General features: G+C 71.5%; 58 protein-coding genes and 2 tRNA genes (1 of these 60 only partly in view). 24 read left to right on the top strand and 36 right to left on the bottom strand.

Annotated features, from left to right (window positions below; all coding sequences use genetic code 11):
* Together AB0M82_RS30740 and AB0M82_RS30735 are read right to left on the bottom strand one after the other, a co-directional pair.
* Nucleotides 1-987, bottom strand: partial view of a cytochrome P450 gene (locus AB0M82_RS30740; RefSeq protein WP_364729204.1) — the 5' portion only. The gene continues 228 nt to the left of window position 1, outside the view; the window shows 987 of its 1,215 coding nt (coding positions 1-987); it begins with the start codon at nt 985-987; its stop codon lies beyond the left edge, outside the window.
* Nucleotides 988-1,178: 191 nt separating this feature from the next.
* The gene (locus tag AB0M82_RS30735; protein ID WP_364729201.1) at nt 1,179-1,373 is read right to left on the bottom strand and encodes a hypothetical protein; all 195 of its coding nucleotides are present in this window, start codon (nt 1,371-1,373) and stop codon (nt 1,179-1,181) included.
* A gap of 89 nt (nt 1,374-1,462) precedes the next feature.
* Here AB0M82_RS30735 and AB0M82_RS30730 point away from each other — a divergent pair, with 89 nt between their 5' ends.
* From AB0M82_RS30730 to AB0M82_RS30710, 5 genes are all read left to right on the top strand, one after another.
* Nucleotides 1,463-1,984: a L,D-transpeptidase gene (locus AB0M82_RS30730; protein WP_364729198.1), complete on the top strand. Its 522-nt coding sequence runs from the start codon at nt 1,463-1,465 to the stop codon at nt 1,982-1,984.
* 24 nt (nt 1,985-2,008) lie between these two features.
* Nucleotides 2,009-2,785 carry a putative protein N(5)-glutamine methyltransferase gene (locus AB0M82_RS30725; protein ID WP_364729195.1) on the top strand — a complete coding sequence of 259 codons (777 nt, stop codon included), beginning with the start codon at nt 2,009-2,011 and terminating at the stop codon, nt 2,783-2,785.
* Nucleotides 2,786-2,888: 103 nt separating this feature from the next.
* Nucleotides 2,889-4,190 (top strand): transporter, encoded by a 1,302-nt coding sequence (locus AB0M82_RS30720; protein ID WP_364729192.1) that lies wholly within the window; start codon nt 2,889-2,891, stop codon nt 4,188-4,190.
* Between the two features lie 44 nt (nt 4,191-4,234).
* Nucleotides 4,235-4,720 (top strand): sigma-70 family RNA polymerase sigma factor, encoded by a 486-nt coding sequence (locus AB0M82_RS30715; RefSeq protein WP_364729189.1) that lies wholly within the window; start codon nt 4,235-4,237, stop codon nt 4,718-4,720.
* Nucleotides 4,717-5,310 carry a methylated-DNA--[protein]-cysteine S-methyltransferase gene (locus AB0M82_RS30710; RefSeq protein WP_364729186.1) on the top strand — a complete coding sequence of 198 codons (594 nt, stop codon included), beginning with the start codon at nt 4,717-4,719 and terminating at the stop codon, nt 5,308-5,310. Before AB0M82_RS30715 ends, AB0M82_RS30710 begins: the two co-directional genes overlap by 4 nt.
* 35 nt (nt 5,311-5,345) lie before the next feature.
* Here the strand turns inward: AB0M82_RS30710 and AB0M82_RS30705 are convergent, their stop codons facing one another.
* A complete protein-coding gene (locus tag AB0M82_RS30705) occupies nt 5,346-5,948 on the bottom strand; it encodes a LysE family transporter (protein WP_364729183.1) in 603 nt (200 codons plus the stop codon).
* Between the two features lie 67 nt (nt 5,949-6,015).
* Between AB0M82_RS30705 and AB0M82_RS30700 the strand changes: the two genes are divergently transcribed.
* A complete protein-coding gene (locus AB0M82_RS30700; protein WP_364729180.1) occupies nt 6,016-6,903 on the top strand; it encodes a LysR family transcriptional regulator ArgP in 888 nt (295 codons plus the stop codon).
* Between the two features lie 13 nt (nt 6,904-6,916).
* Here AB0M82_RS30700 and AB0M82_RS30695 read toward each other — a convergent pair whose 3' ends face one another.
* Nucleotides 6,917-7,549, bottom strand: a complete 633-nt coding sequence (locus tag AB0M82_RS30695; protein ID WP_364729178.1) for a TetR/AcrR family transcriptional regulator — start codon at nt 7,547-7,549, stop codon at nt 6,917-6,919.
* A 63-nt stretch (nt 7,550-7,612) separates the two neighbouring features.
* Here AB0M82_RS30695 and AB0M82_RS30690 point away from each other — a divergent pair, with 63 nt between their 5' ends.
* A complete protein-coding gene (locus AB0M82_RS30690; protein WP_364729175.1) occupies nt 7,613-9,130 on the top strand; it encodes an FAD-dependent monooxygenase in 1,518 nt (505 codons plus the stop codon).
* 23 nt (nt 9,131-9,153) lie between these two features.
* Nucleotides 9,154-10,092 (top strand): prolyl aminopeptidase, encoded by a 939-nt coding sequence (gene pip / locus AB0M82_RS30685; RefSeq protein ID WP_364729172.1) that lies wholly within the window; start codon nt 9,154-9,156, stop codon nt 10,090-10,092.
* A gap of 65 nt (nt 10,093-10,157) precedes the next feature.
* Here pip and dmpG read toward each other — a convergent pair whose 3' ends face one another.
* The 5 genes from dmpG to AB0M82_RS30660 all read right to left on the bottom strand — a co-directional run bounded on the left by dmpG (nt 10,158) and on the right by AB0M82_RS30660 (nt 15,425).
* A complete protein-coding gene (dmpG, locus tag AB0M82_RS30680) occupies nt 10,158-11,186 on the bottom strand; it encodes a 4-hydroxy-2-oxovalerate aldolase (protein WP_364729169.1) in 1,029 nt (342 codons plus the stop codon).
* A complete protein-coding gene (locus AB0M82_RS30675) occupies nt 11,183-12,082 on the bottom strand; it encodes an acetaldehyde dehydrogenase (acetylating) (protein ID WP_364729166.1) in 900 nt (299 codons plus the stop codon). Before AB0M82_RS30675 ends, dmpG begins: the two co-directional genes overlap by 4 nt.
* 51 nt (nt 12,083-12,133) lie before the next feature.
* The gene (locus AB0M82_RS30670; RefSeq protein ID WP_364729163.1) at nt 12,134-13,276 is read right to left on the bottom strand and encodes an MFS transporter; all 1,143 of its coding nucleotides are present in this window, start codon (nt 13,274-13,276) and stop codon (nt 12,134-12,136) included.
* 155 nt (nt 13,277-13,431) lie between these two features.
* Entirely contained in the window at nt 13,432-14,625 is a 1,194-nt protein-coding gene (gene tuf, locus AB0M82_RS30665; protein ID WP_364729160.1) for an elongation factor Tu, read from the bottom strand.
* Between the two features lie 209 nt (nt 14,626-14,834).
* Nucleotides 14,835-15,425, bottom strand: coding sequence for an XRE family transcriptional regulator (locus AB0M82_RS30660; protein ID WP_364729157.1), 591 nt, complete (start codon nt 15,423-15,425; stop codon nt 14,835-14,837).
* A gap of 18 nt (nt 15,426-15,443) precedes the next feature.
* On the opposite strand from AB0M82_RS30660, the gene AB0M82_RS30655 reads away from it, so the two are divergent.
* On the top strand, nt 15,444-15,932 hold the full coding sequence (locus tag AB0M82_RS30655) for an N-acetyltransferase family protein (protein ID WP_364729154.1): 489 nt from the start codon (nt 15,444-15,446) through the stop codon (nt 15,930-15,932).
* 13 nt (nt 15,933-15,945) lie between these two features.
* On the opposite strand, the gene AB0M82_RS30650 is transcribed toward AB0M82_RS30655, so the two are convergent.
* The gene (locus AB0M82_RS30650) at nt 15,946-17,574 is read right to left on the bottom strand and encodes an NAD-dependent malic enzyme (protein WP_364729151.1); all 1,629 of its coding nucleotides are present in this window, start codon (nt 17,572-17,574) and stop codon (nt 15,946-15,948) included.
* A 107-nt stretch (nt 17,575-17,681) separates the two neighbouring features.
* On the opposite strand from AB0M82_RS30650, the gene lexA reads away from it, so the two are divergent.
* The gene (gene lexA, locus AB0M82_RS30645) at nt 17,682-18,338 is read left to right on the top strand and encodes a transcriptional repressor LexA (protein ID WP_364729148.1); all 657 of its coding nucleotides are present in this window, start codon (nt 17,682-17,684) and stop codon (nt 18,336-18,338) included.
* A gap of 16 nt (nt 18,339-18,354) precedes the next feature.
* On the opposite strand, the gene AB0M82_RS30640 is transcribed toward lexA, so the two are convergent.
* Both AB0M82_RS30640 and AB0M82_RS30635 read right to left on the bottom strand, forming a co-directional pair.
* On the bottom strand, nt 18,355-18,612 hold the full coding sequence (locus AB0M82_RS30640) for a DUF4287 domain-containing protein (protein WP_364729145.1): 258 nt from the start codon (nt 18,610-18,612) through the stop codon (nt 18,355-18,357).
* An 88-nt stretch (nt 18,613-18,700) separates the two neighbouring features.
* Complete coding sequence (locus tag AB0M82_RS30635) at nt 18,701-19,495, bottom strand: class I SAM-dependent methyltransferase (protein WP_364729142.1); 795 nt, start codon at nt 19,493-19,495, stop codon at nt 18,701-18,703.
* A gap of 78 nt (nt 19,496-19,573) precedes the next feature.
* Here AB0M82_RS30635 and AB0M82_RS30630 point away from each other — a divergent pair, with 78 nt between their 5' ends.
* Nucleotides 19,574-20,173 carry a TetR family transcriptional regulator gene (locus AB0M82_RS30630; protein ID WP_364729139.1) on the top strand — a complete coding sequence of 200 codons (600 nt, stop codon included), beginning with the start codon at nt 19,574-19,576 and terminating at the stop codon, nt 20,171-20,173.
* Between the two features lie 97 nt (nt 20,174-20,270).
* On the opposite strand, the gene AB0M82_RS30625 is transcribed toward AB0M82_RS30630, so the two are convergent.
* A tRNA-Val gene (locus tag AB0M82_RS30625) sits at nt 20,271-20,342 on the bottom strand.
* Nucleotides 20,343-20,380: 38 nt separating this feature from the next.
* Nucleotides 20,381-20,455, bottom strand: a tRNA-Val gene (locus tag AB0M82_RS30620).
* A gap of 214 nt (nt 20,456-20,669) precedes the next feature.
* Here AB0M82_RS30620 and AB0M82_RS30615 point away from each other — a divergent pair.
* On the top strand, nt 20,670-22,112 hold the full coding sequence (locus AB0M82_RS30615) for a DHA2 family efflux MFS transporter permease subunit (RefSeq protein ID WP_364729136.1): 1,443 nt from the start codon (nt 20,670-20,672) through the stop codon (nt 22,110-22,112).
* Nucleotides 22,113-22,130: 18 nt separating this feature from the next.
* Here the strand turns inward: AB0M82_RS30615 and AB0M82_RS30610 are convergent, their stop codons facing one another.
* Complete coding sequence (locus AB0M82_RS30610) at nt 22,131-22,772, bottom strand: helix-turn-helix domain-containing protein (RefSeq protein ID WP_364729133.1); 642 nt, start codon at nt 22,770-22,772, stop codon at nt 22,131-22,133.
* A 131-nt stretch (nt 22,773-22,903) separates the two neighbouring features.
* Here AB0M82_RS30610 and AB0M82_RS30605 point away from each other — a divergent pair, with 131 nt between their 5' ends.
* Nucleotides 22,904-23,332, top strand: coding sequence for a DUF6010 family protein (locus AB0M82_RS30605; RefSeq protein ID WP_364729130.1), 429 nt, complete (start codon nt 22,904-22,906; stop codon nt 23,330-23,332).
* Between the two features lie 21 nt (nt 23,333-23,353).
* Nucleotides 23,354-23,572, top strand: a complete 219-nt coding sequence (locus tag AB0M82_RS30600; protein WP_364729127.1) for a hypothetical protein — start codon at nt 23,354-23,356, stop codon at nt 23,570-23,572.
* 54 nt (nt 23,573-23,626) lie between these two features.
* On the opposite strand, the gene AB0M82_RS30595 is transcribed toward AB0M82_RS30600, so the two are convergent.
* Together AB0M82_RS30595 and AB0M82_RS30590 are read right to left on the bottom strand one after the other, a co-directional pair.
* Entirely contained in the window at nt 23,627-24,874 is a 1,248-nt protein-coding gene (locus tag AB0M82_RS30595) for a hypothetical protein (RefSeq protein ID WP_364729124.1), read from the bottom strand.
* Between the two features lie 61 nt (nt 24,875-24,935).
* Nucleotides 24,936-25,760 (bottom strand): hypothetical protein, encoded by an 825-nt coding sequence (locus AB0M82_RS30590; RefSeq protein ID WP_364729121.1) that lies wholly within the window; start codon nt 25,758-25,760, stop codon nt 24,936-24,938.
* Between the two features lie 465 nt (nt 25,761-26,225).
* Between AB0M82_RS30590 and AB0M82_RS30585 the strand changes: the two genes are divergently transcribed.
* On the top strand, nt 26,226-28,529 hold the full coding sequence (locus AB0M82_RS30585; RefSeq protein WP_364729118.1) for a PQQ-dependent sugar dehydrogenase: 2,304 nt from the start codon (nt 26,226-26,228) through the stop codon (nt 28,527-28,529).
* A gap of 31 nt (nt 28,530-28,560) precedes the next feature.
* On the opposite strand, the gene AB0M82_RS30580 is transcribed toward AB0M82_RS30585, so the two are convergent.
* Nucleotides 28,561-29,898: a sigma-70 family RNA polymerase sigma factor gene (locus AB0M82_RS30580; RefSeq protein WP_364729115.1), complete on the bottom strand. Its 1,338-nt coding sequence runs from the start codon at nt 29,896-29,898 to the stop codon at nt 28,561-28,563.
* A 314-nt stretch (nt 29,899-30,212) separates the two neighbouring features.
* Here AB0M82_RS30580 and AB0M82_RS30575 point away from each other — a divergent pair, with 314 nt between their 5' ends.
* Nucleotides 30,213-31,601, top strand: a complete 1,389-nt coding sequence (locus AB0M82_RS30575; protein WP_364729112.1) for an alpha/beta hydrolase domain-containing protein — start codon at nt 30,213-30,215, stop codon at nt 31,599-31,601.
* 122 nt (nt 31,602-31,723) lie between these two features.
* Nucleotides 31,724-33,334: a fatty-acid--CoA ligase FadD8 gene (fadD8, locus tag AB0M82_RS30570; protein WP_364729108.1), complete on the top strand. Its 1,611-nt coding sequence runs from the start codon at nt 31,724-31,726 to the stop codon at nt 33,332-33,334.
* Between the two features lie 188 nt (nt 33,335-33,522).
* On the opposite strand, the gene AB0M82_RS30565 is transcribed toward fadD8, so the two are convergent.
* The 4 genes from AB0M82_RS30565 to AB0M82_RS30550 form a co-directional block, all read right to left on the bottom strand.
* A complete protein-coding gene (locus AB0M82_RS30565; RefSeq protein ID WP_364729255.1) occupies nt 33,523-34,752 on the bottom strand; it encodes a DUF222 domain-containing protein in 1,230 nt (409 codons plus the stop codon).
* Nucleotides 34,753-35,001: 249 nt separating this feature from the next.
* Complete coding sequence (locus AB0M82_RS30560; protein ID WP_364729105.1) at nt 35,002-35,724, bottom strand: protocatechuate dioxygenase; 723 nt, start codon at nt 35,722-35,724, stop codon at nt 35,002-35,004.
* 253 nt (nt 35,725-35,977) lie between these two features.
* Entirely contained in the window at nt 35,978-36,568 is a 591-nt protein-coding gene (locus AB0M82_RS30555) for an ABATE domain-containing protein (protein ID WP_364729102.1), read from the bottom strand.
* 2 nt (nt 36,569-36,570) lie between these two features.
* Nucleotides 36,571-37,707, bottom strand: a complete 1,137-nt coding sequence (locus tag AB0M82_RS30550) for an MFS transporter (protein ID WP_364729099.1) — start codon at nt 37,705-37,707, stop codon at nt 36,571-36,573.
* Between the two features lie 194 nt (nt 37,708-37,901).
* Between AB0M82_RS30550 and AB0M82_RS30545 the strand changes: the two genes are divergently transcribed.
* The 3 genes from AB0M82_RS30545 (at nt 37,902) to AB0M82_RS30535 (ending at nt 40,181) form a co-directional block, all read left to right on the top strand.
* Complete coding sequence (locus tag AB0M82_RS30545; protein ID WP_364729096.1) at nt 37,902-38,291, top strand: nuclear transport factor 2 family protein; 390 nt, start codon at nt 37,902-37,904, stop codon at nt 38,289-38,291.
* Between the two features lie 6 nt (nt 38,292-38,297).
* Complete coding sequence (locus AB0M82_RS30540) at nt 38,298-38,885, top strand: PadR family transcriptional regulator (RefSeq protein ID WP_364729093.1); 588 nt, start codon at nt 38,298-38,300, stop codon at nt 38,883-38,885.
* Between the two features lie 99 nt (nt 38,886-38,984).
* Complete coding sequence (locus tag AB0M82_RS30535) at nt 38,985-40,181, top strand: hypothetical protein (protein ID WP_364729090.1); 1,197 nt, start codon at nt 38,985-38,987, stop codon at nt 40,179-40,181.
* A gap of 62 nt (nt 40,182-40,243) precedes the next feature.
* On the opposite strand, the gene AB0M82_RS30530 is transcribed toward AB0M82_RS30535, so the two are convergent.
* Complete coding sequence (locus AB0M82_RS30530; RefSeq protein WP_364729087.1) at nt 40,244-40,639, bottom strand: MerR family transcriptional regulator; 396 nt, start codon at nt 40,637-40,639, stop codon at nt 40,244-40,246.
* Nucleotides 40,640-40,667: 28 nt separating this feature from the next.
* Between AB0M82_RS30530 and AB0M82_RS30525 the strand changes: the two genes are divergently transcribed.
* The 3 genes from AB0M82_RS30525 to AB0M82_RS30515 all read left to right on the top strand — a co-directional run bounded on the left by AB0M82_RS30525 (nt 40,668) and on the right by AB0M82_RS30515 (nt 42,502).
* Nucleotides 40,668-41,363 carry a methyltransferase domain-containing protein gene (locus AB0M82_RS30525; RefSeq protein WP_364729084.1) on the top strand — a complete coding sequence of 232 codons (696 nt, stop codon included), beginning with the start codon at nt 40,668-40,670 and terminating at the stop codon, nt 41,361-41,363.
* A 77-nt stretch (nt 41,364-41,440) separates the two neighbouring features.
* Complete coding sequence (locus tag AB0M82_RS30520) at nt 41,441-41,707, top strand: GlsB/YeaQ/YmgE family stress response membrane protein (protein ID WP_364729081.1); 267 nt, start codon at nt 41,441-41,443, stop codon at nt 41,705-41,707.
* Between the two features lie 375 nt (nt 41,708-42,082).
* Nucleotides 42,083-42,502, top strand: coding sequence for an ATP-binding protein (locus AB0M82_RS30515; RefSeq protein ID WP_364729078.1), 420 nt, complete (start codon nt 42,083-42,085; stop codon nt 42,500-42,502).
* A gap of 18 nt (nt 42,503-42,520) precedes the next feature.
* Here AB0M82_RS30515 and AB0M82_RS30510 read toward each other — a convergent pair whose 3' ends face one another.
* From AB0M82_RS30510 to AB0M82_RS30490, 5 genes are all read right to left on the bottom strand, one after another.
* Nucleotides 42,521-43,153 (bottom strand): hypothetical protein, encoded by a 633-nt coding sequence (locus AB0M82_RS30510; protein WP_364729252.1) that lies wholly within the window; start codon nt 43,151-43,153, stop codon nt 42,521-42,523.
* Nucleotides 43,150-44,277, bottom strand: coding sequence for a hypothetical protein (locus AB0M82_RS30505; RefSeq protein WP_364729075.1), 1,128 nt, complete (start codon nt 44,275-44,277; stop codon nt 43,150-43,152). The genes AB0M82_RS30510 and AB0M82_RS30505 overlap by 4 nt, the downstream gene beginning before the upstream one ends.
* Nucleotides 44,274-44,612 (bottom strand): hypothetical protein, encoded by a 339-nt coding sequence (locus AB0M82_RS30500; RefSeq protein WP_364729072.1) that lies wholly within the window; start codon nt 44,610-44,612, stop codon nt 44,274-44,276. Before AB0M82_RS30500 ends, AB0M82_RS30505 begins: the two co-directional genes overlap by 4 nt.
* Nucleotides 44,613-44,620: 8 nt before the next feature.
* A complete protein-coding gene (locus AB0M82_RS30495) occupies nt 44,621-45,115 on the bottom strand; it encodes a YbaB/EbfC family nucleoid-associated protein (RefSeq protein WP_364729069.1) in 495 nt (164 codons plus the stop codon).
* Between the two features lie 121 nt (nt 45,116-45,236).
* Nucleotides 45,237-45,536 (bottom strand): DUF1905 domain-containing protein, encoded by a 300-nt coding sequence (locus tag AB0M82_RS30490; protein ID WP_364729066.1) that lies wholly within the window; start codon nt 45,534-45,536, stop codon nt 45,237-45,239.
* Nucleotides 45,537-45,703: 167 nt separating this feature from the next.
* Here AB0M82_RS30490 and AB0M82_RS30485 point away from each other — a divergent pair, with 167 nt between their 5' ends.
* Nucleotides 45,704-47,365 carry a glutamate--tRNA ligase family protein gene (locus AB0M82_RS30485; protein ID WP_364729063.1) on the top strand — a complete coding sequence of 554 codons (1,662 nt, stop codon included), beginning with the start codon at nt 45,704-45,706 and terminating at the stop codon, nt 47,363-47,365.
* Nucleotides 47,366-47,371: 6 nt separating this feature from the next.
* On the opposite strand, the gene AB0M82_RS30480 is transcribed toward AB0M82_RS30485, so the two are convergent.
* From AB0M82_RS30480 to AB0M82_RS30445, 8 genes are all read right to left on the bottom strand, one after another.
* Nucleotides 47,372-47,764: a hypothetical protein gene (locus tag AB0M82_RS30480; protein ID WP_364729060.1), complete on the bottom strand. Its 393-nt coding sequence runs from the start codon at nt 47,762-47,764 to the stop codon at nt 47,372-47,374.
* Nucleotides 47,765-47,834: 70 nt separating this feature from the next.
* Nucleotides 47,835-49,691, bottom strand: coding sequence for a CheR family methyltransferase (locus AB0M82_RS30475; protein ID WP_364729057.1), 1,857 nt, complete (start codon nt 49,689-49,691; stop codon nt 47,835-47,837).
* An 11-nt stretch (nt 49,692-49,702) separates the two neighbouring features.
* Entirely contained in the window at nt 49,703-50,470 is a 768-nt protein-coding gene (locus AB0M82_RS30470) for an ATP-binding protein (protein WP_364729054.1), read from the bottom strand.
* Complete coding sequence (locus AB0M82_RS30465; RefSeq protein WP_364729249.1) at nt 50,467-51,504, bottom strand: chemotaxis protein CheB; 1,038 nt, start codon at nt 51,502-51,504, stop codon at nt 50,467-50,469. The genes AB0M82_RS30470 and AB0M82_RS30465 overlap by 4 nt, the downstream gene beginning before the upstream one ends.
* An 80-nt stretch (nt 51,505-51,584) precedes the next feature.
* The gene (locus AB0M82_RS30460; RefSeq protein WP_364729051.1) at nt 51,585-52,181 is read right to left on the bottom strand and encodes a chemotaxis protein CheB; all 597 of its coding nucleotides are present in this window, start codon (nt 52,179-52,181) and stop codon (nt 51,585-51,587) included.
* A 226-nt stretch (nt 52,182-52,407) separates the two neighbouring features.
* Nucleotides 52,408-52,716 (bottom strand): hypothetical protein, encoded by a 309-nt coding sequence (locus tag AB0M82_RS30455; RefSeq protein WP_364729048.1) that lies wholly within the window; start codon nt 52,714-52,716, stop codon nt 52,408-52,410.
* A 100-nt stretch (nt 52,717-52,816) separates the two neighbouring features.
* Nucleotides 52,817-53,854: an ion channel gene (locus tag AB0M82_RS30450; protein ID WP_364729045.1), complete on the bottom strand. Its 1,038-nt coding sequence runs from the start codon at nt 53,852-53,854 to the stop codon at nt 52,817-52,819.
* 210 nt (nt 53,855-54,064) lie between these two features.
* Nucleotides 54,065-54,865, bottom strand: coding sequence for an FkbM family methyltransferase (locus AB0M82_RS30445; RefSeq protein WP_364729042.1), 801 nt, complete (start codon nt 54,863-54,865; stop codon nt 54,065-54,067).
* Nucleotides 54,866-55,100: the final 235 nt, after the last annotated feature.

Here is a 55,100-nt window from a genome sequence, read left to right as displayed (position 1 = left end):
GGGGAACACCGACTCGTCCCGGTTGGCGGCCACGAGCGACAGGACGACCGCGTCGCCGCGGGCGATCGTCACGCCGCCGAGTTCGACGTCGTCGTGCGCGTAGCGCAGGACCCCGAGCGCGCCCGGGGCGGACAACCGCAGGATCTCCTCGACCACGCCGTGCGTCTTCCCCTCGGGATCGGCGGCGAGCGCGTCGCGCCGGGCGAGGTCGGTGAGCAGGTACAGCGCGCCGAGGTCGATCCGGTTGGACGTCGTCTCGTGGCCGGCGAAGAGCAGGCCGGCGGCGAGCCGGGCGACGTCGTCGTCGCCGAACGTCGGATCTTCGGCCTGCGCGCGCACCATGTCCGAGACGACGTCCTGGCCGGGCTCGCGCCGCTTGACCGCCGCGAGCCGGCTCATGTACCCGGTGAACTCGTCCAGCGCGGCCTCCGCGCCGGCGCCGATGTCCATCCGGCCCATCCGGTCCGAGAGCACGCGGAACGTGTCGCGGTCTTCGTACGGGACGCCGAGCAGCTCGCAGATCACCAGCACCGGCAACGGGAACGAGAGGTGCTCGTGCAGGTCGACCGGCTCACCGGGGCGCGCCGAACGCGCTCGTTCCATCGCGTCGAAACAGCCGTCGGCCAGTTCCTGGACGTGGCCGGCGAGCCGGCGGATCCGGTTGGCCGAGAACGCGGGCACCAGCAGCCGCCGCATCCGCGCGTGCTCGGCGTGCTCGGTCTCGTGGTCGCCCTGGGGACGGCTGAGGATCGCCGCGTCCGACAGCGCCGACGCCTCCTCCGGCGCCGGATGCGAGCGGCCGAACCTCGGGTCGGTGAACACCGCGCGGACCTGTTCGAACCCGGTGACCAGCCACGCCGGGTCGCCGACCGGGGTGGTCACCCGCACCACCGGCCCCTGGCGGCGCAGCACCCCGAACAGCGGAGCGATCTCGAGGACGTTCGGCCGCTCGAACGGCAGGCGCGGGGTGTCCGTGGTCGCGGTCATCGGGTCTCCTCCCGGATGCGCGGCCGGTCGGCGCGAACGCGGGCGGGCCGGTCACCGGCCGCTCCCCCGGTCCCCCGCACTCCACGGTACCGAGGACCACCGGGTGCGGCGGGAAACCTGCCCCTTCGGGCTAGCGCCGCGCCCCAGGCGCGAGGCAGGGATCGGCAGGCCGGTCCGCCTGTCCAAAATGGTCAGTCCTTCGGAGGGCCCTTCAGCAGGCGAAGGAGCACGACACCCGCCGCGAGCACGCCGACGACGGCGACCAGGATCCAGACCCAGCCGGGGATGCCGCTGATGTCCACGGTGGCGGGCGACGCCGGCCCAGCGAGCACGACGAGGCCGGTGCGGGCGGCGAGCACGGCTCCGGGCGTACGACATGGGATCATTTGGACATCCTGCCCGATCCGCGGCTCAACCTTCGGAGCCACTCACCCGTACTGGTCGGGGAAGGATCGACGGCGACGGAGGACGACGGATGCGCGGAGCCCTGGTGGCGGCCCTGCTGGGGTCGATGCTGGTCACGGCCGCCTGCTCGGCGCCGCGCGCCACGACGCCGAGCCCGATCGCCGAACCGGCGCCGCTGCACGCGGTGACCACCCCGGTGCCGACCACGACCACCACGCCCACGACCACTGCTCCACCGCCGTCGCCACCGTGCCTCGTCGCCACCGGTGCGTGCGTGAGCCTGTCGCTGCGGCTGGCCTGGCTGCTGCGGGACGGCCGCGTGGTGCGCGGCCCGGTCCCGGCCGGGTTCGGCCCACCCGACCAGGCGACGCCCGCCGGGTCCTTCCACGTCGTGTGGAAGGACCGCGAGCACCGCAGCAGCGTGTACGGCACGGACATGCCCAACTCGGTGTTCTTCGCCGCCGGCGGCATCGCGTTCCACGCCGGGCCGCTGGACGCGCCGTCGCACGGCTGCGTCCACCTCACCGACGCCGACTCGGCGGCGTTCTTCGACGGGCTGCGCGTCGGCGACGCGGTGCAGGTCCAGGCCTGATCCGGGCCCGGGGTACGGTGGCCCGTGCCCGATTCCCCGCATTCCGCCGTCGTCTCGCAGCTGCGCGCCGCCGGGTGCGTGTTCGCCGAGGACGAAGCGGACCTGCTCCTCGCCGCCGCCGCGACACCGGCCGAGCTGGAAAGCCTCGTCGAGCGCCGGGCCGCCGGGCTGCCGCTGGAGCACCTGCTCGGCTGGGCGGAGTTCCACGGCCTGCGCGTCGCCGTGCGGCCCGGGGTGTTCGTCCCCCGGCGCCGCACCGGGTTCCTGGTCGACGTCGCGGTCGCCCTGGCCCCGCCGGATCCGGTGGTGCTCGACCTGTGCTGCGGTTCCGGCGCGCTGGCCGCCGCGTTCGCCGCCGCGGTGCGCCCGCGTGAGCTGCACGCGGCCGACGTCGAACCCGCGGCCGTCGCCTGCGCCCGCGTGAACCTCCCGGGCGCCCACGTCCACGAAGGCGACCTCTACGACGCGCTGCCTCCGTCGCTCGACGGCCGGGTCGACGTGCTCATGGCGAACGTGCCCTATGTCCCGTCGGACGCCGTCGCGACCATGCCGCCGGAGGCGCGCCTGCACGAACCCCGCGTCGCCCTCGACGGCGGAACGGACGGTCTCGACCTCGCCCGCCGGGTCGCGGCCGGCGCGCCACGCCGGCTGGCGCCGGGCGGCACCCTGCTGGTCGAATCGAGTGAACGGCAAGCACCGCTTTTGGGCGAAATCTTCACCGCGGCCGGGTTGACGCCGCGGATCCACGATTCCGGCGAGCTGGGCGCCACCGTCGTCATCGGGACCGCCCCGCTCACCTGATTGCCCCACGAGGCAACGGTTTCCGTTCACTCCATCGTCGGAGTGACCGCCCGGATCGGCCTGCGCTAGCGTGGCAGCCCGGATCGGCGAAATTGGGGGAGTAATGCCTTTTCGAAGACGGCTCGGCAGCGCGCTCGGAATCGTCACCGTCCTTTTCTGGATCATTCCGGCCACCGCGCACGCCGCGCCGGACCGCTCGGTCGGCCTTTTCCGCGAAGTCCCCGCGGACGTGCCGTCCACGTCAGCCCTCGATCTGCGCAAGCTGCCCGCGGCCACCGCTCCGGAGGTCCGGCGGGTCGCCGCCGCCGACCCCGCCGTGCCGGCCCCGGTGACGTTCGACGAATGCCACAAGGACATCCGCGCGGGCTACTGGACCAAGAACCGCTTCGCCAGCTGCACCATCACGGACATGGCCTACCAGCGCTACGCCTGTCCCGAAGCGAGCTGCGCGGTCATCGGCACGGTACGGGCGCGGGTCATCTCGACCAGCAACCTGCTGCCCGCGCAACGGCGGCTCGAGGTCGCCACGCGCATGGTCGGCTGGTCGCTGTCCGGTGCCGTCACCGACGCGACGAAGTTCGGCGTGTCGATGAGCTGCGGTCCCCGCTACGACACCGGCACGGCGCACTGCGACACGCCGTCCGCGCAGGTCCTCAAGAGCGTCGCCGACTGGCGCGCGCGGTCCGACGAGGCGCACGTCTTCACCATGGAGGGCACCGACCCGCCGGTGCCGTCCGACTCGCCCGCGGTGCAAGCCGAGGAGCGCACCTGGTACGTCGGCGAGCGGCACCTGGTCGCCGAGGACACCGGTGACCGCACCACGCTCGTCACCGGCGCCCACAGCGCCTTCCTGCGTTGTGACATCGCCCGGCTGCTGAACCCGGCGTACGCGGCGGGCAGCGACTGCGCGTTCGGCTTCCAGCCGACCTACAGCCTGGACAACTCGGCGTCGTCCGGCTTCCCGGCGTCGGCCGCGCTGGTCCGCACCGCACTGATCAGCCTCGCGAACACCTACCCCGGGACGGCGCAAGGCCACTTCGCGCCCGGCAACCCCGGCTACCAGGGCACTGGGGCGAACCGGACGTACCCGATCGCCCGGCTGTTCCACGACACGGCGGCGCAGGCCGCCCACCGCGCGACCGCGGAGCTGGCGTGCCGTGGGCACTGGGGGCCGGACTACGCGACCCGGCCGGACGGGCAGGTCAACACCTGCGCGGTCTACCCGTTCGACAGCACCTACGACGGCGCCACGCCGCCCACCCCGGGTGTCGAGCGCGGCCCGTCGTACGCCGTCCAGCCGGTCCTGGACAGCGACTACCAGGCCCTTCTCGCCAGTGTCGAGCGGTTCGTCGTGAACAACCACATCCTCGACGGGGACCGGTACTGGGTTTACCCGTACGCGTGACAAACTCGATCTCACGTTTGGGCGTCCCGGGACGTCTTCAAGGTGTGATCGTGAAACCGTTCGAGCAGATCGTGGCCGAGCACGGGCCGATGGTCCTCCGGGTCTGCCGGGCCGTGCTCGGCGAAGCCGACGCCGAAGACGCCTGGTCGGAGACCTTCCTCGCCGCGCTGAAGGCGTACCCCGAGCTGCCCGCCGACGCGAACGTCCAGGCGTGGCTCGTCACGATCGCGCACCGCAAGGCCGTCGACGTCACCCGCGCGGACGCCCGCCGCCCGGTCCCGGTCGGCGAGGTGCCCGACCGGGCCGGCCGTTCCGGGCGGCCGGACGCGTGGGAGGGCGACCTGTGGGACGCGCTGGCCCGGCTGCCGGACAAGCAGCGCGCCGCCGTCGCCTACCACTATCTGGCCGGGCTGCCCTACCGCGAGATCGCGGAAATCACCGGAGGCACCGCCGACGCCGCCCGCCGGGCGGCCGCCGACGGCGTCAAGGCCCTGCGGGCCGCCTATCCCTTGGAAGGAGCGCACTCATGACGGACATCTTCGCGTCGCTTCCGGTGACCTACGAACTGAACCCCCACCGCCTGCACGAGCGGCTCACCGCCGCCGCCGAGCGCGAAGGCCTGCTGGACGTCGCCTATCGCACCGTCGACAGCCCGGTCGGGCCGCTGTTGCTGGCCGCGACCTCGGAGGGTCTGGTCAAGGTGGCCTTCGGCCGCCAGGACCACGACGCGGTGCTGGCCGAGCTGGCCGAGGCGATCAGCCCGCGCATTCTCCGGGCCCCCGCGCGGCTCGACGCGGTCGCCCGGCAGCTCGAGGAATACTTCACCGGCGAACGGCGGACCTTCGACGTCCCGCTCGACTTCCGGCTGGCGCGTGGGTTCCGCCTCTCGGTGCTGGAGCACCTGCCGGAGATCGGCTACGGCCACACGGAAAGCTACGCGCAGGTCGCGGCGGCCGCCGGCAGCCCGAAGGCGGTCCGCGCGGTCGGCACCGCGTGCGCGCTCAACCCGCTGCCGGTGGTGGTGCCGTGCCACCGGGTCGTCCGGTCGGACGGGTCGTACGGCCAGTACGCCGGTGGCGAGGAGGCCAAACGGATCCTGCTGACGATGGAGGCGGCGTGACCACGTTCGAATAGCGCGTCGGGCCGCTGTGGTGATCAGGCCCGGCTGAGCAGCATCGCCGCGCCGAGGCCGGTCATGGTCACGGCGATCAGGACGTCGAGGATCCGCCAGGCCGCCGGCCGGGCGAAGACCCCGGCGAGGCGGCGGGCGCCGAAGCCGAGCGCGCTGAACCACACCGCGCTCGCGATGCCGGCGCCGAGGCCGAAGAGCCAGCGCCCGTCGCCGTGGGCGACCGCGACCGAGCCGAGCAGCAGCACGGTGTCGAGGTAGACGTGCGGGTTGAGCCAGGTGAAGGCGACGCAGGTGAGCACCGCCTTGCGCAGTGGCGTGCGGTCCTCGCCGACGGTCATGACCGAAGGCCGGAACGCTCGCCGCGCGGCGAGCCCGCCGTAGCCGAGCAGGAACAGCCCACCGCCGACGGCGATGACGCCGATCGCGGTCGGCCACTGCCGCAGCACGGCCCCGATGCCGCTCACGCCGAGGCCGATCAGGACGAGGTCGGACACGGCGCAGATGAAGACCAGCGGCGCCACCGCGCCACCGCGCAGGCCCTGTTGCAGGAGGAACGCGTTCTGTGAGCCGATCGCGATGATGAGGGTCAGGCCGGTACCGAACCCGGCGAGGAGGAGAGCGAGCACACCGGTCACGGTATGGCGCCGTCACCGCATTACTCCAGCTAAAGATTCTTACGTAACATTAGCTCTCGTGATGTCGGATCTGCCGCTCGACCAGGTCAGGACCCTGCTCGCCGTCGTGGACGAGCAGAGCTTCGATGCCGCCGCCGCGGTGCTGCACGTGACGCCGTCCGCGGTCAGCCAGCGGGTGAAGGCGCTGGAGCAGCGGACCGGGCGGGTCCTGCTGCTGCGGACGAAGCCGGTCTCGTTGACTTCGTCCGGAAAAGTCCTGGTCCGCTTCGCGCGGTCGTTGGCTCAGCTGGAGCAGGACGCGGTGGCGGAGCTGGGCCTCGGCTCGTCCGGCACGCGGACGCTGTCGATCGCCGTGAACGCCGACTCGCTGGCGACCTGGTTCCTGCCCGCGCTGGCCCGGGTGCCCGAGGACCTCGGGATCTGCTTCGACCTGCAGCGCGAGGACCAGGACCACACGGCGGCGCTGCTGCGCGAGGGCCTGGTGATGGCCGCGGTCACGGCGGCACCCCAGCCGGTGCAGGGCTGCACGTCGCGGCGCTTGGGCCGGATGCGCTACCGCGCGATGGCCTCCCCGTCGTTCATCGCCCGCCGGCTTGCCTCCGGCCCGCTGCCCTCGCTCCTCCCCACCGCGCCGGTGATCGTGTTCGACCGCAAGGACGACCTGCAGGACCGCTTCCTCCGCGCCCTCACCCGCCGCCGGAGCTTCACACTGGTGCGCCACCACATCCCGGCGTCGGAGTCCTTCGTGGACGCGGTCGCGGCCGGTCTCGGCTGGGGCATGGTGCCGGAGGCCCAGGCCGCGTCCCGCGGAGCCGCCCTGGTGGACCTGGCCCCCGACCGGCCGCTGGACGTGCCGCTGCACTGGCAGCAGTGGAAGCTGGATTCGCCGGCGCTCGCGGCGGTGGCCGAGGCGGTGGCGCGGGGAGCGAAGGAGTCGCTGCGCTGAGCCTGCGGCTCCGCTACTCCAGCGCTGCCGGGAACGCCCCCACCCCGTGCTCCGCCAGGTCGAAGGCCTGATCGATGACCGCCACCTGCTCGCGGCGGACCGTCTCCGGGGCGTCGCCCGCCACGATCCTTCCCATCGCGTGGGCGAAGACCGTCGTGATCGCCGTGGTCAGGAGGCCGGCGACCAGCCGGGACCGGAGTGCGTCGCCCGTCTCCTCCGTGAACACCTCGGCGAACGCGTCCGCGATCTCCCGCTCCTGTTCGTACCACCGCGCCTTCAGCGCGGGGCTCGAATTCAGCACCCACCAGAACCCGGACCCGCCCGTGATGGCCCCGGACAGCGGGTGCCCGGCGGCGAGCAGTTCGTGCTGGTGGCGACGCAGGGCCGCGACCGGCGACGTGCCCGCGGGGCGGTCGCGCACCACCTCCGTCAACTCGCGCAGCCGGTCCGCGTGACGGTCGAGGAAGAGGTCTTCCTTGCGCGGGAAGTAGTTGAACACGGTCATCTTCGAGACGCCCGCCGCCTCGGCGATCTCCGCCACCGTCACGTCCTCGAAGCCGCGCAGGGCGAAGAGGCCGGTGGCCACGTTCGAGATCAGCTGCCGCGTGGCCTGCTTCTTCCGTTCGCGTAGTCCGGGATCCGCCATGGGCCAAGTATAGACCGGCCATAAAGTTTGACTCGGTAAAAGTTTCTCGGCATCATGGGCGCCATGAACAGTGATGTGGTGATCTCCGGGGGCGGACCGGTCGGCTTGATGCTGGCCTGTGAACTGCGGCTGGCGGGCGTGGACGTGCTCGTCGTCGAACGGCTGGCCGAACCGGACCAGACGATCAAGGCGGGGGGATTCACCCTGCCGACGGCCGAGGCGTTCTACCGCCGCGGCCTGCTGCCCGCGATGGAAGCGCAGATGCGGGAGAGCTTCGCCCGGATGCAGGAGTTCCTGAAGTCACGCGGCGGGGATGGCGCGAAGCCACCGACGCCGGTCGGGCACTTCGCCGGGATCATGATCGCTTCGTCGGGAGTGCACTTCGACGACCCGGCGTTCCGGGACGTCGGGCCCGCGGCGCGGGTGGTCATGCTGCGGCAGCAGGTGGTCGAGGCGTTGCTGGCCGAGCGCGCGGCCGAACTGGGGGTCGACTTCCGGCGCGGGGTGGAGCTGACCGGGTTCGAGGCCGCGGACGACGGCGTGACCGTGCACCTGGATGGCGGCGAAGACGTCCGCGCGGGCTGGCTCGTCGGCTGCGACGGGGGTCGCAGCCGGGTGCGGAAGCTCGCCGGGTTCGACTTCCCCGGCACCGAGCCCTCGATCACCGGGCGGCAGGCGCTCGTCGACCTCACCGGCGCCGAAGCCCTCCCGAGCGGCTGGAACCACACCGAAGGCGGCACCTTCGTCCACGGCCCCGTGCCCGGCCGCATCCTCACCGTCGAGGTGGACGGGCCACCCGACGACCGGGACGCGCCGATCACCGCGCGGGAACTGGAAGACAGCCTGCGCCGGGTGTCCGGAGTGGACGTATCCATCACCGCCGTGCACAGCGCGACGCGCTTCACCGACAACGCGCGGCAGGCGACGACCTACCGCAAGGGCCGGGTCCTGCTGGCCGGCGACGCCGCGCACGTCCACTCACCCTTCGGCGGGCAGGGGCTCAACCTCGGCATCGGCGACGCCGTCAACCTCGGCTGGAAGCTCGCCGCGACGATCCGGGGCTGGGCGCCGAGCGGCCTGCTCGACACCTACACGACCGAACGGCACCCGATCGGCGAATGGGTGCTCGAATGGACGCGCGCGCAGGTCGCGCTGATGCGCACCGACGTCCGGACGCGGGCGCTGCGCCAGGTCGTCACCGACCTGCTGCACACCGACGACGGCGCGACGTACCTGGCCAAGAAGCTCTCCGGCGTGCTGCACCGGTACCCGATCGACGGCGACCACGACCTCACCGGCCGCGGCGCGCCCGACTTCGAGTTCGCCGACGGCACCCGGCTCGGCGAGCGTCTCCAGGACGGCCGGGCGCTCCTGCTGGACCTCGCCGACAACGCCGAGCTGCGCGAGACGGCGAGCGGCTGGGCCGGCCGGGTCGGGGTGCTGACCGCCAAGTGCGTCGGCGAGCCCGCCCTCACCGGCGCGCTGATCCGGCCGGACGGGTACGTCGCCTGGGCCCGCGAAGACGGCACCTCCGCCGGCCTGGACGCCGCGCTGCGCCAGTGGTTCGGCGAGCCCGCTTGACGTCGAAGGGAGGGCAGGGGTCCATGACCGAGCTGTTCCCGCCGATCGAACCGTACGACCACGGGCTGCTCGACGTCGGCGACGGCCACCGCGTGTACTGGGAGACCTGCGGGAACCCGGACGGCAAGCCGGCGGTGATGCTGCACGGCGGACCCGGTCAGGGTTGCACGGCGGGCATGCGGCGGATGTTCGACCCGGCCCGCTACCGCGCGGTCCTGGTCGACCAGCGCGGCTGCGGCCGCAGCGTGCCCCACGCCGCCGACCCGGCGACGTCGCTGGAGCACAACACCACCGACCACCTCGTCGCCGACCTCGAACGGCTGCGCGAACACCTCGGCATCGAACGCTGGCTGGTGACCGGCGGCTCGTGGGGCACGACGCTCGCCCTGGTCTACGCCGAGCGCTTCCCGCACCGGGTGTCGGAGATCGTGGTCAGCGCGATCAGCACGACCCGCCGGTCGGAGCTCGACTGGCTCTACCGCGGAGCCGGGCGGTTCTTCCCCGAGGCCTGGCAACGGTTCCGTGACGGGGCCGGCGACGACGACGTCGTGCCCGCCTACTCGCGGCTCATGGCGGACCCGGCGCGACGGGATCGCGCAGCCCTCGCCTGGAGCGAGTGGGAAGACACGGTGCTGTCACTCGAACCAGGCGCCACCCCGGTCGTCCACAGTGGACCACCGGACGCCGCGCTGCTGGCGTTCGTCCGGCTCACAACGCACTACTACGCGAACGCGGGCTGGCTCGAGGAGGGTGCGGTGATCCGCGACGCGGGGCGCCTGGCGGGCATCCCGGGTGTGCTGATCCACGGCCGCCTCGACCTCAGCTGCCCGGTGACGACGGCGTGGGAGCTGGCGCGGGCGTGGCCAGGCGCCGAACTGCGGATCGACGACCACTCGGGGCACCGCGCGAGCGACACGAAACGCGCTTGGAAGCTCGACGCGCTGGACCGGTTCGCGAGCTGATGCCCCCAATGTGGCGTTCGGTGCGTCCAACGCACCCAACGCCACATTGGGGCGCTTGAGCCGGGCTATCCTTCCGCGGCCAGTTGCATCGCGACGTCGATGATCATGTCCTCCTGCCCGCCGACCAGGGCGAGTTCGCCGCACCGGCGCAGGATCGCCTGCGCCGGGACGCCGTAGCGCTCCGCCGCCCGCTCCGCGTGCAGCAGGAAGCTCGAGTAGACCCCGGCCCAGCCCTGCACGACCGCGTTGCGGTCCATCTTTGGCCACCGGTGCAGGTAGGGGCGGACGACCTCCTCCGCCGCGTCGAGCAGACCTCCGACATCGAGGCCAGTGTCGATCTCGAGCCGGTCGAACACCGCCGCGAGGACCTCCGTCGGCGAATTCCCGGCTCCCGCGCCGAGCGCGCAGAGCGACCCGTCGATGTAGCGGACCCCGGCTTCGTAGGCCAGCACGGAGTTCGCGACGCCGAGCGAGAGGTTCTGGTGGCCGTGGTAGCCGACCCACGCCGCGTCGCCGACCTCGGCCACCAGCGCCGCGAACCGTTCGCGGGCCTCGTGCATCAGCAGCGCCCCGGCCGAGTCCGTCACATATGCCGCCTGGCAGCCCGCGTCCACCATGATCCGTGCCTGCTTCGCCAGGTCTTCCGGTGGCGTCCGGTGCGCCATCATGAGGAACCCGGCGGTCTCCATGCCCAGTTCGCGCGCCAGCCCGAAGTGCTGCGGCGAGACGTCCGCCTCGGTGCAGTGCGTCGCCACCCGGACCATCTCCGCGCCCGCGTCGAAGGCGCGCCGGAGGTCCTCCGCCGTGCCGATGCCGGGCACGAGCAACACCGCGATCTTCGCCTGCTTCGCCTCTTCGCGGGCCGCGGCGATCAGCTTCAGTTCGTCGACGGCGGAAAAGCCGTAGGTGAACGACGAGCCGCCGAGGCCGTCGCCGTGGGTCACCTCGATCACCTCGACGCCGGCGCGGTCCAGCGCGCGCACGGTGTCCCGCACCTGCTGCTCGGTGAACCGGTGCGCCATCGCGTGGCTGCCGTCGCGCAGCGTCGTGTCGACGATCCGGACGTCGTGCTTCAGTTCCGGGCGGCCGGTCATGCGAGCACCTCCTGCTTCGCGCGCGCCATCAGCTCGCCGACGCGGGCGGCCGCGGCGGTCATGATGTCCAGGTTCCCGGCGTACTCGGGCAGGTAGTCGCCGTTGCCGCGGACCTCGAGGAAGATCCCGACCCGCGCGTGCCCGTCCCACTCCTCGCGCGCGTCGTCGAACTGCGGGTCCGCCCGCAGCGTGTAGCCGGGCACGTACTTCCGGACTTCGTCGGCCATTTCGTGGATCGACTCGGTGATCGTGTCGCGGTCGGCATCGAGGGGAATCGCGCAGAACACGGTGTCCCGCATGATCATCGGCGGTTCCACCGGGTTGAGAATGATGATCGCCTTGCCGCGCCCGGCGCCGCCGATCTCGGCCACCGCCCGCGACGTCGTGCGCGTGAACTCGTCGATGTTCGCCCGCGTCCCCGGCCCCGCGCCGCGCGAAGCCACCGAGGCGACGATTTCCGCGTACGGCACCGTGGTCACCCGGGAAACCGCGTGCACCATGGGGATCGTCGCCTGTCCCCCGCAGGTGATCATCGAGACGTTCGGGGCGCCGAGGTGCGCGCCCAGGTTGACCGGCGGGCAGACCATCGGGCCGAGGTGGGCCGGGGTCAGGTCGATCGCCTGGATGCCGGCCGCCTCGTACCGCGGGGCGTTCGCGGCGTGCGCCTTCGCCGACGTCGCCTCGAACACCAGCTGCGGCAGGGGGTCCTGGCGCAGCAGCCAGTCGACGCCCTCGGCGGACGCCTGGATGCCCTGCGCGCGGGCGCGCTCGAGACCGTCGGACTCGACCACCCCGACCATGTACCCGATTTCGATCACTTCACTGCGTCGCAGCTTCGCCAGCAAATCGGTGCCGATGTTGCCGGGGCCGACGATCGCCGCCATCACGGGAGCCATGCCTCCGACCGTCGCACCGCGGCCACCGTCGACGACAGCCGGCCGTTCCGGTCAACGGAACGCGGGCTCCCGGCGGGCACCCCGGATGACCGCCGCGGCGAGGATGGCGGCGACCCCGCCGCACGTCATGACGGCCGGCACCGACACGGCGTCCACCACGAACCCGCCCGCCAGCGCCCCGGCGGAGATCGTCGCCTGGAAGGACGCGGTGAACAGGACGGTGGCCGCCTCGGGCGCGTCCGGGGCGGCGCGCGCGAACCACGCCTGCGAGCAGACCGGCACCGCGCCGTAGGCCACGCCCCACACCACGAGCAGTGCGAGCGCGCCGGCCGGGCCCGCGTGCGGCAGGAGGAAGACCGACGCCGCGATCAGCGCCGCCGCGGCGGCGAAGGTGACTTCGGGTTTGCGGCCCAGCCCCGCGAGGAAGGTGCCGGCGATCCCGGCGACGCCGTAGACCAGCAGGTAGCCGCTGAGCACTCCAGGAGGCACGACGTCGCGCAGCAGCGGGGTCAGGTAGGTGTAGGTGCCGAAGTGGGCCAGGACGACGAGGAAGGTCACGATCAGTCCACTTCGGACGCCCGATCGCCGCATCAGCCCACTGAGGACGGCCATGCGGGTGATTTCCTTCGCGGGCAAGGGCGGCGTGAAGACCAGGAGGGCCGCCGCCGTGGCGAGACTCAGGACGCCGAGCAGCACGAACGCCGTCCGCCAGCCCGCGAGCTGGCCCACGAAGGTGCCGAGCGGCACGCCCAGCACCGAGCCCAGCGGCACGGCGGCGAAGATCACCGCCGTCGCCCGCGCGGCGGCGGCCGCCCCGACCAGCCGGGGCGCCAGGCCCGAGCCGATCGACCAGAAGCCGCCGATGACGAGACCGACGAGGAACCGGGCGGTCAGCAGCACCCAGAACGCGGGTGCGGCGGCGGCGAGAAAGCCGGCGACCGCGAGCAGGAACATGAGGCCGGCCAGCATCCACCGCCGGTCGAGCCGCCCGGTGGCGACGGTGACCACCGGCGCGGCCACGGCGGCGACGAGGCCGGGCACGGTCATGGTCCAGCCGGCGGTCCCGGCGGAGACACCGAAGGCGTCCGCGATCGGCGTCAGCAGCCCGATCGGCAGGATTTCGGTGGTGACGATGGCGAAGATCCCGACGGTCACGCTCGCCACCGCGGCCCATCGGTTCGCAGGAGTGATCATGACACCCAAGTAGACCGGCGGCGGCGCGCATGGGCTGGCAGGTTCGCGACAGCTCCGTGGCCGGGAAGGGTGACGTCGTTTTCCCGCCGGGCAAGCCAAAGGCAAAGATCGGGTCAAGCTCGTCCCCGCTCAGGGAGCGGGGACGAGCCCGACCTTCAGTCCAGCACCTCGCGGACGGTGCCGGCGGCCACCGTCAGACGGCCCTCCCGCATCGCGAAGCCGAGCCCAGGGCTCATCGCGACCGGCTGGCCGAGCTCGACGGTCAGCTCGGCGGCCTCGCCCGGCCGGACCACCGCGACGCCGTCGGCGAGGTCGACCACCCCGACGACGTCGCTGGTGCGGAAGTGGAACTGCGGCCGGTAGTTCGCCGCGAACGGCGTCCGCCGGCCACCCTCGGCCGCCGACAGCACGTGGACGTCCGCGCGGAACCTCCGGTGCGGCCGGACGCTGCCCGGCAGGCAGACGACCTGGCCGCGCCGGACCTCGCCGCGCTTCACCCCGCGCAGCAGCACCGCGGCGTTGTCCCCCGCCTCGGCGCGCTCCATCGGCTTGCCGAACGTCTCCAGCCCGGTGGCCACGCTCGTCACCGCCGGGCCGAGCCCGACGACCTCGACCGCGTCGCCGACGGCGAGGGTGCCCTGCTCCACCGCGCCGGTCACGACGGTGCCGCGGCCGGTGATGGTCAGGACGTTCTCGATCGGCATCAGGAACGGCAGGTCGAGCCGGCGCGGCGGGATCGGGACGTGCTCGTCGACGGCCGCGAGCAGGTCGAGGATCCGCTGCGTCCACAGCGGGTCGCCGGCCAGCGCGCGCAGCCCCGACACGCGGACCACGGGCACGCGGTCGCCGTCGAACCCGTAGCGGGTCAGCAGTTCGCGGACCTCGAGCTCGACCAGGTCGAGCAGGTCCTCGTCGTCGGCGAGGTCGGCCTTGTTGAGCGCGACCACGAGGTGCTCGACCCCGATCCGGCGCGCGAGCACGACGTGCTCCCGCGTCTGCGGCATCGCGCCGTCCTGCGCCGAGACGACCAGGACGGCGCCGTCCAGCTGGGCCGCGCCGGTGATCATGTTCTTGACGTAGTCGGCGTGGCCCGGCATGTCGACGTGCGCGTAGTGCCGGGTCGGCGTCTCGTACTCGACGTGCGCGATGTTGATCGTGATGCCGCGCTCGATCTCCTCCGGCGCGCGGTCGATGCGGTCGAAGGCGACGTAGCGGTTGGCCCCGCCCCGCTCCTGCTCGGCGAGAACCTTGGTGATGGCGGCGGTGAGGGTGGTCTTGCCGTGGTCGACGTGCCCCATCGTGCCGATGTTGAGGTGCGGCTTGGTCCGCACGTACTGCTGTTTGGTCATGGGTTTTCCCTGTGCTGCGAAAGGAATGCGCGAAACCGGGCGAGCGCGTCGACCCTCCCCCGGCGGTTCCGCGGCAGGACAGGGAATCGGGGAAGGGTCAGCTTCGAGCGCCGCCGAGTTCGGCGGAAAGCCGTGCCGAAAGGGCGCTCGGCAGGGACACGCCTGCGAGCGTCGCACTATCGGACACGGGGAACATGCTTCGGAGGGTGTCACAGCTCCCGGGCCGGTGTCACCCGGTTTTCGCGCGGCCGCATGATCAGCGCCGCGACGTGGTACACGCACGGGTCATCGCCGCGGTTCGCGTAGGAATGCGTTGCGTCGGCGGGGAAGTAGAGCGAATCGCCGGCGGTCAGTTCGTATTCCGCCTCGCCGACGCCGAGACACAGCGTGCCCGATTCGACGACGACGAATTCGTGCGAACCCGGGGCGTACGCCGGAAAACGGCCCGCGTCGCAGCGCGGGGGCAGGGTCGTGCGGATCCATTCGAAGTTGACGCCGGGGACGACCGGCGTCAGCACCGTGCGGTGCCAGCCGCCGGGCTCGGCGACGTGGTCCTGCTCCGCCGCGCGGCGGACGATCACCCGGTCGGTCTCCAGATCGGCGAGCAGCCGGGAGAGGGACAGCCCGAGACCATCGGCGATCCGGGAGAGCACCACGACCGTCGGCGTCTTCTCGCCGCGCTCGATGGCCGACAGCATGCTGACGCTGACGCCCGCCGCCCTGGCCAGGGCGCTCAGCGCGAGACCGCGGCCGGCGCGCAGGTCGTGCAGGTGGCGGCCGAGCATCACCGGATCAATCATTCCTCTATAATACTACTCATGTCCACTATCGAGGAAGCAACGGAGGCCGACGCCGAAGGCATCGCCGCCGTCTTCGCGCCGTACGTCACCGACTCGGTCGTCACGTTCGAAACCACGCCACCGACCGCGGACCAGTGGCGCGCGAAGATCCGCGAGAGCGTGTGGCCCTTCCTCGTCCTCGCCGAAGAGGGCGAGATCTCCGGGTACGCGCTGGCCGCGCCGTGGCGGCCGAAGCCGGCGTACCGGCACTCGGTGGAGACGACGATCTACCTCGCGCCGAGCGCCACCGGCCGCGGCCACGGACGCCGGCTGCTCGACGAACTGCTGAAGCGCTGCGGCGAGGCCGGGGCGCGGCAGGCGATCGCGGTGATCGTCGACTCCGGCAGCCCGGCGTCCCGCAACCTGCACCGAGCGGCGGGCTTCACCGACGCGGGGGTCCTGCGACGCGTCGGCTTCAAGCACGACCGCTGGCTCGACACGATCTTGATGCAGCGCGAACTGGGCTGAGTTCACCAGGACGTCAGCGGTACTCGGGTGCCCACCGGGTCCGCCGCACCGCCTCGGCCACCTCGTCCTCGCTCATCTCCGGTGCGACGCCGTCCTTCACCGCCTGCCCCGCGACCGCCGTGGCGATGCGCGTGGCGATCTCGGGGACGTCGTCCCACGCGGGCAGCAGCGGTTCGTCCGGGTCCGCCAGCGCCGGCGACGCGTCGCCCAGCGTCTTGGCCGCCACCCGCATCATTTCGTCGGTGACGCGGGTGGCCCGCACCGCCGTCACCGCCAGCCCCACCGCGGGGAAGATGTAGACGTTGTTGCACTGGGCGACGCGGCGCTTCTTCCCCCCGCGCTCGACCGGCGCGAACGGAGAGCCGGTCGCGACGAGCGCCCGCCCGCCGGTCCATTCGTCGAGTTCGCGCGGATGGGCTTCGGCCCGGCTGGTGGGGTTCGAAAGCGGGAAGATGATCGGCCGCTCGGTCTTGCCCGCCAGCTCCCGGACGATCTCCTCGGTGAACGCGCCGGCCGCCGTGGACAGGCCGAGGAGCACTCCCACGTCGACGTGGTGGACGACGTCGGCCAGCCCGGTGCCGTCCCAGCCGCGGACGCGCTGCGCCGGCTGGGCGAACCGCCGCTGCCCGGCCGAGAGCCCCGCCCGGTCGTCGGTGAGGAGCCCGTCGATGTCCACGACCCAGATCCGCTCGGCGGCTTCGCCGTCGGACAGCCCCTGCGCCACCATTTCCCGGCGGATCATCTCGAGCACGCCGATGCCGGCGGAGCCCGCGCCGAGCATGACGACCTGCTGCCGCGCGAGCGGGCGGTCCGCGACCTTGGCCGCGCCCTGCAGCGCCCCGAGCGTGACCGCCGCGGTGCCCTGGATGTCGTCGTTGAAGGTGAGCATCCGGTCGCGGTAGCGCTCGAGGATGGGCAGGGCGTGCGCCGTCGCGAAGTCCTCCCACTGCAGAAGCACGTCCGGCAGTTCTTCGCGGACAGCCGTCACGAACTCGTCCACGAAGGCGTAGTACTCGTCGTCCCCGATCCGGCGGTGGCGCCAGCCGAGGTAGTGCGGATCCTCCAGCCGCTCGACGTTGTCCGTGCCGACGTCCAGGACGACCGGCAGCGTCCTGGCCGGGTCGATGCCACCGATGAGCGTGTACAGCGAAAGCTTGCCGATGGGGATCCCCATGCCGCCGATGCCCTGGTCGCCCAAGCCGAGGATGCGCTGCCCATCGGTGACGACGATGACGTCCACGTCGCGGTCCGGGCGGTTCCGGACGACCTCGCGAAGCCGTCCCCGGTCGGGGTAGGCGACGAACAGGCCACGCGGCCGCCGGTAGATGTCGCTGAACCGTTCGCACGCCTCCCCCACCGTCGGCGTGTAGACGATCGGCAGCATCTCCTCCACGTGCTCGGCGAGGAGCCGGTAGAACAACGTTTCGTTGCGGTCCTGCAGCGCCCTCAGGTAGATGTGCTGGTCCAGCTCGTCGCGGCGCCGGGAGAACTCCTGATAGGTGTGCGCCACCTGGTCGTCCAGGGTCTTCACCGCGTACGGCAGGAGCCCGAGCAGCGCCAGCTCACCCCGTTCGTCGCGGGTGAACGCCGTCCCCTTCGTCGTCAACGCGTCGAACAACCTGTTCTGTCCTTTGTGCACCATCAGCTTCTCCGGGGGCCGGCAGGTTCTCGTCCGGTTCCGACCTTCCCACAGGAGCCGCCGTGGGGCAGTGCGCCGACGGGGCACCGCCGCCCTCTAGGATTCCGGCGGTGACCACCTACGACGTCGATCCGTTCGAGCACCTGGACACCTCGGCCCTGCCGCCGCGGCAGCAGCGGATCCTCCTCGCGATCCGGGACTGGGTGGTCGGGCACGGCTACTCGCCGAGCACGCGGGAGATCGGCGACGCCGTCGGCCTGCAGTCGACGTCGTCGGTGTCGAGGCACCTGGCGAGCCTGGAGGACAAGGGTTTCCTGCGCCGCGGCACCACGGTGTCGCGGCCGATCGACGTCCGCGACTTCCTGCACGGCAGCTCGCCGCGCGAAGACGGCGACTCGGTCCCCGTCCCGGTCGTCGGCGACATCGCCGCCGGTACGCCGATCTCGGCGCAGGAGCACGTCGACGACGTTCTCCAGCTGCCGCGCGGTCTCACCGGCCGGGGCACCGTCTTCGGGCTGCGCGTCCGCGGTGACTCGATGATCGACGCCGCCATCTGCGACGGCGACATCGTCGTGGTGAAGCAGCAGAGCGAAGCCCACTCCGGCCAGATCGTCGCGGCGATGATCGACGAAGAGGCCACGGTGAAGGTGTACCGCCGCCGTGACGGCCACGTATACCTCGAGCCCCGCAACCCCGCCTACGACGTCATCGACGGCGATCGCGCGACGATCCTGGGCACGGTCGTCTCGGTGCTGCGCAGCGTCTGACCCGCCACCGCCGCGGTTACTGACCGGTGCGGGCGGCCAGGCCGTCGAGGTGGAGCACACCGCCGGTGTGGTGCTCGGCGACGAACTCGGGCCCCTTCGTGGCCAGCCGCGCGATCGCCGTCGCGTGGCCGTGGCCGAGGCCGTGCTCGGTCTTCAGCCAGGCGACGATCTCGCCGTGCTTCGTGAGGTTCCGGCCGGCGACCAGGTCGAGGAAGCCGCGCGGGGTGATGCCGGTCTGCTTCTCGGCGTTGTCGAGGTAGGTCTGGAAGGACATCGTGACTCCGTAGGTCGATGAAGGGTCGCGCCGAAGGATGTTCGGCTTCCGGTGCTGACGACCAAGGTGTCACCGACAACTTTTTTTGTCAAGACGCCTCGGCCGACACTGTCGCGACGACCGCCAGCGTCGTGTACGGCAGCACGAAGCCGCCGCCGATCCCGTCGATGGCCGCGCCGACGCCGGCGAGCACGTCCGCCAGGGCGTCGGGCGCGAGCCGCGTCAGCCCGCCGGTCGTGGGCAGGAAGTCCAGCCATTCGTCGCGCGTGTAGGACCGCTCCCAGTCAAACCGCCACCGCTCGGGTTCCCCGAAGCCGCCCGCTTCGCGGATCCCGTCGGCGAACCGGGTGAACATGGCGTCGTAGACGTCGGCGGCCGTCCTCGACTCCGCCGCGAACGGCGAGCCGGGCAGCACCCGCCGGTAGGCCTCGGCAAGGGCGTCCGCCACCACGGCGGGCGGCTGGAAGACGTGCGCGAACAGGGCGAGCATCCCGCCGGGACGCAGGATCCCGGCCGCCTTGACCGGGCCGGCGACGGGATCGACCCAATGCCAGGCCTGGCCCGCGACGACCGCGTCGAAGGTCCGCCCGGCGGCGTCCCAGTCCTCGAACTTCGCGACCTCGACGTCGATTCCGGTGGCGCGCGCGAAGGCGGCCATCCGCGCGTCGGGGTCGACGCCGAGCACCCGGCGGCCCGCGGCGCGGAACTGGCGCGCCTCGATCCCGGTGCCGCAGCCGACGTCGAGGAAGTCCGGGCCGGGGCTCGCGGCGACCACGCGGTCCACCAGTTCGGCGGGATAGCTCGGCCGAGCGCGGTCGTAGCGTTCGGTGTCGGTCCCGAAGGATTCGGCTACAGAGCGGGCTTCATGGGGCTGAGTGGGCATGCGCCCACTTTAATGGGCGCTTGCCCACTTGGGCAACCGCGTGGGCGTTCGCGGTGGGCGTAACGGAGAATGGGGACCATGCCGACCGGGGTCCACCTGCGCGACGTGCGCCAGCAGCTGTTCCACGCCGCCGAGCGGATCCTGCTCCGCGACGGGCCGAACGCGCTGACCAGCCGGGCGGTCACCACCGAGGCCGACGTCGCGAAGGGCGTGCTGCACCGGCACTTCACGGACTTCGACGCCTTCCTGGCGGAGCTCGTGCGCGACCGCATCGCGCGGCTGGCGGACCAGGCGGCGCTCCTGCGTGCCGCGGCGGGGACGCGGACCCCGGCCGAGAACCTCGTCGACGCGCTGACGGAGGTGTTCGATCCGGTGTCGGTGGCGCTCGTCAGTCTCGTGTTCTTCCGGGACGAGCTGCGCGCGCGGCTGCGTCGCCCGGGCGAGGGCCTCCCCATCCTCGCGGAGGCACGCGCGATGCTGGCGGACTACCTGACAGCCGAGCGCGCCCAGGGCCGGATCGCCGCGGACGCCGAGGTGGATTCCCTGGCGCTGTCCCTGATCGGCGCGGGCCACCTGCTGTTCGCGGGCCGCCGCCGCGACACCCTGCCGGACGAACACGAGCTGCCCAAGCTGGTCCACACGGTGATCGCGGACGTGGTCCAACGCCGCCTGCTCTGACCCCAGCAGTCCGATGTAGACCTGCAGCCCCCACAGGACACAACGAGAAGAGCCATGTTCGCGCGTTCCGCGAACATGGCTCTCCCAGCGAATCTCGTGGGCGATACTGGGATCGAACCAGTGACCTCTTCGGTGTGAACGAAGCGCTCTCCCCCTGAGCTAATCGCCCGTGGTACGAACTTCCACGAACTCCGGGGGTGGAATTCGTGGTGCGCGATACTGGGATTGAACCAGTGACCTCTTCCGTGTCAGGGAAGCGCTCTCCCGCTGAGCTAATCGCGCGCTGCGGAACTTCGTACTGAGGGCAAGCATATCGGACGTCGCCGAGGCCGTCTCAAGGGCCCCGGGGTGACCGGCCGCACCGCGAAAACCGCCGTGACACGAAGGGGCGGAAACGGGCAGACTGCCAGGGACACCCGCCTTCACCCCCCGACCGTCGCCGGCGCCGAAGGCGGCCCTGCCGCCGGCGCGGCCGACCAGGAGAGCTCCCGTCTCGATGACCGACACCGTGTCCACCCCGCCTGCCGACCTGAATCGCGCCCCGGCGCGCCCGGGGCTCCTCATCGGAGTTCTCGTGCTCTCCGCGTTCGTGATGATCCTCAACGAGACGATCCTGAGCGTCGCGTTGCGCGATCTGACCGTCGACCTGCGGGTCCCCACCACGACCGTGCAGTGGCTGACCAGCGGGTTCCTGCTGACGATGGCGGTCGTCATCCCGACCACGGGGTTCCTGCTCGAGCGTTTCTCGCCTCGGCAGGTCTTTCTCTTCTCGCTTTCGGCGTTCAGCCTCGGCACGCTGCTGAGCGCGCTCGCGCCCGGGTTCGGGATGCTGATGGCCGGGCGCGTCGTGCAGGCGTGCGGCACGGCGGTGATGCTGCCGCTGCTGATGACGACGGTGATGCGGCTGGTGCCGCCGGAGCGGCGCGGCGCGACGATGGGCACGATCACGATCGTCATCGCGGTGGCCCCGGCGATCGGGCCGACCATCGGCGGCGCGGTGCTTTTGTCGCTGGGCTGGCGTTGGATGTTCTGGATCGTGCTGCCACTGTCGGTCGCCGCGCTGGTGGCCGGCGCGCTGATGCTGCGCCTGGACAGCGAGCGCCGCCGGGTGCCGCTGGACGTGCCGTCGGTGCTGCTGTCCGCGATCGGGTTCGGCGGGGTGCTGTACGGGCTGTCGGCGACCGGGGAGCAGGCCGGCGCGGAACCGCTGGTGCCGTCGTGGCTGCCGATCGTCGTCGGCGTCGTCTCGCTGGTGGTGTTCACGTGGCGCCAGCTGCGGCTGCAGCGCCGTGACCGCGCGCTGCTGGATCTGCGGCCGTTCACGCACCGGAGTTTCGTCGTCGCGCTGGTGCTGACGGCGCTGCTGTTCGTGTGCCTGATCGGCGCGGCGGCGATCCTGCTGCCGCTCTACCTGCAGACGGTGCTGCACACGAGCACGTTCGTCAGCGGCTTGGCCGTGCTGCCGGGCGGGCTGGTGCTGGGTCTGCTGGGCCGTCCGGTGGGCGCGCTGTTCGACAAGGTCGGCGGGCGCCCGCTGGTGATCCCCGGGGCGGGGGCGATGGCGGTGTCGCTGTGGCTGTTCACCGCGCTGGGGCCGGACTCGCCGCTGATCGCGGTGATCGGGATCCACGTGCTGCTGATGGCCGGGCTCGGGCTGATGATGACGCCGCTGTTCACCGAGTCGCTCGGCTCGCTGCCCGAACACCTGTACTCCCACGGCAGCGCGATCCTGTCGACGCTGCAGCAGGTGGCCGGGGCGCTCGGCACGGCGGTGTTCGTCAGCGTCGCGACGCTCGGCAGCAACGACACCACGGCGGGCAGCCCGGACGCCTCGGGCCTGCGTGCCGCCTTCGTCGTCGCCGGCTGCATCGGCCTCGTGGCCTTCGCCGGCACCTGGCTGATCCGCCGCTCCACGACCCCGCCCGCGCCGAAGCACTGAAGACAGCGCGGGTCCGGGTCAGGCGGCCGGGGTCACCGGGGCCAGGAGCAGGCCGGTGATCGCGTCGACCAGGCCCGTACCCGCGTCGTCCCAGTTCGCCCGCGGTGTCTCGGTGCCCTCCGCCAACGCCCGCTCGCGCTCCGCCGTCATGTGGATCATCAGCTGGCGGGCCATGTCGCCGCGCTCGGCGCGGACGTCGGCCGGGAGGCCGTCCAGGCACCGGTAGAGCCCGTCGACCGCGCGGGCGAGCGCCGGCGAGGACAGCGACTCCTCCACGATGATCGCGCGCAGCACCGGGTCGGTCAGCACCTGGGCGCTGAACCGAGCGAACCACGTCGGGGCGCCCAGCTGCTGCAGGTAGGTCGTGCTCGGCCGCACCAGGCAGGCCACCCAGTCGCGCAGGTCGCCGTCGCCGTCGATGGCCTCGACCAGCTCGGCGCGGATCCGCTCCATCGGCCCGGTGTGCTTGCGGACGATCGCGCGGACCAGGTCGACCTTGGTGCCGAAGTGGTAGTTGACCGCGGCGTTGTTGCCCTGCCCGGCCGCCTCGCTGATGTGCCGGTTGGACACCGCGTGCACGCCGTCCTCGGCGAACAGCCGCTCCGCCGTGACGAGGATGCTCTCCCGCGTGGCACTCGCGCGGTCCGCCTTCACGTTCATCCAACCCACCCGGTCACCCTGATCGTCTGCCGGCTCCCACCTTACGGAGCTGGGGTCATGGCGAGAATCCGGTGGAGGATGGCGAGATGGCCACTGGCCGCCGGACCGGCCGGTTCCTACCGTGATCCACCATGATCGAGGTGCCGGCGCCGATCCTGATCGGCCTGCTCTACGTCCTGCTCAACTCCCTGATCGCCGAACCGCACCGGCGGCGGTTCAACGCCGTGCTGGTGGGCGGCGCGGGCGCGGCCTACCTCTCCGGCGGCGCGCTAGGGCCGTGGGAAGTGGCGTTCTGCGCCGTGCTGACCTACGTCGCGTTCCGCGGGCTGGACTCGTGGACGTTCATCGGCGTCGGCTGGCTCCTGCACACCGGCTGGGACGTCGTCCACCACCTGAAGGGCCAGCCGATCCTGCCGTTCGCGCACGGCTCGTCGTTCGGCTGCGCGATCTGCGACCCGGTGATCGCGATCTGGTGCTTCACCGGTGGCCGGTCCGTCGTCACGGCCCTGCGCTCGCGGTTCGGGCGGGTTGACGCCCCGGCGCCACGGGTACCCCGGTGACCGCCGACCCGAGGAGTCTCAATGAGTGCCGACAGCGCCGACAGCACGGCCGTCGAACGCGCCGCGCACGCCTACTGCCCGCGATGCCACCCCGATCCGCGGCCGGGCGAGGTGCTGACCGCGCTGTGCGGAGCCCGCTACCCCTACTGGGGCCGCCGCGACCGGCCGGTGAACACGTGCCCCGCCTGCAAGATGCTGGCCTCGGCGGCCGTGTACCGGTGCGGCCACCCCGGCGGCTGAGGGAGCGGGCCGGCGAAACAGGGACGCTGCTCGCCGGCCCGCTTCAGCGGTGGCTCACGCCGCGGGGATCGACGACAGCGGCATGGCGAACACCGAGCGGCCGCAGGTCTGGCCCTTGGCCGTGCAATCGGCTGTCGACCACTCCGACTGGGACCACACCAGTCCCGTCGACGAGTCGTACGTCAGTGCCTCCGGGTGGACCGCCCAGCAGGCCGATGTCGACCCGCACGTCGCCGCCTTGCTCGACGTCGTCGTCTGGCTCCAGAGCTGGCCGTTGATCGTCGCCGAGCTGTGGGCGACGTACCACTTGCCGTTGTTGGACAGCACGCCCTGCATGTTGCCCACGGAGCTGCGGAATGCCTCGGTCGCCGCGACGGTGCCGGACGACGCCGCCAGCAGGTAGTCCGTGCCCATCGGGTAGCGGTAAAGGCGGCCGTGGAGGCTCTGGTCGGAGAAGTACTCCGTCGTCACCACGCTGGCCGGGGTGGTGCTGCGGTCCAGCGACATCGACGAGAAGCACGGCACGCCCGTGTCGGACGCCATGCTGCACGTGCCGCCCGCGTAGGTGTAGTAGCCGACCTGCATCATCGCGTACTTGTAGGTGTACGCGGCATATCCGCCCGACGTCTTGCCGATCGCGTTCGACGTCGTGTCGGTCAGCTGCAGGATGTGCTTGGTGCTGAACACCCGGATCGCGGTCGAGGTGTTGCCCTCCGCGGTCACGTAGATCTTGTCGCCGTACCAGGCCATCCCGCCCATGTGCGCCTGCGCGGCGGAGAAGCTGCTGCCGGTGCTGTTCGGCACGGCCAGGTACATCATCCGGTGCGCGGCCGACGCGGGGTCGTTGTAGTTGATCGCCTGGATCCGCGCGTCGTTGTACCGCCCGAGCGCCTCGGTGCCGTGCCAGCCGGACAGGATGATCTTGTCCGCGCCCCACATCCCGTCGTTGTCGGCGTCGCCGGACGTCGTGATGCCCTGCGGGACCCACGCCGTGCTGCCCGCCCGCTCGGAGTCCCAGCACAGCGCCTTGGTGGCCACCGGCGCCTTCGGCAGCGCGGCCTTCTCGGCGCTGGTGCAACCGGTCATCGCGTAGCTGGTGTCGTTCACGACGGTGTTGAGGCTGACGTTCGGCAGCGCGCTGTCGAGCGCGGTCAACGCGGCGGCCGGCGTGGCGTGCCACACCAGGCCCTGCTTGGTCGTCGTCGTCAGCGGGTCACTGTAGGCGGCGCCGGCCGTGCCGGGCAGCGCCAGCGCGCCGGCCACCACGGCCAGCGCGAGGAGCATGACTTTCGGAATTCGCATGGGCGTCATTCCGCCACAGGCGGATCCAAAATTCGTACACCGGCGTTTGTACGGTCTTGTATCAGCCGACGACGTCGATTTCGAACGGTTCGGCGGCACTGTATTCGAGGTCGGCCCACACCGCGCCGGGCAGGGCGAACCGGCGGTGGGAGGTCATCCGGTCGTTGTAGCCCGGGTCGGACTTGGGGTTGTGGCCGACCCCGGTCTTGTCCGAGCCCCAGGCGAAGATGTTGCCGACCCACATCGGCTGCGCCACGCCGTCCTTGTTGATCCGCGGGCGGACGACGACGGCGGCGCCGGTGCCGCCGGACAGGTTGAGCCGGATCGTGTTCGACCCGGCGTTGGGCGGGGTGACGGTGATGCGTTCCATGATCTCCACTCCGGGTTCGGCGGGCTGGCGTGACACTGACGGGGAATCGACGCCGGGCCAGTAGTCGGCGACGACGGAGATGTCGATGCCGGGCTCGACGTCGAGCAGGTACTGCGCGGCGATCGCGCCGGCCGGGATCTCCGGTTTTCCGGTGGCCGTGGCGATCCAGTAGAGCGGCGGTTCGACGCCCTGGTCGGCGAAGGCCTTCTTGACCTTCGGCCAGGTCGACCGGTTGCAGTAGACGACCGGGTACGCGAACCCGGACCGGCGCCGCATCGCCGCCCACCCCGGCGCCTGCGCGGGCGTGGCGTCACCGGGTTCCACGTCGAGGACGTGCCCGTCGTCGGTCGACGCCTTCTTGACGATCCGCACCTTGACGGCGTCCGGGAAGAGCGCCCAGTCCGCGGCGGTCCACGGCGCGAGCTTGATCCGGTCGACGTAGCCGGCCACCAGTGCGGGCCGCCGGTCCTTCTTGAGGATGTTCCGCGCGGTGACCGCGTCGTACATGATGCGCATCGGCTGCCTCGCATCGGGAATCGGCGTATGTCGGCCAATTCACGATCGCGGAGGCCCGCCTGCCCGCGACATGCCGAAGAGGGCGCCCTTTGGGGCGGGATCGCCGTGCCGAAAGGTACCCGGGTAGCCGCGGAACCGGTTGCGCGGCAACCGGTCCGCGTCGCCCCGGGTCACCCGCGACCAGTCGAGGGGCCTCGAAGCCATCGGCCCCGGCCGGGTGACGCGCCAGGCGTGCATGGTCGTCGGCGGATTCGCCACGGGCGGCCTCCTCGGGTCACGGACGTACCGGGAACCAGGATGGCCGCACCGCGGCGGCGACGCGAGCGCAGGCGGTAAGTTATTTCCCCGCAACGGTTTTCGGCCGTTCGTGTGCATCTTCGGGGGCTGCGTAACAGCTTTTGGGCCTCTCGCGCCATAGGGGACGGCGTTCGCGCCTGTCCGGTCCCCGCGCATCAGGAGTTCGTGATGAGTTCTCGTCGCTTCATGGTTCCACGAAGATCAAAGCAGGCGCTGGCCTTGGGGGTGGTCGTGCCACTCGCCGGCGCCCTCGCGGTGGCCGTCGCCGCCGCGGCACCCGCCGCCGCCGTGCCCACCGGGTTCGCCGACACGGTCGCGATCGGCGGCCTGACCTCGCCGACCGCCGCGGCGTTCGCCCCGGACGGGCGGGTCTTCGTCGCGGAGAAGAGCGGCCTGGTCAAGGTCTTCGACTCCCTCACCGACCCGACCCCCACGGTGTTCGCCGACCTGCGGACCCCGACCCAGGACTTCTGGGACCGCGGCCTGCTCGGGCTGGCCGTCGACCCCGCCTTCCCCGCCCGGCCGTACGTCTACGTCTCCTACACGCTCGACGCGCTGCCGGGCGGCGCCGCGCCGCAGTGGGGCGACACCTGCCCGAGCCCTCCGGGCGCGACCGACCAGGGCTGCGTGGTGACGGGCCGGGTCTCCCAGCTGACCATGGGCTCGGCCGGCACCGCGGTCAGCGAGAAACCGCTGGTCACCGGCTGGTGCCAGCAGTTCCCCAGCCATTCGGTCGGGGCGCTGGCCTTCGGCCCGGACGGCGCCCTGTACGCGGGCGGCGGGGACGGCGCCAGCTTCAACTTCGTCGACTACGGCCAGGTCGGGAACCCCTGCGCCGACCCGCCGTCGCCCGCCGGGACGAACCTCACCCCGCCGTCGGCCGAAGGCGGCGCGCTGCGTTCGCAGTCCCCGCGCCTCCCCGCCGGACAGCCCGTGCTGCTCAACGGCGCGCTGCTGCGCCTCGACCCCGACACCGGCGCCGGCCTGCCCGGCAGCCCGTTCGCGAACAGTGCCGACGCCGACGCCCGGCGCGTGATCGCCTACGGCTCGCGCAACCAGTTCCGCTTCGGGTTCCGGCCGGGCACCGGCGAGCTGTGGGCCGGCGACGTCGGCTGGAACACATGGGAGGAGATCAACCGCGTCGCCGACGCGGACGACGCCGTCGCGGAGAACTTCGGCTGGCCCTGCTTCGAAGGCACCGCCCGGCAAGCCGGCTACGACGGCGCGAACCTCGACCGCTGCGAATCCCTGTACTCCGCCGGCGGGCAGACGGCGCCGTACTACGCCTACAACCACAACGCCAAGGTCGTGGCGAACGACCCGTGTCCCACCGGCGGCTCGTCGATCAGCGGGATCGCCTTCGAGTCCGGCAGCAACTACCCGGCCGAGTACGCCGGTGCGCTGTTCTTCGCGGACTCCTCCCGCGGCTGCATCTGGGCGATGCAGACCGTCGGCGGCCAGCCGAGCCCGAGCCGCCTGGTGCCCTTCGTGACGGGCGCCGGCACGCCCGTGCAGGTGCTCACCGGTCCGGGCGGCGATCTCTTCTACGTCGCGCTGGGCAGCGGCGAGCTCCGCCGGGTGAGCTACTCCGGCGGCGCCAACCGCCCGCCGGTCGCGGTGGCCACGGCGACGCCGTCGAGCGGACCGGCCCCGCTCGACGTCCAGTTCGACGGCACCGGTTCCACCGATCCGGACGCCGGGGACGTGCTGACCTACGCGTGGGACCTCGACGCTGACGGCGCCTACGACGATTCGACGGCACCGCGCCCCACCTGGACCTACTCCGCCGCGGCGGTCGTCGACGCCGGGCTGCGGGTGACGGACTCCCACGGCGCGACGGCGACCACGACAGTCCGGGTGACCGTCGGCACCCCGGCCGGGCTCGACCCGGTACCGGTCATCGACGCCCCCGACGCCGCACTGACCTGGTCGGTCGGCCAGACGGTACCCTTCGCCGGCCACGCGGTCGACGCCCAGGACGGCCAGCTGCCGCCTTCGGCGCTGTCCTGGCGGCTCGCGATCCGGCACTGCGCGCCCAACGGCACCTGCCACACCCACAACGTCCAGGACTTCACCGGCGTCGCGTCGGGCTCGTTCGTCGCGCCGGACCACGAGTACCCGTCGTACCTGCAGCTGACGCTCACCGCGACGGATTCCACGGGCCGCACCGGGACGAAGACCGTCGATCTGCAGCCGAAGACCGTGACGCTGAACTTCACCTCCAGCCCCAGCCAGGCGATGCTCACCGTCGGCGGGACCCAGCAGCGCACGCCGTTCTCCCGGACGGTGATCGCCGGATCCACCAACTCGATCAGCGCGGACAGCCCGCAGAACCTGCCCCCGCTCAACCTGAAGTACGCCTTCACCAGCTGGGCGCACGGCGGGGCGCGGACGCAGAACATCGTCGCGCCGTCGACGTCGGCGAGCTACCAGGCGAACTACCGCCTCTGCTGGGTGCTGCAACCCTGCTGAGCGGATGACCCGGCTCCCGCGCGGGGCCGGGTCATTCCCCGGGCTTTTTCGTCTTCTCGGCCTTCTTCGACTCTTTGGCGGATTCCTTCGCCGCCTTGGACGACTCCTTGGCCGCCTGCTTGGACTCCTTCGCGGCTTCCTTGTCCGGGTTGTTCCCGTAGCCGTAGCCGTTGCCGTTGTTGCCGTTGCCGTTGCCGTTGCCGTTGTTGCCGTTCCCGGTGGCCGCCGGTTCCCCGGAGCCCGCGGCCCCTGCCGACTCCCCGGCCGGCTGCGCACCGGTCGGTTCCACACCCGAGGCGCCGGGCGCCGGCGTGCCCGACACATCCGGCGTCGGCGCCACGCCGCCCGGCGGAGCCCCGGCCTGCGGCCCGGTCCGCGCGGGCTGGGTCGTCGTGCCTTCGCCGCCGGAGAGCGGCGGCGGGGCGTCGGAGGACGTGCTCGCGCCGATGGTCACCGTCGTGACCAGCGCCGCGCCCGCGACGGCCACCTTCGCCGCCGTGGCCCACGACAGGGCGGACGCGCCCGTGCCGGTGGCGCCGGCCGCGGCGCCGGACGACGCCAGGGACCCGGAGGTGGACAACCACTGCGAGACGATCGGGACACCCAGGATCAGCGGGGCGATCGCGACCGGCAGTTCCTGGTTGAGCTGCCGGAGGCCGGAGGCCAGCTCACGGCAGTCCTCGCACCGGTCGAGGTGGGCCGCGATCCGGTGGGCCTTGTGGTCGCCGATCCCGTCGCGCACCCACCGGGCCAGCTGGGCGGAGACGGCGCGGCAGGTCCGCCGCCGCACGATGGGGACGTGCTGGTCGAGGTAGGCCTGACGCAGGCCCTCCCGGGCGCGGTAGGCGAGCGCGGCGACCCCGTTCGGCGTCATCCCGAGGTCCTCGGCGATCCGCGCGGGCGCTTCGCCCTCGATCTCGGTCCGCCACAGGACGGTCCGCCACCGCTCGGGCAGGCTCGCGAACGCGTCCGCGGCGACGGTGGCGTGCATCCGGCTGCCGACCTGGTCGTCGCTCCCCGTGCCCGGCAGGACGTCCGGGACCTCGGCGACCAGCGAGACAGCCGAGTCGCGCCGGCGCCAGCTGATCATCGTGTTCCGGATGGTCGTCAGCAGATAAGGCCGGAAATCCTCGTCCGGCCCCTCGCCGGTGCGCAAAATCCGGAGCACGCGGGTGAATCCCTCGGCGACCAGGTCGTCCCGTTCCGCCTCGTCGGCCGCGATCGCCGCGGCCACCCGGCGGGCGGCGACGAGGTGCCGGTCGTAGAGCTCGCCGTATGCCGCGATGTCCCCGCCGCGCACCGCCTCGATCAAGACCGCGTCACTCGGGACGTCCGTCGTCCCGGCCACCGCCGGCGCCACCTCGGTCACCACACCCCCTCGCCCGTGCGCTTGCACGTGCAGAACATCCCGCGATATTCGCGTACCCGGTGTCGCGGCGCAAGGTCGCTGCGGCGAAAGGCGGTTTTCTTCCGTGTGAGTGATCCGGATCCGGGTTTTGTCAGGCTCCTGAGCACCCCAGCCCGGTTTCGCCAGGGCTCACCGGTGCGTCGTTGCCTCGGCCTTGCCGGGCGAGTAAAGACGAAGGGCGGTGGCCGCGACCCGGGAACGGCGACCTCAACCGTGTCCGATGTGGACGGTACCGGCACGTGGTGCAACCGTCCACCATCAGGAGGGTCTCCCCCATGCGAAGAGCCCTGTGTCTCTTGCTGGCCGTGCTCCTGCCGGCCGTCGTGATCACCGGAACGGCCGAAGCCGCCCCCGCACCCACCGTGACGGCGGTGCCGGCGAACGCCGGGAAGGGCTGGCCGGTCAGCGGTTCCCAAGGCGTCCTCGATCTCGCCTCCCGCGGCTACGTCGAGGAGGAATATCTGCTGTCCGGGCAAGCCGACACGTACGCCCAGGTGGGCCTGTGGACCGACGACGGCCGCTGGGCCACCCGCGTCGACACCACCGGCAACCCCTACACGACCCGGATGGTCGTGGTGCGGCCGCGCGATCCGGCGCGGTTCAACGGCACTGTCGTGATCGAGTGGCTCAACGTCAGCTTCGGTGTCGACATCCCGGTCGACTTCTCGCAGTCGTACGAACACTTCGTCCGTGAAGGCTACGCCTACGTCGGCGTGACGACGCAGAAGGCCGGTGCCGACAAGCTGAAAAGCCTCGACCCGGTCCGGTACGGCGCCGTGAACCTCAGCGGCGACGCGCTCTCGTACGACGTCTTCTCCCAGGCCGCGCAGGCGGTCCGCACCGACCCGCGGCTGCTCGGCGGCCGGGCGCCGTCGGTCGTGCTCGGCACCGGGCACTCGCAGTCCGCGCTGCGGCTGACCACGTACGCCAACGCGATCCAGCCGGTGCGCCGCGGCTACGACGGCCTGATGATCCACGGCCGGGCGGGAATCGCGGCCCCGATCGGCGACGGCGTCGTCGGCGCGCTCTCCGCCCGGATCCGCACCGATCTCCGCGTCCCGGTGTTCGTCCTGCAGTCGGAAACCGACGTCATCGCCTCGGCTTCGGTCCGGCAGGACACGGCGCTGGTTCGCACCTGGGAGATCGCCGGAACCGCACACGCCGACCAGTATGGGCTGAATCTGTACAACGCCGCCAACGCACGGGACAAATCCATCAACAACGGCGCCCCGACGACGTGCGACAAGCCCGTCAACAGCATGACGTTCCGGTACGCGGAGAACGCCGCGTTCGGGCACCTCGACCGCTGGGCACGGGGCGGCGCGGCCCCGCCGCTCGCCCAGCCGATCACGATGCTGCTCGGTCTCATCATCGTGCGTGACGGCGACCAGAACGCCCTGGGCGGCATCCGACTGCCCGACCTGGACGCCCCGGTCGCGTCCTACGCGCCCAACAACAGCGGCGGCAACGTGGCGGGCGCGTGCCTGCTGCTGGGCACGACGACACCGCTGACGCCCGCGCGGGTCCGGCAGCTGTACCCGGACCACGCCACGTACGTCGCGAAGTTCACCGCGGCGGCGGACCGGGCGCTGCAGGGCGGCTACCTGCTGCGGGCGGACCGCGACGAAGCCGTGGCCCGCGCCCAGGCGGCGCCGGTGCCGTAGCCGCCGGCCGGCCGGTGACACGCAAGGGGAGGTGAAACCTGTTCCACCAGACGACAGGTCGGACAAGTCTTGCTCAGTGGCGGTATAGTGCCGAGAACAGTAACGTGTTCTAGTATTCAGCCGTGGAAGGGACCGGGATGGACGAGCAGCCGATGCGGTATCCGAACCACCTCGGCCACCTGGTCGTCTCCGCCCTGAAACGCCACCGGGACAAGCCGGTCATGGTGCTGGGCGAGACCACGATGACCGGGGGCCGGACCGCCGAGCAGGTCAGCCAGTACGCCCAGGCTTTCGAAGCGCTCGGCGCCGGCACGGGCGCGGCCGTGGCGCTGCTTTCGCTGAACCGGCCGGAAGTCCTGCTCGTCATCGCCGCCGGGCAGATGCAGGGCGCGCGGCGGACGGCGCTGCACCCGCTCGGCTCGCTCGACGACCACGCGTACATCCTCGGTGACGCGGGCATCACCACGCTGATCATCGACCCGGTGCCGGCCTTCGTCGACCGCGCGCTCGGGCTGCTCGAGAAGGTCCCCGGCCTGACCCAGGTGCTCACCATCGGCCCGGTGCCGGAGCGCCTGGCCCACGTCGGCACGGACCTGACCGCGGCCGCCGCGGGCTTCGACCCGCGGCCGCTGGCGCCCGCCGACCTGCCGCCGGACCAGGTCGTCTCGATCACCTACACCGGCGGGACGACCGGCAAGCCCAAGGGCGTCATGGGAACCGCGCAGGCGATGGCGACGATGACGCAGATCCAGCTCGCCGAGTGGGAATGGCCCGAGGCGCCGAAGTTCCTCATCTGCACCCCGCTTTCGCACGCCGGCGCGGCGTTCTTCGCACCGACGCTGCTCAAGGGCGGCTCCCTGATCGTGCTGCCGAAGTTCGACCCCGCCGAGGTCCTGCGCGTGATCGAAGAGCAGCGGATCACCGCGACCATGCTGGTGCCGACGATGCTGTACGCCCTGATGGACCACCCCGACTCGCGCACCCGCGACCTGTCGTCGCTGCAGACGGTCTACTACGGGGCCGCGTCGATCAACCCGGTCCGGCTGCGCGAGGCGATCGACCGGTTCGGGCCGATCTTCGCGCAGTACTACGGCCAGTCCGAGGCGCCGATGGCGATCAGCTACCTCGCCAAGGGCGACCACGACGACGCGCGGCTGGCCTCCTGCGGGCGGCCGTCGGCGTTCCTGCGCACGGCGTTGCTCGGCCAGGACGGCGCTCCGGTGCCGCCCGGCGAGCCCGGAGAGATCTGCGTGGCCGGGCCGCTGCTCGCGGCCGGGTACTGGAACCTGCCGGACGTCACGGCCGAGACGTTCCGCGACGGCTGGCTGCACACCGGCGACGTCGCCCGCGAGGACGAGGACGGGTTCTGGTTCATCGTCGACCGCGTCAAGGACATGATCGTCACGGGCGGGTTCAACGTGTTCCCCCGCGAGGTCGAGGACGTCGTGGCCGAGCACCCCGCGGTCGCGCAGGTCGGCGTGATCGGCACCCCCGACGACAAGTGGGGCGAGGCGGTGACGGCGGTCGTGGTGCTGCGCGACGACGCGCCCGGCGACGAAGCCGCGATCGAGCGGCTCACCGGCGAGATCCAGGCGGCGGTGCGGGAGCGCAAGGGCCCGGTGCACGTGCCCAAGCAGGTGATCGTGGCGGCCTCGCTGCCCATGACCGGGCTGGGCAAACCGGACAAGAAGGCCCTGCGCGCCCAGTACGAGCCACGGAGCGCGGCCGTGTAGGTCGTTATACGGCGGCCACCGAGGTGTCCGCGGCCGTCGGCCGGACCGCGGCCGGGAAGCCGGTCGGCGGCATCACCGAGGTGGCGGGCCCGGAGTTCTTCGGCCTCGACCGCGCCTGACGCCGGGCGCCTCCGCGCGCGGGTGTGGGCCCGTAGCCGGTGGTTGCGGGCCTTTCCCGTGTTCGGTTGTCAGGCGGTGAGGGGTAGGGGTTGGTGGAGGTTGTTGCGTCTGGGTTTTCGGTGTTTGTCCAGGAAGACTGGTGGGAGGAATTCGGGGAGGCCGTCGGTGGCGATGCGGACGTCCCATCCGGAGCGGTGCAGCAACCGGTGATGGTGACCGCACAACAACACCAGATTATGCAGGTCGGTCGGGCCGCCGTCGGCCCAGTGCCGGATGTGGTGGCCCTGACAGTGCCGGGGTGGGCGGTGGCACCCCGGGAAGGCGCAGCCGCCGTCGCGTAGGTAGAGGGCGCGGCGCAGTCCGGTGGAGACCGTCCGGCGAAGCCTACCCAAGTTGAGGGGCTCGTTCTTGCCGCCCATGACCGCCGGGATGACCCCGCAGTCACAGGCATGCAGCCGGGCCTCGGCCGCGGAGACCGTCCCCAGGTCACCGAGGATCGCGTGCCCGACACCGGACTTGAGGTCGGCGAGTGAGACGGTGATCATGACGTGGGCTCGTTCCCCGGCCTGCACCGGTAGATCCGGTGAGTTCAGCGCGAGGTCGAGCAGGTCGGAGAAGGCGTCGCCGTAGCGTTCCTGCGGAGACCGCAAATCCGGGCCCTCGTCACTGGCACGGCGTTCGGCCATGGAGTCCAGCAGGGCGCTGGCGCGGGTGCCGGTCTCGTCGTCGAACCTGCCGTGCAACTCCCACACCCCGGTCTTCTTGCGCCGCAACGACACCTCCCGACCGGGGACGGCGGGTTCGGTCGGGTCGGGTTCGGGCCCGTCCGGGACAAGATGCGCCAAGATCCGTGTGCCGAGCGCGGCGACCTGCTTGTGCCCGGCCTCTGCGGCGAAGGTCAGCAGAGACGCTTCGGCGTCGTCGCGGTGCTCGACGGGGACCTGCTGCACGACCCCGACGATGGTGTCGATCATCGGGTTGCTCAACGCCCCGGTTCGGGCGGCGACCCCGGTGGCGGGAGCGACCGCGGGAACGGGACTGCCGTCGAGGTTCTGGCCGGGGTTCACCGCCCGCGCCCGCTTCACCATCACATCGGCGGCCTGCTTCGACACATCAGCCAGATGCTCCAGCAACCGAGAAACAGACCGGTACCCGAACAACTCCATCACCCCGCGCGTCTCGATGTCGACGAGCAGGGCACCGAGTTCGGCTTCGGCGGAGCGCATGGACAGCAGCAGTTCACCGATACGGTCGGCGAGAGCGACCGCATCGGCTTGCCACACAGCACTGCTGTCCATGACCTCAACACTACCCGCATATGAACACATGTTCATCACACGATCAGGTAGCCGCAACGGGCAACTGTCCTTGCACCGCAACACTTACCCCGAATGAGAACAGCGGCAGGGGAACCGTTGCGTGGGGAATCGGCGCTGCCGACCACAGACCCAAAGCAACCACAGCAGCGCCGATTCCCCACGCCACGGCGAAGCCGTATCTTTAAACCCAGCCACAGGGAGGACAAAGCTCAACGCGACCAGGCGTACCTATACGCCGTCGTGATCAGGATCAGCATTGAGCACAATGCACCCAACATACCCATCACGCGCCTTGGTAACCTTCAGCAGCATGCTCGGCCGATAAATGTAATCACCATCATTGAAGGTATCCCGCCCGGTCCGCCGCACATAAGGCTCCGTGGCCATCACGGCCGAGTTCAGCGTCTCATCGAACATCAACTGGGTGGTCAACGTCTTCTCGTTCCCCACATGCACCATCACGTGAACATGAACGGTGCGCCCGCGGTACCACCCCGGCCAGATCGTGGTGAACTCGACGATCCCGCGCTGATTGGTGACCTGGGCACCGCGCAGGTACCGCTTGTCATCGGTGGGGACGAGATCGGTGGCCCCACCACCGGCGGGCGGGGTGCCGCCCGTGGGCGGAGTGCCGCCCGTGGGCGGGATGCCGCCCACGGGTGGGGTGCCGCCACCGCCGCCGGACGCCGCTTCCGCGCCGGAGTACAGGCCGCCCGCGTCGCAGTGCCAGATCTCGACCACCGCGTGCGGGATCGGCTTGCACGTCTCGCTGTCCTGCACCTGCAGGGCGAGCCGCAGCTTCGCGCCCTGCTTGTCCTCACGGATGTCGCTGCGGATCTTGTCGGCGTCGAAGTAGTACGGCCCCTGCGTGGTGGTTGCCGTGAGGGTGCAGGTCCGCGCGCCGGTGAACAGCGCGGTGAGGTCCGCGTCGGTGACCGCTTGCAGCACCACCGTTCGCCGGTGGACGTCGTGACCGCGCTCTTCCCCGCGCACGCGGTGACCAGCGCGCCCAAGCCGACCGAGCTCACCCCGGCGAGCATGCGCCGCCTGCTGACGCGCTGGCCTTCGTGATCGTTTCCCATCCCTGTCCTTCCGCGGTCGGAGTTCGGTAAGGACCGGTTGACTTCCGCCTGACCCGGCCTTGGGACAGCGTGGCGAGCGCGGCTGTGCCAGGCCTGTGACGAAGCTGTGCGTCTCCAAGCGGTCACTGCTGGTGGCGGCGCGCCTTCTCCCAGCTGCCGCAGGCGCGCATGCTGCACCAGCGGCGCTGCCCGTTCTTGCTCGTGTCGTAGAAGAGCCAGCCGCAGCTGCCTTCGTGGCCCGGGCACTTCCGGATCCGGCCGAAGTCCGCGGTGAGCGCCGTTTCCGCGGCCGAGCGGGCGATCGGCCAGAGCAGGCTGTCGAGGCCTGTGCTCGCCGCCCAGCTCCAGTCGAGGCCGTCGGGCGTCGTGACCAGTGCGGCGTGGGCCATCGCCTCGGCGTAGGCCCGCTGCACCTCGGCGAGTGCTTCGCCGGGCGGGTCCTCGCCGTCGGCGATCGCGGCGAACACCGCGTGGATCGCTTCGCGCAGGGTGATGGCGCGGGCCAGGGTTTCGGCGGCCGCGGCGGGGTGCCGTTCGACGCGCCGCCGGAGCAGCCGGGCGCGGTTGCCGCCGATCGTTCCCGCCTGCTCGCACCAGGCGACCAGGTCCGCGGGCTCGCCGAGGTGGTCGTGGGCCTCCTTGCCGGGCCGCGACCGGCGGGGCCCGACGGTGTTGGCGAAGTCGAGGCAGACCAGGCCGCCGATGAAGTCCACGGTCACTCCTTGCTCGGAAGCACCACGATGCTTGCCAGCGCCAGCAGCGCGGTGAGCGCGAACGCCGTCGTCAGGCCGGCGTGGTCGACGACGAAGCCGAAGGCCGCCGGCCCGATCGCCGCGCCGACGGTGTTGAACACGATCACCAGGGTGAACCCCCGCGTCGGGTGGTCGGCGAACAGGGCCGAGCTCCACAACGGCAGCAGCGCGCCCCCGACCATGAACCCGGCACCGTAGAGCACCGCGGCGACGACGGCGAACCCGCCGCCGAACAGCAGGGCGGCCGCGGCGAGGACCAGCTGGGCGGCGACGTACACGCGCCGCAGGCCCGCCTTCCGGACGAGCGCGCCCGCGGCCAGCCCGGCGGCTCCGGCCACGCCGATGAGCGTCCACAGCAGCGCGGCGGTCCGCGGGCCACCCCCGGCGGCCACCCCGGCGAACGACCAGCACGCGGCGCCGACCAGACCGGACGAGACGGAGGCGACCAGCAGCCGCCCAACGCCGGGGCGGCCGAACAGCCGGGCGGGACCGTCCCCGGCCCGGCGCGGCGTCCTGGGCAGGACTCGCGCGTTCCACGCCGTCACGGCCACGGCCGCGGCCGCCGCGCCGATCCACACGGCCCGCCAGCCCGGCCCGGACACCAGCAAGGCCGCCGCCCCCGCGATGGCGACGCCGAACGTGGTGCCGGTGCTGATCATCGCCAGCGCGTGCCGCCGTCCCGCCGGGCGGACCTCGTCTTCGACGACGTCGGAATAGGGCGCCCACACCCAGCACGGCGACGTCCCGGCGACGGCCACCCCCACGGCGAACAGGACCGGGCCGCGGGCCAGCCCGATCATCAGCATCCCGGCCGCCGCGCAGCCGACGCCGAACACGACCGGCCAGCGTGCGCCGAAGCGGCCGGACGACCAGGCCACGACCCCGAGGGCGACCAGCCCGCCGAGGTAGCCGGCGCTCGTGACGGCGCCGAGCGCGCCGGCCGAGCCGCCGAACTCGGCCTGGAACCGGGGCAGGAACAAGCCGTAGCCGTAGCGGGCGAAGCCGAAGCAGACGGCCAGGGTGGCCAGTCCGGGAAGCCCCAGCCGCCAGGCGCCGCTCCCCCGGGTGTCGTGCCCGACCTCCGTCGTTGTCTCACTCATAGTCATCGGCTACCCGGGCGACGGGACCGCAAACCGGCTATCGCGGTTTTACCGGTTCAAGGCAGCGGCACGGCTTCACCGCACTTCAACCGGTACGTATCCAGCAAAGCAGCGTTCACTGGAGTAGCGAGGATCGCCGACACGACCTAAGCTGCGCCGGAGTACTCAACTAATTGACTAGGTAAAGGAGTGGCATGAACAGCTTCCGCAAGGCGGTCGAGGCGCGGGATCCCGACGCCATGGCCGCGACGCTGGCGGAGAACGTGGTGTTCCGGAGCCCGGTGGCGTTCCGGCCGTACCCGGGGAAGGCGATCACGGCCGCCATCCTGCGCGGGGTGCTGCGGGTCTTCGAGGACTTCCGGTACGTGCGGGAACTGACCGGCGACGAGGGCCGGGACCACGCCCTCGTCTTCGAGGCCCGGATCGGGGACGTGCGGGTCGAGGGCTGCGACTTCCTGCACCTGGACGCCGACGGCCTGATCGACGAGTTCACGGTGATGGTCCGCCCGCTGTCGGCCGCGCAGGCGCTGTCCGAGGCCATGGCGGCCCAGTTCGACCAGATCCAGCGCGAAGCGGTCAACTAGTTGAGTATGGCACTGCGCCACGCGCTGATGGCGGCGCTGCTCGAGGGCGAGGCGTCGGGCTACGACCTGGCGAAGGGGTTCGATGCCTCGGTGGCGAACTTCTGGACGGCAACCCCGCAGCAGCTCTACCGGGAGCTCGACCGCATGGCGGCGGACGGCCTGGTGCGCGCCCGGGTCGTCCGGCAGGAGCGGCGGCCGGACAAACGGCTGTTCTCGTTGACCGAAACCGGACGCCGGACGCTGCACGGGTTCACCGCGCGCCCGCCGCGCCCAGGGGTGATCCGCGACGAGCTGCTGGTGCAGGTCCAAGCGGTCGACGCGGGCGACGCGGCCGCGGTCCGCACCGCCCTCGAGGAGCGGATGGCCCGGTCGGAGGCCAAGATCGCCCGCTACGAATGGCTCCGCGCGCGGTTGCTGGACGGCCGCTTCGAAGACGACTACCTCGCCGAAGCCGAGCGGGTCGGGCCGTACCTGACGCTGATGCGCGGCCTGTCGTTCGAGCGGGAGAACCTGCGGTGGTGTGAACAGGCCCTGAAGGTGCTGATCCGGCGCGCGGCCGGTGTCCGATGTGGACCTTCGCCGCCGGCCGCATGACCGCCAGGGACCGGAGCCGCCGTCCTCGCTCGTGGGAGTTGTACGCCTCTTGTACGGCCACGGCCGACCATCGCGGCACCGAATCCCACTGGAGAGCTCATGTCACTGCGTCACCGCTTCACCAGAGCCACCGTGGCAGCGGGGGTGCTGGCCGGGTTGTTCGCCGCCCCGGTGCCGGCCCTCGCCGCGGCCGGGCCGGCCGCCCTGCCCGCGAGCCAGTACACCCTGGCCGCCAACTACCACCAGTTCGACGCGGTGAACTCGGCCCTCGTCTCGACGCTGGGCACCGCGGCGGTCCACACCGTGATGGAGAACGCGAACCACGACCGGACGGCACTGCCGTCGTCGTTCTCCGTGCCCGGGTTGTCCACCGGTTTCCGGTTCGACAGCGGTGACAACTCCGACTGCGCGAACTACCCGCAGGGCATCACGACGAGCCGGGACGCGGTGGGCACCGCGAACGGCGGCAACTACGACGGGCACCAGCTCGTCCTGGTCAGCTGGTACACGAAGGACTCCTGCAGCGGCGCCCAGGAGCGCAGCCGGATCACCCTCGCCGACTGGGACGCCACGTATCCCAACAAGTACCGCAAGATCCTGCTCGTCGAACCCACCGGCACCGAGGCGGCCCCGAACTTCAAGGACATCCCGATCCACGCGGGCGGCGTGTCGTGGTACGGCGACTACCTCTACGTCGCGGACACCGGACGCGGCATGCGTGTCTTCGACATGCGCAAGATCCTGAAGACGGACTCTGGCGGCACCTCCGGCCAGATCGGCCGCCAGTCGTCCGGGACCTACTACGCCCACAACTACGCCTACGTCCTGCCGCAGGTCGGCGCGATCACGTCGAGCACGACTTCGGGGACGAACCTCGCGTGGTCGTCGATCTCGCTCGACCGGGTCAGCAAGTCGATCGTCATGACGGAGTACACCTGCCAGTCCGGCTGCACGGACTACCCCAACCGGGCACCGCGGGCGATCCGCTACCCGTTCGCCGCGGGAGCCACGACGTTCGCCGCGTCGACGACCGCGAGCCAGGCGCTGTCGCTGCCCTGGTACAAGCTCAACGGCGTGGCGTCGCACAACGGGCGCTGGTGGTTCAACTCTTCCGGGCAGAAGCAGCTGTACTACTGGACCCCGGACACCGGTTCGGCCACGTACTCCTGGGTCAGCGGCGGCGAGAGCATTTCGTACTGGGAGGACGACACGACCGCCGATCTCCTGTGGACACTGCAGGAAGGCGTGGGCAACCGCAACGTCTTCGCGGTGGAGCAGGCCGCCTACGACGGCTGATCTCCCGTGGGCTCCGGCGAAGTCTTCGCTGGAGCCCACGCCGAGTGGTGCGGGCGTTTCTCCTACGCGTCCACCAGTTCCGCGACGTGGGCCCGGTAGTTCGGGCAGCTCGTGATGTCCTCGTGCGAGCAGTTCAGCCCGGCCTCGAGGAAATCGAGCGCCGACCGCAGCGCCGCCATCCTGGCCCGCAGCGCGCGCTGGTTGCGGCGCAGCACGTCCTTGCGCGCGGTGGTGTGGAGGGCGGTGAGGAACTCCCGGATCTCCGGCAGCGGCATGCCGGCCCGCTTCATGAGCACGATCGACGCCACCCGGACCAGGTCGTCGCGGGTGTAGCGGCGGCGGCCGCCCTCGACGCGGGCCGGGGAGAGCAGGCCCACCGACTCCCAGTGCCGCAGTACGTGCGCCGGCAGGCCGAAGTGGCCGGCCACCTCGCCGATCGTCATCGGACTTGACTTCATGTCGGCATTAAGTCCGACCATGGCTGACATGTCCAGTCTGATTGCTGTCCTCGACGCCGTCGAAACCCAGCCGTGGGCCGTCGAGCTGCGCGCCCGTTCCTACGCGTTGCTCGGCGACCTCGCCGGCCGGACCGTGGTCGACGCCGGCTGCGGCGGTGGCCGCGCGGTCGCCGAACTGGCCGGACGCGGAGCTCGCGCGGTCGGCGTCGACTTCGACCCCGAGATGATCGCCGTGGCCCGGGAGCGCTGGCCGGACGGCGAGTTCCACGTCGGCGACGCCGGCGAGCTGCCGCTCGGGACCGGGTCGGTTTCCGGTTACCGCGCGGACAAGGTGCTGCACACGCTCGACGACCCGGCGCGAGCCGTGGCCGAGGCGCACCGGGTGCTCGCGCCGGGCGGCCGGGCCGTGCTGCTCGGCCAGGACTGGGACACGTTCGTCATCGACTCGGACGAGCCGGAGACCACCCGCCGGCTGGTCCACGCGAAGGCGGACTCGCTCCCGTCGCCGCGCGTCGCCCGCAGGTACCGCAACCTCCTGCTCGACGCCGGGTTCACCGACCCGGTCGTCGAAGTGCACACCGGGGTGTTCACCGACGACACCGCGCTCGGCGTGCTGCACCGGATCACCGACGAGAAGAGCTGGCTCGCCGAGCAGGCCGAGCGCGCCCGCACGAACCGGCTCTTCGTCGCGGTGCCGATCTTCGTCGTCGCCGCGCAGCGATAACACCGCCTCGCACTGCGTTCCACAATGGACGTGTGCCATCCTGAGCCGTCAGGACGACACGGACGATGGGACATTCGGTGGGCATTCTCAGCTGGATCGTGCTCGGCCTGATCGCCGGGGTGATCGCGAAGGTCCTCATGCCGGGCAAGGACCCCGGCGGTTGCATCATCACCATGCTGCTCGGTGTCGCCGGCGCGTTCGTCGGCGGCTGGGTCGGCAAGACCCTCTTCCACACCCAGCTCGGCACGTTCTTCGACCTGCGCACCTGGGGACTGGCCGTGCTGGGCGCGCTGATCATCCTCGTCGGCTACCGGATGCTCTTCGGCGGGCGCCGCCGAGACTGACGCCGGCTCCGGCCGGTTACCGTGTGTCGCTCCGGCGTACGAGTGGTCTCGGCGCCGGGGAGCGGCCCGCGGCGTACCGTTCCAGACACGGACATGGCGCGCTCTCCCTCCCCCCTCGGGGCGCGCCGTGCCCGCCAAGGATCAGCAGCGGAAATGTTGCGCCCAGCAGGTCTTGAGCTGAAGTGAACGACAATCTCCTGCTCACCGTGGCCGATGTCGGCGGCGGCCATGAGACGTTTTCCTACCCCGGCGTCACACGCCCTCATCGCCGCGTTGCGGGACGCCTACCACTGGCGGAGCGGGCTCAACTGACGCCCGCCAGGACGACTATCCGGCTCCATTCGGGGTATCTCCGTCCCGAAGGAGGAGCCGCACGTGCTGGTGAACTGGGGAGCGACGAGCGAGCCGGGATGGCAGGTGCTGGACGTGACCGGGGCCGACCCCTCAGGGTTGGCGGCCGCACGCCGGTGGGCCCAGGCCGAGCTGGCTTTCCTCGGTGAGCCGAGCCGGGTCGACGCCCTGATCGTCGTCGGGGAGCTGCTTGAGAACGCCTACGTGCACGCCGGCGGACCGCACCAGCTGCGGATCCACCACACGCGCGACCGGGGCGAGGTGACGGTGGCCGTCTCCGACGTCGGAACCGGGGAACCGCGTCCGCGGGTCCCCGGTCCAACCGGCGGCCGTGGCCTGCTGCTCGTCGACCAGCTCTGCCTCGCCTGGGGCGTGAGCCACCACGACGACGGCAAGGTCGTGTGGGCGCGCCTCGACTGCGCGGAACAGCGCCCCATCCGGTAATAGTCCGGTTTGGACGATCTACCGCGGCTTTCCGTTCCAGTGGATGACGTCCGGGGACTCGTGGTACGTCCGCAGGTGCTGCTCCTCGCCGCGGCCGTGCAGCGGGAACCGGAAGCTCGAGCCGTCGGGCCAGGTCAGCGTGCGCTTGCGGAAGTTCAGCGCGGGAGCCTGCGGCTCGCGCGCTTCCCAGACGATCCCCGGCGGGGGCGCGTCGGCCGGGTCGGTGGTGGTCGTTCCGGTGTCCACCACCGCGAGACACGACGGCGAACAGACCAGCCACGGCCCCTTCACCGACCTGAGCCGGTCGACCAGGTCCAGGGCCATCGCGCCGGCTGGGCCCGTGACGCGGACTTCGCGCTGGAACGGCCGTCCCGGCGCGCCGCCATTCGCCAGGGCGAAGACGGAAAACACGGCCGCGCCGATACCGCGCAGGATGTTCCAGAAGAACCGCCGGACGAGCCGCTTCCCCTTGACGGTGCCGTCCTGGCGACGGCCGGGGACGTCGAACCCCACGTCGGTGTCGCCGAGGCGCAACACGATGACCGGCTCGTGCCACCGGTCCCGCATCAGCGCCTCGACGCGCTCCCGGAACCCCGGACGGACCTGGGCCTCGTCCGACCAGCGCTCGACGCGACCGGCGAACCCGCTCAGATGTCCAGGTCCTTGCGGGTCTCCTCCGGACTCCGGTCCCCGCCGATCTCGCTCTTGTCGAACCACGGTTCGTCCCCCTCGGGCGTCACAGCTTCCTTGCCTTCGGCGAAGGCACCCTTCCCCGCCCCGGTGGCCGCCTTCACGCCCGCCCCGGCGAGGAACGGCTTGACGCCGGCCGAGGTGCCGAACATCGTCGTGAGGGCCCGGTTGCTCGGCTGCCAGCCCTGCGCGACCGCGCCGAAGCCGAACTTGGTCTCGCCGGGCATCACGCCGATCCGCAGCTTACGGGTGAACACCTCAATCTTCCCGGAGTACTTCACCAGGAACTCCATGAAGGTGTCGAGCAGCTTGCCGAACTTGCCGAGGTAGCGGGTGACCTTCTGCAGCACGCTGGCCGCCTTGGCGATGGACGCGGTCATCGCGGCCGCGACCGAGCCGCCGAAGCTGATCACCGACGCCGCCAGCGCGGGCAGCCAGAGCGTGATCAGCCAGGACACCAGCTCGGTGATGATCCCCTTGATCACCTCCTCGATGACCACCATGACCATCGACCACATCTGGAGCACTTCGGCCACCGAACCGGCGGCCGAGCCGATGCCGCGGATCCCGGACGAGAAGTCGCCGAGCGCTTCCTTCGCGGCGTTGCCGGCTTCGTCCACCCACTCGGCCAGCGCGGTGTCGCCGGTGCGCTCGAAGTCGTCGGCGAGCGCGACGAAGCCCTGCGCGATCGTGACGAAGTTCTCGGAGGCGTGCCCGATGGCCGGGCCGTCGCCGGTGACCTGGTGCAACGCGTCCTGCAGCGGCTGGACCAGTTCGAGCAGCATGTTCAGCCCGTGACTGACCAGCCATCCGATCGGGTCCAGGGCGAAGGTGACCATGTCGCCGGCGGCGGCGCCGACGAAGGCCGCCCCGTCGCCGACCAGCGCGGCTCCCGCCGACGCCAGTTCGGCCGGGCTGTCCGCCTCGGCGGCCTGCTGGGCGTGCCCGGCGATCGACTTGCCGGACTTGTAGATCGTGCCGGCCACCGGCACGTAACCCGCCGCGCGATCGAGGTTCGCGCCGGTGCTTTCGTCGTACGCCCCGACGTCCAGCGCGTCGGCGATGCTCTTCTTCGGCTCGGTCATTCGCCCTGCTTCCCCACCGCGTCGATCTGCGCCTCGTACCGGCCGAACGTGACCACCCCGGCGTCTTCCATGCCCTGGTACATCTCCGCGGCCTTGGTCAGCTTGGTGGTGAACCCGTCCACGCCGTCCTTCAGGTCGGTCAGCAGGGAACGCAGCTCGGCGAGACGGTCGGTGTAGCCCTGCTTCGCGAAGAGGCCGACGAGGCCCCACGCTTCGTTCGTCACGTCGGCGGCGTCGATCTTGGCGCCGAACTTGTCCGCTTCCCCTTCGTAGAAGGGCAGCTGCCGGGCGTAGGCGGAGATCGCGCCGATGTTCGTCTGAATTCCGTCTGGCATCGCGTTCCCTAGGATCGGCGGAGGATGGGGCCCTGGCCGAAGTCGTCGTCGTCGTCCTCGGCGGGCCGGCGGGCGGGCCGCGACGGCTGCCGCGGCTGCTGGTCCGACGCGGGCTCGGCCGCCGCGGTTCCGAACGCCTCGGTCTGGGCTTCGCGAACCTGCGCCGAGACGTCGACGCCGAACGCGTCGCCGAAGGCCTCGTCGACGATGCCGGCCTGCTGCTGCACGGCCCCGGCCACCGCCCGGCGGAGGGTGCTCATGATCGTGGCGGCCAGCTGACCCGCTTCGACGCGCGTGGCGCCCGCGGTGAGCCGCAGGTCGGTGACGGTCCCGCCGGCGCCCGCGACCACCGTGACCGTCCCGTCCGGCGAGGTGACGGTGGTCTCGACCCGCGCGACCCGCTCCTGCATGTCGCCGACGCCGGCGAAGCGGGCTTCGGCCTGCTGCACCTTGGTCCGGAAGTTTTCGAACTGGGCGATCAGCTCGTCCATCTGGGCGGACATCGTGTCTCCCCTTTGTGCGATACACACTGTGCGATACGGGCGCCTACGCCCGAATCATGACAGATCCGCTCGCGCACCGATCCGTTTTCGGCGGATCGCCCCCGGCCCGGAAACCGGGCGATCAGTAGTCGAGGAGCTCGACGGTCACGGTGAAGGTGTCCCCCACGTCGAGGCCTTCGGCTTCGCGTACGGCGCGCTTGACGGGCAGCACGTAGCCGCGCGAGCTGTCCGGGAAGATCGACGTCTTCCAGGCGGTCGCGCCGACCGCGACCCCGACGCGCACCGACCCGAAGCCACGGCGGGGCCCGGCGGCGCGCTCGCGGATCTCCTCCGACACGTCCGCGGGCAGGGTCACGAAGGTCCAGGTTTCGGTGCGCCGGGCATCCCATTCCCACAGCTCGGCCTCGAAGACGACGTTCACGCGGCCAGTGTCACACGAGGCACCGACACTTCACTGGTGGAAGCACGGGCGCGACGCCCGCTGAGATCGCCGCGGGCCGCCCGGCTAGGCTCTTCGTCGGCGAAAAAGACCATCTTCGCCAGCGCCTTACGGCGGGCAAGTGCACCACGACGCGGGGAGAACCACCCATGCTGGACCGAGCGGTCATCGACGCCCTCTTCCCTGCCGACCTGCCCGAACCCGAGCACTGGGAGCAGCAGTACCCCGCCCGGCAGCTTCCCGATGGCGCGCTGGTCACCCGCTTCGGGCCGTCCCCGACCGGGTTCGTGCACATCGGCGGCATCTACGTCGCCACCATCGACCAGGACCTCGCCCGCCGCACCGGCGGCCGCTACCTCGTGCGCGTCGAGGACACCGACCAGTCCCGCGAGGTCGAAGGCGCGCTCGACCAGTTCGAGCGCGGCTTCCGCTACTTCGGCCTCGCCGCCGACGAAGACCTCCAGCACGATGGCGGCTACGGCCCCTACCAGCAGTCCGCCCGCGAGCGGATCTACCTCACCTACGTGCGCCACCTCCTCCGCCAGGGCAAGGCCTACCTCGACTTCGCCACCAAGGAGGAGCTCGCCGCGATCACCCAGCGGCAGCAGGCCACCAAACTCCCCACCGGCTACTACGGCTCGTGGGCCATCTGGCGCGACGCCGACCCGGCCGACGTCCAGGCCAAGCTCGACGCCGGCGCCCCGTACGTCGTGCGGTTCCGGGCACCCGTGGACCCCGCTGCCACCGGCGCGCGCGCCCGGTTCACCGACGCCATCCGCGGCCCGCTGGAAGCCGAGGCCAACCGCAACGACGTCGTCATCCTCAAGAGCTCCGAGCAGAGCCCGCGGCTGCCGACCTACCACTTCGCCCACGCCGTCGACGACCACCTCATGCGGATCAACCTGGTCGTCCGCGGCGACGAGTGGATCTCCTCGGTCCCCGTGCACCAGCAGCTGTTCGACGCCCTCGGCTTCGAACCGATCACCTACGCGCACATCGCGCCGCTGATGAAGCAGGACGGCGGCAGCAAGCGCAAGCTGTCCAAGCGCAAGGACCCCGAAGCCTCGGTCGACTTCTACATCGAGGCCGGCTACCCCGCCGAGGCCGTCCTCTACTACCTCCGCGGCCTCGCCAACGGCCGCCTCGCCGAGATGCCCCTCGCCCAGGCCCTGACCGAGCCGATCAACCTGGACGAATGCGGTGTCGCCGGGCCGCTGGTCGACCTCGTGAAGCTCGACGACATCGCCGCCGACCACATCGCCACCCTCTCCGGCGCCGAGATCCTGGCCGCCGTCCGCACCTGGGCCGAGCGGTTCGACCGCGAGCTGCTGACGGTGCTCGACGCCGAGCCCGACCTCGCGCTGCGCGCGCTCGCCGTCGAACGCGACGGCGCCGAGAACCCGCGCAAGGACCTGAAGAAGTGGAGCGAGTTCCGGGCCGTCTACGGCTTCTTCTTCCCCCAGCTCCACGCCTCCGTCACGGGCCCCGAAGACGAGCGCATCGCCGCGCTCGGCGTCGATCCCGCCGTCGTCCAGGCCGTCGCTCGCGACTTCGCCGACCACTACCGCCAGCTCGACGACGGCCAGGAGTGGTTCGAGCAGATCCGCGAGGTCGCGGCCAAGCACGGCTTCGCCCGCAACGCCAAGGAGTACAAGAAGAACCCCGAGGCCTACCCCGGCTCCATCCGCGAAGCGTCGCAGATCATCCGCATCGCCCTCACCGGATCGACGCGCAGCCCCGACCTCCACGCGATCAGCCAGGCCCTCGGCCGGGACGAAGTCCTCAGCCGGATCACCGAGCTCAGCAAGTAGCGGCGGCTACGCCTCACCGGGGGAATCCGGGTCGTCCTCGAACGGGTGAAAGCCGAACCGGACGGCGCTCACCGCGCGGGTGCCGGACGGGGGCCCGGCCGGTTGCGGGCTGATCACCCCGGCCGCGTCCTCACGGTCCAGCCGGGCCAGGAGGCGAGCCAGCGCTTCCGGCGCCCCCACCGGTTCCGCTGGGATCTGGATCAGCGTCCGGTGGAGGATCCCGACGTCCCAGCCGTCCGCGCTGCCGCTGCCCGCCGGGGCGCGGATGGTCACGTCGAGCAGCCAGCGTGGTGGCTTGCCGGTCAACGCCGGTGTCGCGTGCGCCGTCAGGCCGACCACCTGGTCGGCGCGGAGCAGGCCGTCACTGAGCGTCGCGATCCAAACGTTGGTCAGGCCCATGGTTCAACGGATAACACCCGGGCGCCCGGGCCGCAATCCCCGGTCGTCCGGCTCGACGCCGGGGCGGCGCTCACCCGGCCGGTTCGGGCTTCGCCTCTTCCATCATCAGCAGGGCGCCGTGGCTTTCGCCGTTCGCGCTGCGCAGGGCGCTGCACAGCAGCCGGATCACCGCCGCGCGACCGCGCCGGTTGATCGCGTCGAGGGTCAGCTCGCCGCAGTAGCCGGCGTCGGCCAGCGCTTCGCGCACCATCGGGCGCACCTCGTCGACGGGCAGGCCGATGTCCAGGTTCAGCAGGTGGGTGCCCTCCGCCTCGTCCCGCCGCACCCCCCAGAGGTCCTCCGCGGCGCGGTTCCACGCCTTGATCCGCATTTCGACGTCGATGACGACGATCCCGGCCCGGATCGAGGTGAGCACCGACTCGAGGAACCCGTTCACCTCGTCGAGGTCGAGGCTGCGCTCACGCACCGCGTCGTTGATCGTCTGGAGCTCGTCGTTGGTGGACTGGAGCTCCTCGTTCATCGTCTCCAGTTCCTCGTTGGTGGACTGCAGCTCCTCGTTGGTGGTCTCCAGTTCCTCCACAGTGGACTGAAGTTCCTCGTTCGTGGTCTCGAGTTCCTCGTTGGTGGACTGCAGTTCCTCGTAGGCCGACTCGAGCTGCCGGTTCGTGTGCTCCAGTTCGGTGAGCAGCTGGCGCGCCCAGCTCACGTCGTGGAACACCACCGAGACGCCGAGCAGCTTCTTCTCCTTGTTCAGAAGCGGGTTGACGTGCACCTCGTACCACACGGTCTCGCCGGCCCGGCGCCATTCCACGTCCTTGATCCGCAGCGACCGGTGTTCGAGGCGGGCCTGCTCGACGTACGCCCGCAGTGCCACCGGCCGGTAGGAGACGTCCAGGTCACGCAACGGCCGCCCGACGTCGCGTTCGGACAGTCCGAACGCGACTTCCGCCTGGGCGTTGATCAGCGCCGTCGTCTCCGTCGCGGTCACGACGATCTGGGCGACCGGGCTGGCCGAGAAAGCGTGTTCACGCAGTTCCTCGATCCCGGAGATGTCCTGGGGGCGCCGCTGCGCGAAGCCGGTGACGAAGTGGTTGAAGCCGGACGGGGAGCTGACCGCCTTGCGGAAGACCCGCCGCTTGAGGTCAGTCGGCTCGAAGATCCGGGCGTGCGAGAGCAGCATCTCGGCCTTGCCGAGGAACAGCACCCCGCGGGGCGCGAGCGCGAAGTGGAACCGCTCCAGGATCTTGGTCTGCGTCTCGGCGTTGAAGTACATCAACGTGTTGCGGCAGACCAGCAGGTCGATCCGCGAGATCGGCGCGTCCTGCACCAGGTCGTTGCGCCCGAAGATGACCGAGCGCCGCAGATCCTTCCGGAAGCAGTACCGGCTCCCCTGCAGCTCGAAGTACTGCTCCAGCTGTGCCTCGGTGAGCCCTTCGACCTCTGCCGGGGTGTAGGCCGCCTGCCGGGCCTGCGCCAGCGCCTCGTCGTCGACGTCGGTGGCGTAGATCTTCACCCGCTGCCGGAACGCCTCCGCCCCGAGTGTGTCGGCGAGCAGCATCGCCAGGCTGTAGGCCTCCTGCCCGGCCGCGCAGCCGGCACTCCACACGCGGATCGGTTCCTCGGGGCTGCGCTCGGCGAGCAGGGCGGGCAGCACCTGCTCCCGCAGGTGGGCCCACGCGTCCGGATCGCGGAAGAACCCGGTCACGTTGATCAGGATGGTGTTGAACAGCGCCACGAACTCGTCGGCGTTGACCTGCAGCTGGTCGATGTAGTCCGCGTAGCTGTCGATCTCGACCTGGCTCATCCGGCGGCGGACCCGCCGCATCAGGCTGCTCCGCTTGTAGCCGGTGAAGTCGAAGCCTCGTGACTCCTTGAGGTAGGCCAGCACGGACTCGAACTCGCCGCTGGATTCCTTGGGATCCGTCACGATCCGACACGCTACCCGGCTGAACGGTCACCGGCGGTGCCGGGACGCTGGACCAGAACGGCCCAGACGACCTTCCCGCCCGACCACGATCGGCTGCAGCCCCACACCCGGGCGATCTGCGCGACCAGCTTCAGCCCCAAGCCGGGCTCGAACGGGGCGAGCCGTTCGAGCAGCATGGCCGGCCGCGTGTCCTGGTCCGCCACGGCCACCGTGCAGATGCCCTGGCGCAGGTCGAGCCGGAGCCGCGGTTCCGAAGCGGTGTGCTTCAGCACGTTCTCGACCAGTTCGGTGGCGATGAAGCGAGCGTCTCCGGCGAGTTCGGGCACGCCCCAGCCGGCCAACTTGTCGGTGACGAAGTCGCGAGCGAGCGCCGAAGTGGCTTCGACGCGCGCGAAAGTGCGTTCGGTCCGCCGGCGCACCGGGTGGTCCAGCGCCTCCGTCGCCGCCGCCAGGTCGGGGCAGACCGCGACGTAGCGGTCGACCACGTGCCTGCCCAGCAGCACCCGGTGGGCGGGCCTGGTGGCCACGATCGCGAACGGGATGCCCGGCCAGTCGCCGATCCGCATGGCGACCAGGGAAAAGACACTCACCAGGGACGAGTCGGCGATCGTCAGCCCGCTGATGTCGGCCACCAGGCCTTCCCGCGCGTCCGTCGCGATCTTGAGCAGGCCGTCGCGCAACGAGGGGTACGACGAGCGGTTCAGAGCGCCGGTGGCCGTTACGACGGTCGCCTGCCCGTGGCGGGCGACGGCGAGGTGGACGGGGGCGGAGCTCGTCATCCCGGCGCCGGCTCTCCGGTGGTCTCGTCGGCTTCGTCCGATGCGTCCAGCAGGAACCGCCGCAGCGTATCCGCGGCGTCGGTGGCCTCCCGGGCCGAAGCGGCATAACGCCCGGCCAGGCCACGCGGCCTCACGCCGCCGGCCTGCGCGGCCAGCTTCCTCGCGAGCGCCGCCTTTTCGTCGAGCGCGCGCAGCGCCTTCATCAGCGCGAACTGGAACTCCCCGTCGTGGGCGGCGAGCAGAGCCTGGGCCGACCAGGCGTGCCCGATCCGGCACCGGTACCGGCCCACCGGATCGACCTCGGTGAGGGAACCTTGGCAGTCGGGGCAGGTGTAGCCCGAGCCCATGCCCCGCTCGGCGGGCCTGAGCGCGCCGAGCCGCACCCCCTCGCGGGCGATCCGGTCCTCCAGCAGCAGGGTGTCCGACGGCGGCGCGGCCTCGACGGGGTCCACCGGCATCCGGACCAGCTTGTCGAGCACCGCGCCGATCTCGCCGGCCCGGGCGACGTACTCGGTGTCCACCACGGACAGCGCGCTTTCGGGCATGCCGCGGTAGAGCGCGTCGCCGGGATCCTGGACCACGGCCAGGCCGCCCCGGTCCACGATCGCCCGCAGCCCGGCGGCGCCGTCGTCCAATGCACCCGAAAGGATGACGCCGATGACCCGTGGCCCCCCGGTCAGGGCGGCAGACCGGAACGTCGCGTTGATCGCGGGCCGATGCCCGTCCTCGGTCGGTCCCTGCGTCAGGACCAGGACCCCGTCGTCGGTGAGCAGGTGCCGGTCGGGCGGCGCGACGTGCACGGTGCCCGGCTCGAGCGCCCCTCCGTGCCGGGCGGTCGTCGCCGGCAGCGGGCCGGCGCGGTCGAGGATCCGGGCCAGCGCGCTGTGCGTGCCCGGCCCCAGGTGCATGGTCACCACCACGGTGGCCGGGAAGTCCGCCGGCAGCGCGGACATCACCGACCGCAGGGCCTCCACGCCACCGGCCGAGGCGCCCACGACCACGAGATTCCGTCGGAAAGGCGGCACGACGTCCACCTCCTCCTCACCATCGACTTTCACGGTAGTCGAGGCTGGTCACTACGACGAGTAACCCCCACCGCGTGGACTAAACGCCCTCAAACGTGTCGATCGACGTGACGCCGGATGGCTCCGGCGATTCCGGCCAGCGGCAGGACGGCGTGCACCAGCCCGGTGCCGATGGCGGCCCCGGGCATGCCGAAGTGCGCCGACGTCCCTTCGTCCTGGGCGAACACCGTGCCGCCGCAGTGGGCGATCGCGCGGATCCCGGCCTGGGCGTCGGACCCCTTGCCGGTCAGGACGACCGCCAGCGCCCGGGGACCGCAGGTGACGGCGAGGGTGGCCAGCAGCAGGTCCGCCGACGGCCGGGCGGGCGGCAGGGCACCGGTGTCCAGCAGCCCGATCCGCGCCGCCGAGGTGACCAGCAGGTGCCGCGCCGCGGGCACGACCAGTGCCACACCGGGCACGAGTTCGTCACCGTCCACGGCTTCGCCGACCCGCAACGCGGTGCGTTTGGCGAGGATCGCGGTCAGGTGGCTCAAGCGGCTCGGGTCCAGGTGCTGCGAGACCAGGATCGCCGCGGGGAGATCCGCGGGCAGCGGCGCCAGCACCCGGCTGAGGGCGTCCAGCCCGCCGGCGGAGGTGACCAGGGCGACGACCGGGAACCGCAACGGGTAGTCCGGCGCGGACTTCACCGGAATCCGCCCGCGACCGCTTCCGGCGCCGGCGCGCTTCGCGCCCGCCGTCCGCCGCGGACCGGTCGGCTCCCATCCATGCCCCGGATCCTGTCACCGATCTCCGGGGACCACCAACCGCGCGCGGCCGCTGTCGGCGGCCTCGCCGGTGCTGTGACGTCGGCCGGCTCGGGCACGACCCGCCGAAGTCCCGGTCCGGCCATTCGGAACACGGTCCACTTCGGACTCAACGGGGTGGCGGGCCGGGGCGCCGGGCTGGTGCGCTTGCCGGACGGCGGGGCGGCGGCGGGCCAGGGCGCCGGGCCGGCTCCGTCGCCCGGGGTGAACGGCGGGGCGGCGGTGCCGCGGCGGGCCGGTTGGCCCAGGAGTCGAAGAGGAGGATCAAGCCCGCGAACGCGGCGCAGCCGAGCCCCAGCGCCACGTTGACGAGCGTGCCGAGGATCCCGGCGACGAGCAGCGTCGGCAGCACAGCCATCAGGCAGAAGGGGTCGATCCGGCCGAACTTCGGACGGGACGGCCCTTCACGCGGGCTCATCGCATGTCCCCCGGGCTGCTCAGTCCCATTCTCGCAGTATGCAACGCCCGGCCCGGCGCGGCCACCTCCTCACACAGGAGTCACTGAGGAAATCACCAGATCAGCACGCTTCGGCGCGCAGAACCGTCTCGACCTCCGCGCCGGTGAGCCGCCGCGGGCCGATGTAGTACAGCACCGCCCCGGCCGCGAGCACCGCGTCCCAGGCCGGGTTCACCACGAGGTCCGTGCCGGTGCGCACGGCCAGCACGGTCGCGCCGAAGGCCCGCCCCATCGCGGTCCGGCACCGCTCGGCCGGCAGCCGCCCGAGGGACTCCGGCAGCGTCACCGAAAAGGTGTCGGCGCCCCCGGCCGTCATCAGCTCCGCGTAGACCTCGGCGATCCCCGGCGACGTCAGTTCCTCGGTCACCATCCGGGGCGAGTGCCACTGCACGCAGCGGATCCGCGGATCGACGTAGCGCACCAGCTCGGCGCGCTCGAGGTCCCGCAGGGTCACCACGACGTGCGCCGCCGGGTTGGCGTGGTCCACCGTGACCGCGACGGCCAGCGCCGCGTTGTCGTCACCCATGTCGACCAGGACGGTGGCAGCGTGCGGCACCGCCGCCCTGGCGAGCACGTCGGCCGCCGTCGGGTCGCCGCGGACGAACCGCACCGGCCGCGCCGGCATCGGATGGGCCGGCACCTCCTCGCCGGCGCACAACACCAGCCCGGTCACGTCGTCGGCCAGCAGCTGCGCCACGATCCGCTCGGTCCGCCCGGCCGTGTACCCGATCAGCACCGTGTGCCCGGTGGCCCGCACCGCCTCCGCCCCCTGCATCCGCCGTCCCTTCGCCTGTTCCAGCACCGAAGCGAGCTTGGTGAACACCGTCGTGAGGGTGGCGATCCCCCCGACGATGACGTAGCCGCCCACGACGTGGCCGGCGACGGTCTCGGGCGCGTAGTCGCCGTACCCGACCGTGGTGGCGGTGACAACGAAGTACCACCAATAAGTGCCGGGCCGGACGAGCTCACTGCCGGCCGGCTCCGCCAGCGCCATCAGGGGCCAGCTGGTCACGAACACGAAGACCACGACCGCGGCCGGCAGCAGCCAGCCCCGGCTGCCCACCCAGCGCGCCAGCAACCGCGAGAGGAAGAACGTCACCGACCCTCCTCACCCAGCGCGACCGCGGTCCCGACACCCGATCACACCGTGCGACCAGGCACAACGATCTTTACCGGACCGTGACGGCGACCCGACGCCGGACAGGAACGGACAGGATTCCCGGGTTTCCGGAAGCCATCGGCGATCAGTGGTGCACCAAGCCTTGTTGGCACGTAACCGTTGCTACGAAGCCATTCGGCCGTGGCCGGATCAGCAGCGGATCGCGAACACCATCCCGATGTCGGCGGCCTCCTGGACCGGATCCTGCTGTGCCTCGACCGTGAAGCCGTGCGCGGCGAAGACGTCGCGGACCGTGTCGCGGTTGCGCCGCCACCCTTCCACCTCGACGACGGCCTGCCGGATCAGCGGCCAGTGCCGCTCTTCGATCCCCCGCAGCACGTCGAGCTCGGCGCCTTCGACGTCGACCTTGAGCAGGTCGATCCGATCGATGGCCTGCTCGTCGAGCACCGTCGACAGTGGCCTGACCCGGACCCGGTGGGTCTCGAGCTGCCGCATCACCCGCAGCTTGCGCCCGACGAGCCCCCGCAGGACGGGAGCCGGCACGCGGCGCAAAGCCGGGCCCAGCCCGCCCCGGCGGATCATCTCGACGACGCTGGCGGTGACCCGCCGCCGCTCGGCCTCGACGTTCCCCTCGTCCCGCCACGACGACGAGAAGATCGTCGCGGCCGGGAAGTAGCTGAAGTCGAGCTCGTCCTCACCGGCGGCCAGCCCGAAGGGCAACGCGGTCAGCCGCCCGTCGAAGAAGTCACGGCCGTTGCGCGCCAAGGTCTCGTGAAGCGGCGGCAGCGGCTCGAAGGCGTAGATCCGCACGTCGCCGTCCAGCCGCTCGTACACGGCCGCGGAGAAGACGCCGACATTGGCTCCGACGTCGAGGACGGTCGCGCCGGGGGCGAGCTCGACGCCGTGCGCGAAGTAGGCGCCCACCTCCTCGCGCAGGAAGGACACCTCCCACGGGTTGACGCTGTGCAGGTCGATCACGTCCTTGGTCACGCGCAGAGGCTTATCAGCATCCAAGCCCGTGGTCCAGCCTCGTGGGGCGCATTGGTCCGGGTGGCCGCCGATCCGCCGGGAGCCAGTGCGGTGACCGCCAAGTTCACCGGGTCGAGGCCGCGCCCCGGTGCTCGCGGGCCGGCTCATGCGCCCCAATGTGGCGTTCGGTGCGCTGGACGCACCGACACCCCGGTGCTGGTCTGGCCGTTCACGCTGTTGGTCCAGTGCACGGTGG

It is taken from the genome of Amycolatopsis sp. NPDC051128 (genome assembly GCF_040682715.1).
Taxonomy (GTDB): domain Bacteria; phylum Actinomycetota; class Actinomycetes; order Mycobacteriales; family Pseudonocardiaceae; genus Amycolatopsis.
Note: the sequence above shows the minus strand (reverse complement) of the source record. Positions and strands in the feature narration are given on the sequence as shown.

Coding starts and splice junctions, on each gene's coding strand:
- AB0M82_RS30735 (WP_364729201.1), bottom strand. CDS start 1,373: ATGATCCCATGTCGTACGCCCGGAGCCGTGCTCGCCGCCCGCACCGGC.
- AB0M82_RS30730 (WP_364729198.1), top strand. CDS start 1,463: ATGCGCGGAGCCCTGGTGGCGGCCCTGCTGGGGTCGATGCTGGTCACG.
- AB0M82_RS30720 (WP_364729192.1), top strand. CDS start 2,889: ATGCCTTTTCGAAGACGGCTCGGCAGCGCGCTCGGAATCGTCACCGTC.
- AB0M82_RS30710 (WP_364729186.1), top strand. CDS start 4,717: ATGACGGACATCTTCGCGTCGCTTCCGGTGACCTACGAACTGAACCCC.
- AB0M82_RS30695 (WP_364729178.1), bottom strand. CDS start 7,549: ATGGCGGATCCCGGACTACGCGAACGGAAGAAGCAGGCCACGCGGCAG.
- AB0M82_RS30690 (WP_364729175.1), top strand. CDS start 7,613: ATGAACAGTGATGTGGTGATCTCCGGGGGCGGACCGGTCGGCTTGATG.
- pip (WP_364729172.1), top strand. CDS start 9,154: ATGACCGAGCTGTTCCCGCCGATCGAACCGTACGACCACGGGCTGCTC.
- dmpG (WP_364729169.1), bottom strand. CDS start 11,186: ATGACCGGCCGCCCGGAACTGAAGCACGACGTCCGGATCGTCGACACG.
- AB0M82_RS30675 (WP_364729166.1), bottom strand. CDS start 12,082: ATGGCTCCCGTGATGGCGGCGATCGTCGGCCCCGGCAACATCGGCACC.
- AB0M82_RS30670 (WP_364729163.1), bottom strand. CDS start 13,276: ATGATCACTCCTGCGAACCGATGGGCCGCGGTGGCGAGCGTGACCGTC.
- tuf (WP_364729160.1), bottom strand. CDS start 14,625: ATGACCAAACAGCAGTACGTGCGGACCAAGCCGCACCTCAACATCGGC.
- AB0M82_RS30660 (WP_364729157.1), bottom strand. CDS start 15,425: ATGATTGATCCGGTGATGCTCGGCCGCCACCTGCACGACCTGCGCGCC.
- AB0M82_RS30655 (WP_364729154.1), top strand. CDS start 15,444: ATGTCCACTATCGAGGAAGCAACGGAGGCCGACGCCGAAGGCATCGCC.
- AB0M82_RS30650 (WP_364729151.1), bottom strand. CDS start 17,574: ATGGTGCACAAAGGACAGAACAGGTTGTTCGACGCGTTGACGACGAAG.
- AB0M82_RS30640 (WP_364729145.1), bottom strand. CDS start 18,612: ATGTCCTTCCAGACCTACCTCGACAACGCCGAGAAGCAGACCGGCATC.
- AB0M82_RS30635 (WP_364729142.1), bottom strand. CDS start 19,495: ATGCCCACTCAGCCCCATGAAGCCCGCTCTGTAGCCGAATCCTTCGGG.
- AB0M82_RS30630 (WP_364729139.1), top strand. CDS start 19,574: ATGCCGACCGGGGTCCACCTGCGCGACGTGCGCCAGCAGCTGTTCCAC.
- AB0M82_RS30615 (WP_364729136.1), top strand. CDS start 20,670: ATGACCGACACCGTGTCCACCCCGCCTGCCGACCTGAATCGCGCCCCG.
- AB0M82_RS30610 (WP_364729133.1), bottom strand. CDS start 22,772: ATGAACGTGAAGGCGGACCGCGCGAGTGCCACGCGGGAGAGCATCCTC.
- AB0M82_RS30605 (WP_364729130.1), top strand. CDS start 22,904: ATGATCGAGGTGCCGGCGCCGATCCTGATCGGCCTGCTCTACGTCCTG.
- AB0M82_RS30600 (WP_364729127.1), top strand. CDS start 23,354: ATGAGTGCCGACAGCGCCGACAGCACGGCCGTCGAACGCGCCGCGCAC.
- AB0M82_RS30595 (WP_364729124.1), bottom strand. CDS start 24,874: ATGCGAATTCCGAAAGTCATGCTCCTCGCGCTGGCCGTGGTGGCCGGC.
- AB0M82_RS30590 (WP_364729121.1), bottom strand. CDS start 25,760: ATGCGCATCATGTACGACGCGGTCACCGCGCGGAACATCCTCAAGAAG.
- AB0M82_RS30585 (WP_364729118.1), top strand. CDS start 26,226: ATGAGTTCTCGTCGCTTCATGGTTCCACGAAGATCAAAGCAGGCGCTG.
- AB0M82_RS30575 (WP_364729112.1), top strand. CDS start 30,213: ATGCGAAGAGCCCTGTGTCTCTTGCTGGCCGTGCTCCTGCCGGCCGTC.
- AB0M82_RS30565 (WP_364729255.1), bottom strand. CDS start 34,752: ATGGACAGCAGTGCTGTGTGGCAAGCCGATGCGGTCGCTCTCGCCGAC.
- AB0M82_RS30550 (WP_364729099.1), bottom strand. CDS start 37,707: ATGAGTGAGACAACGACGGAGGTCGGGCACGACACCCGGGGGAGCGGC.
- AB0M82_RS30545 (WP_364729096.1), top strand. CDS start 37,902: ATGAACAGCTTCCGCAAGGCGGTCGAGGCGCGGGATCCCGACGCCATG.
- AB0M82_RS30540 (WP_364729093.1), top strand. CDS start 38,298: ATGGCACTGCGCCACGCGCTGATGGCGGCGCTGCTCGAGGGCGAGGCG.
- AB0M82_RS30535 (WP_364729090.1), top strand. CDS start 38,985: ATGTCACTGCGTCACCGCTTCACCAGAGCCACCGTGGCAGCGGGGGTG.
- AB0M82_RS30530 (WP_364729087.1), bottom strand. CDS start 40,639: ATGAAGTCAAGTCCGATGACGATCGGCGAGGTGGCCGGCCACTTCGGC.
- AB0M82_RS30525 (WP_364729084.1), top strand. CDS start 40,668: ATGTCCAGTCTGATTGCTGTCCTCGACGCCGTCGAAACCCAGCCGTGG.
- AB0M82_RS30505 (WP_364729075.1), bottom strand. CDS start 44,277: ATGACCGAGCCGAAGAAGAGCATCGCCGACGCGCTGGACGTCGGGGCG.
- AB0M82_RS30500 (WP_364729072.1), bottom strand. CDS start 44,612: ATGCCAGACGGAATTCAGACGAACATCGGCGCGATCTCCGCCTACGCC.
- AB0M82_RS30495 (WP_364729069.1), bottom strand. CDS start 45,115: ATGTCCGCCCAGATGGACGAGCTGATCGCCCAGTTCGAAAACTTCCGG.
- AB0M82_RS30485 (WP_364729063.1), top strand. CDS start 45,704: ATGCTGGACCGAGCGGTCATCGACGCCCTCTTCCCTGCCGACCTGCCC.
- AB0M82_RS30480 (WP_364729060.1), bottom strand. CDS start 47,764: ATGGGCCTGACCAACGTTTGGATCGCGACGCTCAGTGACGGCCTGCTC.
- AB0M82_RS30470 (WP_364729054.1), bottom strand. CDS start 50,470: ATGACGAGCTCCGCCCCCGTCCACCTCGCCGTCGCCCGCCACGGGCAG.
- AB0M82_RS30455 (WP_364729048.1), bottom strand. CDS start 52,716: ATGAGCCCGCGTGAAGGGCCGTCCCGTCCGAAGTTCGGCCGGATCGAC.